This window comes from Caulobacter sp. GW821-FHT12A07, from assembly GCF_058807655.1.
In genome coordinates, this window is record NZ_JBXAQX010000002.1 from 163,240 (window position 1) to 219,698 (window position 56,459).

The following is a 56,459-nucleotide window of genomic DNA, read 5'->3' on the forward strand; positions in this document are numbered from 1 at the left end:
GGGGCTAGAGTGAACCGATGCCTCTCGACGTCTCGCCTTCCGAAACCCTCGCGCGCCTGGCCGAACGCTCGGCCGACTATCACCGCATGGCCGTCGCCCTCGACTGGCTGGCGCAGCGCTGGATGGACCGGCCGTCGCTGGACGAGGCCGCCGGCGCGGTGGGCCTGTCGCCGTTCCACTTCCAGCGCATCTTCACCCGCTGGGCCGGGGTCAGCCCCAAGATCTTCGTCGCCGCCATCGCCCATGCCGAGGCCCGCCGCTCGCTCGAAGCGGGGGCCAGCGTGCTGGACGCGGCCTATGACGCCGGCCTTTCGGGCCCCTCGCGGCTGCACGACCTGTTCATCGCCCAGGAGGCGGCGACCCCGGGCGACGTGCGCCGGCGCGGCGCCGGCATGACCCTGCGCTGGGGCTGGTCGCCGACCCCGTTCGGGCGCGGCCTGTTCGTGCTGGCCGAGCGGGGCCTGGCGGGCCTGGCCTTCTCGGACGGCGACGACGACTTCGCCTTCGCCGACATGCACCGCCGCTGGCCCGGCGCCGACTGGGTGCGCGACGACATGGCGGCGCAAGAGACCGCGCTGCGGGCGTTCGGGGCCGGCGAAGGGCCCCTGCCCGTGGTGCTGATCGGCTCGCCCTACCAGGTGCAGGTGTGGAAGGCGCTGCTGCGCATCCCGGCCGGCGAGACCGCCACCTACGGCCAGGTCGCCGCCTGGGCCGGCAAGCCCAAGGCCTTCCAGGCCACCGGCGGCGCCATCGGCGCCAATCCGATCTCGCTGCTGATCCCCTGCCACCGCGCCATCGCCAAGGACGGCCGCCTCACCGGCTACCACTGGGGCCTGGCCCGCAAGGCCGCGATCCTGGGGATGGAGGCGGTGTCGGTGCAGGAGGTGGCGTGACGCTTCCGCTTCGCATTCGGGAACAAAGCAGAAACATACGTCCGGACTCGACGTCGGCTTGAGCCACTCTGACCCGTAACCGCGATGCGGGCTGAGTAACGGGTGGAGCTATGGAACCGGAGGTACTGAAGGAGTTGGCGGTGGTGTTGTCGGCGGTGGCCGGCGTGGTGACGGCCCTGGCCGGACTGGTGTGGGCGTTTCGGCGGCGGCCCTGAGCCTTCCGCATGCGGAAGGCGTTTTGCTTGTGGAATCCGGACTGCGTAAGCAGTCCGGTGGAGGGCCGCCGCCAAGGCCTCAGGCCGTGCCGAGGAAGTCGCGCTTGCCCACGACCACGCCGTTCTTGCGCAGGATCCCGTAGGCGGTGGCCAGGTGGAAGTAGAAGTTCGGCAGGGCCTGAGCGGTCAGGTAGTCGAGGGCGTTGTGCTCGGTGGTCTCGCCGCGACGGGTGAGGGCCACGGTGCGGTCCTCGGCGCCGTCGAAGGCGGCCGGGTCCAGGCCTTCGACATAGGCGATGGCGCGTTCGACGCGGGCCGACAGGTCGGCGAAGCTGGTCTCGGCGTCGTCCCAGGCCGGAACCTCGAGCCCGGCCAGGCGGGCGCTGGCACCCTTGGCGAAGTCGGTGGCGATCTGCACCTGGCGGATCAGCGGGAACATGTCGGGATAGAGCCGCGCCTTCAGCAGGGCCTCGGGATCGAGCTTGTTGGCTTCCACATGGGCGGCGGCCTTGGCCAGCACGCCGGCGAGGCCCTTCAGCCCCTGGACGAAGACGGGAACGCTGACGCGGTGGGCGGTGATGGTCATGGAGGCTCCGGTGAGGCTTTGGCGCTGGATGTAGGGCGGTTTGGGGGAAAGGGGCAGTCCCCTGACGGCGCCCTTCTCCCCTTGCGGGAGAAGGTGGCGGCCGAAGGCCGTCGGATGAGGGGTTTCTCGGATGGGAGACGCCTCCGCCCGGCCTGACCGCAGCACGCGGCTTTCAGTTCTGAGAGACCCCTCACCCGACCTCCTTCGGAGGCCACCCTCTCCCGCAAGGGGAGAGGGAACGGGTTGGCGATCTCCCGTGACGATCCACGAAAGTTGATGGGGAGGCGCGGAGCGGCCGGGCGGAGCCCGGAGACCGTGATGTGTTTTAGCGTTTCGGCTTCGTCCGACCGCTCCGCCGCATCGTAGGCTCGAAGGACCGGGGGCGCGGGTGCTTTTTCAACCCTGGACCCGGTTGTCCCTCGGACGGGCAGGACCAATAGCCCCGCGGTGATCCGGCGGCGCCTCGGCTGATCCTGTTAGGCCGGTTTGAAACGATCCCGGCCCTGTCGACCCGCAAGTTTCGTCACGGAACGGCTGGCGGCCCAATCACGCCTTCTGAGCGATCCTGCAAACCCGCCCTTCCCATGACGCTTCAAGCGGCCCCGCTCGATGCGATCCACAGCCGCTAACTCGGGCCGGTACCAAGAGCCCTCCCCATGGCTGGGATGGGTTTGATTATGGGGCGGGTTGAGCAGGTGGGGATAAGTTGGGATTATAAAGTTGTAGGGCGTTGAGTTGGTTGGACTCTTTTCCGATTACGCCGTGTGAGCAGCGTGCGTAAGGCCGCCCCAACTCCGTAAAATCCCCGCGAAAGCGGGGACCCAGGCTTTTTCTGAAACGCGCAGCGCTCGACGATAAAACACCTGGGTCCCCGCTTTCGCGGGGATTTTACGGGGGAGAGAGCGGACAGGCACGGAGCCCAGTCTCGCCCCCTCCACCGCTTCGCGGTCCCCCTCCCCCGTTGCACGGGGGAGGAGTGGCACTGAAAGGTCTGAGAGACCCCTCACCCGACCTCGCTCCGCGAGGCCACCCTCTCCCGCAAGGGGAGAGGGATCAGGCGGCCTCGGCCTCGTCATACCGGGCCCGGGCCGCGCGGATGGCGTTGTGGTGGTCCATGGCCCAGGCGATCAGGGCGTTGAGGGGGCCTTGCAGCGACGTCCCCAGGGGCGAGAGGCTGTATTCGACGCTGGGCGGCTTGGTGGGGAAGACCTGGCGTTCGATCAGGCCGTCGCGCTGCAGGTCGCGCAGGGTCTGGGTCAGCATGCGCTGGGAGATGTCGGGCACGGCCCGGCGCAGCGCCCCGAACCGCTTGGGACCGGTGGCCAGCAGCGACAGCAAAAGCGTGCTCCATTTGTCGCCCAGGTGGTCGATGACGTCGCGCACCGGGCAGTCTGAGGCCGTGAATCCCTGGCCCTTCCAGCCGTCCAGCGCGTCGCAGAGCGCCTCGGGCGAAAGCGATGGTGGTTCCTTCAAGGTGCCTATCTCCCGGAAAACTGCCGTCTTTACGGCGGGGCCTTGCTCTCACATTTACACTAGGTCTCGAAAAGAGACCAGCAAAGGACGCCTTCGATGACTGCTCGACCCTTCCTCAATGACCGCCTTCTGGTGACCGGCGCCGGAGGCCAGCTGGGCCGCCGCATCGTCGAGTTGCTGCTCGAGGCCGGCGCCCCGCACGTGATCGCCACGACCCGTGATCCGAGCAAGCTCGCCGACCTGGCGGCCAAGGGCGTCGATGTGCGCGCCGCCGACTTCGACGATCCGGCCTCGCTGAAGACGGCCTTCGCCGGCGCCGACCGGGTGCTGCTGGTCAGCACCGACAGCCTGGGCCAATGGGGAACCCGCATCGCCCAGATCCGCGCGGCCGTCGCCGCGGCGGTCGAGGCGGGCGTGAGCCATGTGCTCTACACCTCGGCCCCCGGCGCGCGGCCCCAGGCCGGCGGCGGGGTGATCGACGACCACTTCTGGAGCGAGCAGGCGATCATCGCCGCCCCGTCCCTGAACTGGACGATCCTGCGCCACAACCTCTATGCCGAGACCATCCTGCTGGGCGCGGGCCAGGCGATCGCCGGCGGGACGCTCTACGCCGCCACGGCCGGCCAGGGCCGGGCCTATGTCACCCGCGAGGACTGCGCCGCGATCGACGCCGCCGCCCTGCTGGGCGCGGAAGGCCGCCAGATCCTCGACGTCTCCGGCCCGCAGGCCCTGACCCAGGACCAGCTGGCCGCCCTGCTGGCGCAGGTCTCGGGCAAGCCGGTCGCTCACCAGGACATCCCGCTCGACGCTCTGCGCGCGGGCCTCGCCCAGGCCGGCCTGCCGAGCGTCTATGTCGACGTCCTGGCCGACTTCGACGCCCAGGCCGCAGAAGGCCAGCACGCCATCGTCACCGACGCGGTCGAGCGCCTGACCGGCAAGGCCCCCACCTCGGTCGCGACCTTCCTGGCGGCCAACAAGGCGGCCCTGGGCTAAGCGTCGCCGACTGGGCAAGCGGAACGGTCTTCGGCGTCGCGGGGTTTCTAGCGGGTCCAATTTGCATTCCCCCTGAAGGAGGAACACCCGATGAAAGTCAGCGACGCCATGACCAGCCAGGTCTCGGTCGCCCGTCCCGGCGACAGCATCCGCAAGGTCGCCGAGGTGATGGCCAAGGTCGACAGCGGCGTGGTGCCGGTGGTCGAGGACGGCAAGGTGCTGGGCCTGGTCACCGACCGCGACATCGTGCTGCGCGTGGTCGCCGAAGGCCGCAGCTTCGACAGCCCTGTGTCCGAGGTGATGAGCGACGGCGAGGTGCTGTCGGTCAAGGAAGACGACATCCTGGCCGACGCCACCGCCAAGATGGCCAACAACCAGGTCCGCCGCCTGGTGGTGCTGAACGACACCGGCCGCCTGACCGGCATTCTCTCCCTGGGCGACGTGGCCAAGGACTACGGCGCCAAGCAGGTCGGCAAGACGCTGGAGGAGATCTCGCAGGACGCTGAGGCGGCGCACTAGCGTTTTTCCTTCTCCCCACGGGAGAGGGAACAAAGAAAAAGGGCGGCTCCTTTCGGAGCCGCCCTTCGTCGTTTTCGACGGTCGAACCGGTCTTAGACCAGGGTCGGGTCGATGGTCTTGCAGGCTTCCATCAGGCCCTTCACCGACTCGACCGACTTGGCGAACATCGCCTTCTCGGCGTCGTTGGTTTCGAACTCGATGATCTTTTCAGCGCCGCCGGCGCCGATGACGACCGGCACGCCGACATAGAGGTCCGACAGGCCGTATTCGCCGTTCAGGAAGGTGGCGCACGGCAGGACGCGCTTCTTGTCCTTCAGGTAGCTGGTGGCCATGGCGATGGCGCTTTCAGCCGGGGCGTAGAAGGCCGAACCGGTCTTCAGCAGGGCGACGATCTCGCCGCCGCCCTTGCGGGTGCGCTCGACGATGGCGTCCAGCTCTTCCTGGGTCAGGAAGCCGGCCTTCACGGCGTCCGGCAGCGGCAGGCCGCCCACGGTCGAGTGACGGACCATCGGCACCATGTCGTCGCCGTGGCCGCCCAGGGTCCAGGCGTGGATGTCTTCGACCGACACGCCGGTCTTTTCGGCCAGGAAGTAGGCGAAGCGCGCCGAGTCCAGGACGCCGGCCATGCCGATGACCTTTTCCTTGGGCAGGCCCGAGAACTGCTGCAGGGCCCAGACCATCGCGTCGAGCGGGTTGGTGATGCAGATGACGAAGGCGTTCGGGGCGTGGGCCTTGATGCCTTCGCCGACGGCCTTCATGACCTTCAGGTTGATGCCCAGCAGGTCGTCGCGGCTCATGCCCGGCTTGCGCGGCACGCCGGCGGTGACGATGCAGACGTCGGCGCCGGCGATGTCGGCGTAGTCGTTGGCGCCCTTCAGGGCCACGTCCTTGCCGAACACGGCCGAGGCTTCGGCGATGTCGAGCGCCTTGCCCTGCGGGGTGCCTTCGGCGATGTCGAACAGGATCACGTCGCCCAGCTCTTCGCGAGCGGCGATGTGGGCCAGGGTGCCGCCGATCATGCCGGCGCCGATAAGGGCGATCTTCGCGCGAGCCATGGTGTCTCCATCAGGCTGTGGACAGGAAATGTCGGGGCGCGGTCTACGCCCCTAGCGGCTTAGTCTCAAGCCCCCTTTCCCGTTTCGCTGCGCTGCGGCAAAACGATCACAACAACGACAAGGAGAGGCGCCGTGAGCAAGACCGATCCGGGACGGTTTTTCGAGGACTTCGAGCCGGGCCAGACCCTGGTCCACGCGACGCCGCGCACGGTGACGGCGGGCGACGTTGCTCTCTATACGGCCTTGTACGGCCCGCGTTTTTCGCTGTTCTCGTCGGACGCATTCGCCCGCGCCAGCGGCCTGGCCGCCGCCCCCGTCGATCCCCTGGTCGCCTTCCACGTGGTGTTCGGCAAGACGGTGCCCGACATCAGCCTGAACGCCGTGGCCAACCTGGGCTACGCCGAAGGCCGGTTCCTGGCCCCCGTCTTCCCCGGCGACACCCTGACGGCGACCTCCGAAGTGATCGGCCTGAAGGAAAATTCGAACGGCAAGACCGGGGTCGTCTATGTCCGCACCACGGGGACCAGCCAGCGCGGCGAGGCGGTGCTGTCCTATGTGCGTTGGGTGATGGTGCGAAAGCGCGATCTGTCGGCCGTGGTCGAGGGCCAGTCGGTTCCGGACCTGGCCAAGGCGGTCGCGCCTTCGGACCTGGTCGTTCCGGCGGGGCTGGATTTCTCGGGCTACGACTGGTCGCTGGCCGGCGCCCCGCACGCCTTCGAGGACTACGCGGTCGGCGAGAAGATCGACCACGTCGATGGCATGGCCGTGGAGGAAGCCGAGCACCAGATGGCCACGCGGCTGTGGCAGAACACGGCCAAGGTGCACTTCAACCAGTTCGAGCGATCGAAAGACCCGTCGGGTCGGCGGCTCGTCTATGGCGGGGTGGTGATCTCGACGGCCAAGGCCCTGTCGTTCAACGGCCTGCAGAACGCCGGCCTGATCCTGGGGATCAACGGCGGTCGGCACGTGGCGCCGTTCTTCGCCGGCGCGACGGTGTTCGCCTGGAGCGAGGTTCTGGACAAGGCGGATCTGGGCTCGGTCGGCGCCCTGCGGCTGCGGCTGGTGGCGACCAAGGATCGGCCCTGCGCCGATTTCCCCGACAAGGATGGCGAGGGGGTCTATGACCCGGCCGTGATCCTCGACTTCGACTATTGGGCGGCGGTTCCGAAACGTGACTGACTTCGATCTGCACCCGGCCTTCCCGGCCTCCTCCCACGCCGTCGGCGAGCTGCCGCTCTGCCACGTGCGCCTGCACGACGAGGCCCGCTATCCGTGGCTGGTGCTGATCCCCCGCGCCGACGGCCTGGTCGAGATCGAGGACCTGTCGGTCGAGGGCCGCATCGCCCTGACCGAGGAGATCGTCGCCCTTGGCGCGGCCGTCCGGGCCGTGGCGGCGGTGCTGGGCGTGGCGGTCGACAAGCTGAACGTCGGCGCCCTGGGCAACATCACCCCGCAGCTGCACGTCCACGTCCTGGGCCGCCGCGACGGCGATCCGGCGTGGCCGGGGCCGGTGTGGGGGCACAGCGCGGGGGTGAGTTATGCCGAGGACGTGCGGGCGGCGGCGATCGCTGCGGCGCGCGGGGCGCTCAACCTCTGACCCCTCTCCCCTTGCGGGAGAGGGTGGCCTCCGAAGGAGGTCGGGTGAGGGGTCTCTCAGAACTGTCGGACAGGGCTTTCGACCCCTCATCCGTCGGCTTCGCCGCCACCTTCTCCCGCAAGGGAAGAAGGATCAGAAGAGGCTCGCCGCGCCCAACCCCGCCGCGAAGGCCAGGGCCGTGGCGGCGGCGCCGGCCAGGAACCAGGGCCAGGCCGGGCGCTTCTCTACGATCACCGTCGGCGGGGCCGGCGGCTGTTCGGCGTAGCGGGCCATGGCGCGCAGGGCGCGGACGGCCTCGTCGGCCAGTTCCTTCATGCGGGCCACGGGCGAAAGCTCGCGGGCGATCCAGCGGCTGACGACGGGATTGGCGGCGTCCCACAGGTCGTGGGTCGGGTCGATACGGCGGGCCACGCCCTCGACCGTGACCATGGTCTTCTGCAGCAGCACCAGCTCGGGCCGCAGGGCCATCTCGAACAGGGCGGTGATCTCGAACAGCTGGGCCAGCAGCCGGCCCATCGACACGTCGCGGGCGTCGCGGCCGAACACCGGCTCGCCGACGGCGCGCAGGGCCTGGGCGAAGGCGTCCATGTCCTGGTGGGCGGGCACGTAGCCGGCGTCGAAATGCACCTTGGCCACCCGCGTATAGTCGCGGCGCAGGAAGCCGTAGAGGATCTCGGCCAGGTACTTGCGCTCGGCGGGGCCGAGGCGACCGACGATGCCGTAGTCGACGGCGGTGATGGCGGCCGGGGCGCTGACGAACAGGTTGCCTTCGTGCAGGTCGGCGTGGAAGAGGCCGTGGTCCAGGGCCTGGGCCAGGAAGCCGCGGGTGACGTTCTCGGCCAGGGCCTTGCGGTCCAGGCCTTCCTGTTCGAGCGCCTTGGGGTCCGACAGCGGCACGCCGTTCGCCCAGGCGAGGGTCAGCACCCGCTTGCCGACACCGTCCCAGACGACGGCCGGGGCGCGCATGTGGACGTCCTGGGCCATCGCCTCGCCGAGTTCGGCCGCGCCGGCCGCCTCGAAACGCAGGTCCATCTCCAGATCGAGCGCCCGGATCACCACCTCGACGAACTCGCGCGGGCGAAGGCGGCGGGCGGCGGGGACCAGGCGGTGCGACAGGTCGGCGGCCAGGCGCAGGGTCTCGCTGTCCTGCGCCACCCGGCGTTCGATGCCGGGGCGCAGCACCTTCACGGCCACCTTGGCGCCGTCGTGCAGGGTCGCCTCGTGCGCCTGGGCCAGCGAGGCGGCGCCGACCGCCTCGCCGAACGTCGCGTAGAGGCTTTCGATGCTGCGGCCGAGGTTGCGCTCGATCTCGGCGCGGGCGATCGGCGTCGGGAACGGCGGCAGCCGGTCCTTCAGGTGCGACAGGTCCTCGGCGAACACCGCGCCGAAGATGTCGGCCCGGGTCGACAGGAACTGGCCCATCTTGATGGCGACGGGCCCCTGGCCTTCCAGCACGCGGGCCAAGCGCTCGCCCGGACGGCCCTGGCGGCTCTTGCCGCCGGCGAACAGGCGCAGGAAGCGGCCGGCCAGCCGCGCCGACGGCGGCAGCAGCGGCTCGACCTCGCGCGGAACCAGGGCGTCGGCGCGCACCAGGCGCCAGCCGGCGCCGATCAGGCGGACGAACGCGGACAGGCGTTGCATGGGACTAGAGCGCCCAGCCCTGGTGCAGGGCCGCCACGCCGCCGGTGAAGTTGGTGTAGGTGGCCCGCTTGAAGCCGGCCGCCTCGATCATCGACAGGAAGGTCTTCTGGTCGGGGAAGCGGCGGATGCTCTCGACCAGGTACTGATAGGCGTCGCGGTCCTTGGCGACCCATTCGCCGACCTGCGGGATGACCTTGAAGCTGTAGGCGTCATAGGCCTTGGCGAGGGCTTCGGTCGCGGGGCGCGAGAACTCCAGGCACAGGAAGCGGCCGCCGGGCTTGAGCACCCGGCGCGCCTCGCGCAGGGCCGCGTCGATGTCGGTGACGTTGCGGATCCCGAACGAGATGACATAGGCGTCGGCATAGGCGTCGGGCAGCGGCAGGCGCTGGGCGTCGCCGACGGTCCAGGTGATCTCGGGCTCGCCGCCCTTCTCGATCCCGGCCATGATCATCTCGGCGTTGTAGTCGACGATGTTGATGGTCGCGTCCGGACCGCCGCGGCGCTGCTGCGCGTTGCGGGCCATCTTTGCGAAGCGGCGGGCCATGTCGCCGGTGCCGCCGGCGCAGTCGATGATGATCTCGCCCGGCTGCGGGTTGAGGCGGGCCGCGACCGCGTCCTTCCAGAGCCGGTGCACGCCGCCGCTCATCAGGTCGTTCATCAGGTCGTAGTTCTTGGCGACGCGGTCGAAGACCCCGCGCACCAGACCCGCCTTCAGGGCGGGATCGACGTCCTTGAATCCGAAAGTGGCGGAGGGCTTGCTCATGACGTCTACGGGTCGGGCTCTCTATATGATCTTCGCCTATTAGACCGCGCCTTGCGTCGCGTCACCGTCTTAAGGAGCCGTCTTGCCCGAACTGCCCGAAGTCGAGACCGTCCGCCGGGGCCTGGAGCCCGTCCTGTCCGGCGCGCGCCTGATCCGTGTGCGCGCCAACCGTCCCGACCTGCGCTTTCCCCTGCCCGAGGGCTTCGTCCAGCGGCTGACGGGCGCGAAGATCCTGCGGCTGGACCGGCGGGCCAAGTACCTGCTGGCCCCGCTCGACCGCGGCGACACGCTGGTGATGCACCTGGGGATGACGGGAAGATTTGAGATAGCAGCTCCCGAGGGCCAAAATCAGGAAAGAATTGGAAGGCCCGGCGACTTCGCCCGCGAGGTCAAGCCCGACGACAAGCACGCCCACGTCGTCTTCGAGACCGAAGAGGGCGCGACCGTCACCTATTACGATCCGCGCCGGTTCGGCTTCATGGACCTGATCGCCACCGACCGCGTCGATCGCCACCCCTGGTTCGCCACCATGGGTCCCGAGCCCCTGTCGGAGGCCTTCGACGCCAAGACGCTGGTCAAGGCCTTCGGCGGCCGCAAGCAGGGACCCAAGACCCTGCTGCTTGACCAGAAGACCGTGGCGGGCCTGGGCAATATCTATGTCTGCGAGGCCCTGCACCGTTCGGGGATCTCGCCGTTCAAGCCGTCGGGTCAGATCGCCGGCAAGCGGCTGGGGCCGCTGACCACGGCCATCAAGGAGGTGCTGGCCGAGGCCGTCGAGGTCGGCGGCTCGTCGCTGAAGGACTTCGCGGCCGCGGACGGGGCGCTGGGCTATTTCCAGCATCGCTTCCGGGTCTATGACCGCGAGGGCGAGCCGTGCCCGACCCCCGGCTGCAAGGGCGTGATCGCCCGCGAGGTGCAGGCGGGGCGTTCGACCTTCTTCTGCCCCGTTTGTCAGAAATGACCCTGACCGCGCCTTGCTGAGCTAGGGCGCGGCTTCCCGGTGGGTTCGATGTTCCGCTCGCTTCTCGTTGCTCTCGCCGCGCTGCTGGCGACGCCGGCTTTGGCCGAGCCCGCCATGTGGACGGTGCGCGACGCGGATTCCGAGATCGTGCTGTTCGGCTCGATGCACGTGCTGCCCAAGGACCTGGACTGGAAGCCGCCGGCGCTGGATGCGGCGCTGTCGAAGGCCGACGACCTGTGGTTCGAACTGCCTATGGACGCCGCCGCCGACCAGCGGATGCAGGCCCTGGCCGGCGCCTATGGCCTGCTGCCGCCCGGTCAGACCCTGACCTCGCGCCTCAAGCCCCGCGCCGCCGCCCGCCTGCGCAAGCTGGCCGATCGCCTCTCCGTGCCGATGAGCGAGCTGGAGCGCCTGCAGCCCTGGATGGCCGAGGTGCGGCTGACCACGGCCGCCTTCGCCCTGGACCAGGGCCTGGCCGAGGACGGGGTCGAGCGGCGGCTGCAGGCGGCCGCGCCGCCGACCGTCGTCCGCAAGGCTTTCGAGACCCCCGACCAGCAGATGGCCCTGTTCGCCGGCGCCTCGCAGGCCGACCAGATCAAGACCCTTAACGCCACGGTCAGGCAGCTGGAAAAGGATCCCGGCGCCTATCGCCGGCTGGTCGCGGCGTGGTCGAAGGGCGACCAGAAGGCGCTCGAGCGCGCCGTCGTCGGCGGAATGCGGAAATCTTCGCCCGCCCTCTATCGCCGTTTCATCGTCGAGCGTAACGCACGGTGGATGGAGGCCCTGCAAGCGCGCCTGGCCGGGTCCGGCCGGACGGTGGTGGTGGTCGGCGCCGGGCACCTGCTGGGTCCCGACGGTCTGCCCGCCCGCCTGCGCGCGCTGGGCTATGACGTACAAGGGCCGCGATAGACGGCCAGGACTTGAGGAAGGACGGCCGATGGCCTTTGAGACCCTGATCGTCGAACGCCCCGAAACCGCGCCCGGCGTGGCGCTGATCCGCCTGAACCGGCCCGAGGCCCTGAACGCGCTCAACAGCGTGCTGCTGACCGAGCTTGGCCAGGCGCTGGCGGACGCCCAGAACGACGACGGCGTCGGCTGCATCGTGCTGACCGGCTCGCCCAAGGCCTTCGCCGCCGGGGCCGACATCAAGGAGATGTCGGAGAAGTCCTATGCCGAGATGTTCAAGGCCGACTTCTTCACTGCCCAGGCCCGGGCGATCGAGACCATCCGCAAGCCGATCATCGCCGCGGTGGCCGGCTACGCCCTGGGCGGCGGCTGCGAGCTGGCGATGATCTGCGACTTCATCCTGGCCGCCGACACGGCGAAGTTCGGCCAGCCGGAGATCAATCTCGGCGTCGCCCCCGGCATCGGCGGCACCCAGCGCCTGACCCGCTTCGTCGGCAAGTCCAAGGCCATGGACATGATCCTGACCGGCCGGATGATGGACGCGGCCGAGGCCGAGCGTTCAGGCCTGGTCTCGCGGGTCTTCCCCGCCGACCAGCTGGTCGACGAGGCCCTGAAGGTCGCGGCCAAGATCGCCGCCCAGTCGCCGCTGGCCGTGGCGATGAACAAGGAGCTGGTCAACGCCGCCTACGAGACGACCCTGACCACCGGCGTGGCGCTGGAGCGCCGCCTCTTCCACTCGCTGTTCGCCTTCGACGACCAGAAGGAAGGAATGGCGGCCTTCGTCGAGAAGCGCAAACCGGCGTTCAAGGGTTCGTGAAGCTGGGCCGTGGCCCAGCGGCGAAGAATCCCCATGTGGATGGATTGACCCGATCCCGGGGTTCCCGTATATCCGCGCGCTCTTGATTTTTCCTGCTTCGCGGCCGCCCGCGTGGCTGTCCGTTTGAAGGTCCAACTCATGGCCAATAATCCCGGCGCCAAGAAAGCGATCCGCAAGATCGCCCGTCGCACCGAAGTGAACACCGCTCGCCGTTCGCGCGTGCGCACCTTCCTGCGCAAGTTCGAAGACGCCCTGGCCGCCGGCGACGTCGCCGTCGCCAAGGCCGCCTTCGTCGAGGCGCAATCGGAACTGATGCGCGCCGTTTCGAAGGGCGTCGTCCATCCGAACACCGGCTCGCGGAAGGTGTCTCGCCTGGCCGCCCGCCTGAAGAAGCTGGACAAGGCCGCCGCCTAAGTCCAGATCGCGAACGAACGCCGTTCGTTTAGCGAAATCAAAGACTTGTAAGAGCCGATCGGGGAAACTCGGTCGGCTTTTGCTTTGTCTATGTACCCCTATACCTGCCCCTCAGGTCGTCGAACGAAACTCTCTAAAACGGCATTCCCTTGACGAGCGAGGAGGTCTCGCGAGTCAACAGAAATATCCGCGATCGGACGCAAGTTTTCCGTTTGACCGGCGGGGGCCGGTGGCTAGTTTAAGCGTCTCAACGCTCTCCCAGTCTTTGACGACAGCGGCGGCGGCGAACACCATGCGTTCGCCGGTTAAGCCCCTGTGTGTCTTCAATAAATGTGGGGGTAGTGTTTGAGCACGGTCGTGCGCCATGGGGGGCTTGCGACCGGCAATCTGTAATTGTGTGTATGCAGGCGCGAGGCGGTGAACTGATGTCGATCAAGGTCGGGGTGGCCAGTCAGGAATTGTCGGCTGCGTATGCGGCTGTCACGCGCGAGCCTGCTGGCATCGTCTGGAACAAGGTCTGCGTCTCGCTGAAGCGCGAACTGGGCGACGCCGCCTTCGGTTCGTGGATCGCGCCCGCCGTGCTGCGTGAAACGCAAGGCGGCGACGTCGTCCTCGTCACCCCCACGGGCATCGCCCGCGACTGGATCCGTCGCAGCGCCTGGCGCCGCATCGGCGAGCTGTGGGCCGCCGGCGACGCCGTGGGCCGCCGCCTCGATCTGAAGTCGCGCCTCGAATTCGAAGCCTCGGCCGACGCCGCCTCGGCCACCGCCGGCGCCGTCTATGTCGAAGCCAAGGCCCAGCCGATCGAGATCGTGCTGCCGGTCTCCAGCGACGTCCCCGCCGCGCCCGCCCCGGCCGCCGGCAAGACCTCGCCGGTCCAGGGCCTGCAGGAACGCTTCACCTTCGACACCTTCGTCCCCGGTCCGGCCAACGAATTCGCCCACGCCGTGGCGCGCCGCGTCGCCAGCTGGGCCGACGGCCACTTCAACCCGGTGCTGTTCCACGGCCCCTACGGCTTCGGCAAGACGCACCTGCTGAACGCCCTGGCCTGGGAAGCCATGCGCAACGCGCCCAACAAGCGCGTCGTGTACCTGACCGCCGAGCGCTTCCTGTCGACCTTCGTGCGGGCGGTGATGGATCGCCAGACCACGGCCTTCAAGGACGAGCTGCGCGGCGCCGACCTGCTGATCATCGACGACGTGCACTTCATCGCCGGCAAGCAGTCGAGCCAGGAAGAGCTGTTCCACACCCTGACCGCCCTCGTCGAGGACGGCCGCCGGGTGGTGTTCTCGGCCGACCGTCCGCCCTCGGCCATGACCGAGATGGACGCCCGCCTGCGCTCGCACCTGTCGGCGGGCCTGGTCTGCGGCCTGGAGCCGGCCGACCGTTCGCTGCGCCTGGGCATCCTGGAGCGCAAGATCGAGGCGCTGGGCCGCGCCCAGGGCTTCGTCGGCGCCGTGCGTCCCGAAGTGCTGCAGTTCCTGGCCGACCGCTTCACCGACAGCGTCCGCGAACTGGAAGGCGCGCTGAACACCCTGACGGCCCGGGCCGGCGAGCGCCTGCCGCGCCTGACGCTGGACGAGGTCCAGGCGATCCTGCGCCCGCACCTGCGCGGCGGCGAAAAGCGGATCACCATCGACGACATCCAGAAGGCCACGTCCGAGCACTACGGCATGAAGCAGGCCGACCTGCTCAGCGAGCGCCGCAACCGCGCCATCGCCCGTCCGCGCCAGGCGGCCATGTGGCTGGCCAAGCAGCTGACCACCCGCTCGCTGCCGGACATCGGCCGTCGCTTCGGCGGTCGCGACCACACCACCGTCCTGCACGCCGTGCGCCGCATCGAGGCCCTGCGCCAGGACGACGCCGTGCTCAGCCAGGACCTGGAGACCATCACCCGCAAGCTGCGCGGCTGATCGGACTTCCGACGTCGAGATGAAGGGGCCGCTCCGCAAGGGGCGGCCCTTTTCGTTTGGGCGACAGGCGGCGACCGTCATAACCATGGTGCTCGCCGATGGGGGGGGACTGGAATGAAACGGATAGCCTGGCTCTTGCTGCTGATGGCGATCACCGGGTGTTCGCCGCCGTATACGAACCCGCACGCGGGCCAGCCCGTGGCGCGGGACGAGATCAGGCTTTCGATGGCGCAGGTGAATCCCGGCAACGCCCGGGCGGATGCCGCCAAGGCGCTCGGCCGCGGAGACCATCACCTGCTGGGCGTCCATGGCTACAGCGCCCTGGTTCCCGGCGTGGACGACCCCGCCGCTGCTGGTCGGCCGGTCCTGTTCATCGAGGACACTGGCGACCAGATCCGTGACTTCGGGCATGCACGGTTCAACAAGAAGGCCGCCGCCTACGCCCTGGTCTACAATCAGGAACTGCTCAGGTCTGAGAACTAGGCCGGTCGCGCCCGCCTGAGCGTCAGGTTGATCCGCCCGCCGCCCGGTACGAGCCGCGAGGAGCCGGGCAGGATCCGGTCCACGCCGTGGAAGGCCAGGCGCGCGGGGCCCGACAGCCGGCAGACGTCGCCGGAGGCCAGCCGCACGCTGCGGGTCGGGTCCTTGCGCGAGGTTCCGCCGATGCGGAACACCGCCGTGTCGCCCAGTGAGATCGACAGCACCGGAAAGCGCGGGTCGGCCTCGTCGCGGTCCTGGTGCAGGCCCATGCGGGCCTCGGGGCCATAGAGGTTCACCAGGCAGGCGTCGGGCGGGACTTCGGCGTCGCCCAGCCGGGCCCAGAGATCGAGCAGGGCCTGGGGGATTTCCGGCCAGGGCGCGTCCGTGCCGGGATGGCGGTCGGCATAGCGGTAGCCGTCGGCGTCGCTGGTCCAGCCCAGGGGGCCGAGGCTGGTCATGGCCACGCTCATCGCCTTGCCATAGGGCGTGGCGTAGTGGGCCGGCGGCGCGATCGCGGCGGCCGCCAGCACGGTCTCGACCAGCGCCTGCTGGGCGTCCGGCGACAGCAGGCCGGGCCAGAGATCGAAGCCGGGTACGAGGCTGACGGGGTTCATCATTACGCGGAATTAATGCCGCCCAGCGGCCGGATGGGTGTTGGTTTCGCGCCAAGCGGCCGTTGGCCGCACGATCGTTGCATACCAGGGCCGTACATGCGTCGTCTTCTGTCCACCGCCGCGGCGGTCGCGTTGCTTTTCGCCTCCGAAGCCGCTCTCGCGGCGACCACCGGCGCTCAAGGGACCAAGGGCGCGACGCCCGCCACGGTCACCACCCAGCTGCCGCGCAACGCCCATCCGATCCACTACGACCTCTCGTTCACGCCCGACGCGGCCAAGATGAGCTTCACCGCCTCGGTGAAGATCGCCGTCGAGGTGACCCAGCCGACCCGCACCCTGACCCTGCAGGCGGCCGACCTGACCTTCGCCAAGGCCGCGATCGACGGCAAGCCGGCGACCGTCAAGGTCGACGACGAGGCCCAGACCGTGACCTTCACCCTGGCCGCGCCCCTGGCCAAGGGCCAGCATCTGCTGAGCGCCGACTACGCCGGCAAGATCTACACCCAGGCCGCGGGCCTGTTCGCCCTCGACTACGACACCGAGGAGGGCTCCAGGCGCGCCCTCTACACCCAGTTCGAGAACTCCGACGCCCGCCGGTTCATCCCCTCGTGGGACGAGCCGTTCCACAAGGCCACGTTCAGCGTCGAAGCGACCATCCCCACCGGCCAGATGGCCCTGGGCAACATGCCGGTCGCCAAGAGCGTGGATCTGGGCGGCGGCAAGACCCGCGTCACCTTCGCCACCTCGCCCAAGATGTCGACCTACCTGCTGTTCTTCGGCCTGGGCGAGTTCGACCGCGCCAGCATCAAGTCCGCCGGGGTCGACATCGGCGTGGTCACCAAGAAGGGCGACCTGCCCAAGGCCAGGTTCGCCCTGGAATCCGCCGGGCCGCTGGTGGCCTGGTACAACGACTATTTCGGCGTCGATTACCCGCTGCCGGTGCTCGACCACATCGCGGCGCCTGGCCGCAGCCAGTTCTTCAGCGCCATGGAGAACTGGGGGGCGATCTTCTATTTCGAGTACGCCCTGCTGATGGATCCGGCGATCTCGACCCAGCGCGACGCCCAGAACGTCTACACCACCATCGCCCACGAGACCGCCCACCAGTGGTTCGGCAACCTGGTGACCATGGCCTGGTGGGACGACCTGTGGCTCAACGAAGGCTTCGCCTCGTGGATGGAGGGCCGGGCCACCGAGAAGTTCCATCCCGAATGGAAGTCGGAACTGGGCGCGGTGGCCGGGCGCGAATACGCCATGAACCTCGACGGCCTGTCCTCCACCCACCCGGTGGTGCAGCACGTCGAGACGGTCGAGCAGGCCAGCCAGGCCTTCGACGGCATCACCTACCAGAAGGGCGAGGCGGTGATCCGCATGCTCGAGGGCTATGTCGGCGAGGACGCCTGGCGCAGCGGCGTGCGCGCCTACATCAAGGCCCACGCCTACGGCAACACGGTCAGCGACGACCTGTGGAAGGCGGTCGAGGCCTCGGCCGGCAAGCCGATCACCGCCATCGCCCACGACTTCACCCTGCAGCCGGGCGTGCCGCTGATCCGCGTCGAGGGCGGCGCCTGCCAGGCCGGCAAGCAGGTCCTGACCCTGACCCAGGGCGAGTACAGCAAGGACTTCCCGAACAAGAAGCCCCTGTCCTGGCGCGTGCCGGTCAACGCCAAGGCGCTGGACGGCTCGACGCTCGCCAAGACCGTGGTCGAGGGCGGCAAGGCCAGCCTGACGGTCGAGGGCTGCGGCCCGGTCGTCGTCAACGCCGGCCAGAGCGGCTACTACCGCACCCTCTACGCGCCGGCCCGCTTCCAGGCCCTGGCGGCCGATTTCGGCAAGCTGCCGGCCATCGACCAGCTGGGCCTGCTGTCCGACGCCTGGGCCATGGGCACGGCGGGCCAGCAGGGCGCGGCCGACGCCCTGGACCTGATCGCCGCTGCGCCGGCCGACGCCGATCCGCAGGTGCTGTCCAAGGTCGCCGGCGTGCTGTCGGCCATCGACGGCTACTACCAGGGCCAGCCCGAGCGCGCCGCCTTCCGCAAGCTGGCCGTCGCCCGTCTGTCGCCGATGCTGGACCGCGTGGGCTGGACGCCCAAGGCCGGCGAGCCCGATCCCATCGCCATCCTGCGCGGCGACCTGATCGCCACCCTGGGCGAACTGGGCGACCCGGTGGTGGTCGCCGAGGCGCAGCGGCGCTTCGCCGCCGACAAGACCGATCCGTCGGCGATCCCCGGCCCGCTGCGCAAGGCGATCCTCGGCGTCGTGGCGGTCAACGCCGACGCGGCGACCTGGGACGCCATCCACGCCCGGGCGGCGGCCGAGAAGACCCCGCTGGTCCGCGCCCAGCTCTACAGCCTGCTGGCCTCGGCCCGCGACGAGGCCCTGGCCCGCAAGGCGCTGGACCTGGCCCTGACCGCCGAGCCGGGCGAGACCAACGCTTCGAGCATGATCTCGGGCGTGGCCGGCCGCCATCCGGACCTGGCCTTCGACTTCGCCGCCGCCCACAAGGACGCGGTCAACGACAAGGTCGACAACGGCGCCCGCACCCGCTTCATCCCGAGTCTGGCCACCGCCTCGGGCAAGCCGGAGACGGCCGCCAAGCTGAAGGCCTGGGCGGCGGCGAACTTGGCCGAAGGCTCGCGCAAGGAGGCCGACAAGGCGATCGCGGCCATCGAATATCGGGCCAAGGTGCGGTCCGAGCGCCTGCCGGCGATCACCGCCTGGGTCGCCAAGGCCGGCTGAACGGGCCTTTCAAAGCATCGCCGCAGCGTCGACAGCCCGACGCTGCGGCCTTCTGTCTTGCAGATTCCCCTTCTTTCCCTGCGGGAATGGGCTTGCGGGTCGCTGCGTATCCCCCATATCGGGCATCGAAGCGGGGTTGACGGGCTCGTCAACTTCGATTGAACCCTCTCCTTTCGCCCGTTCGCGGGCGGCAGGATTTTGGATCAACGCGACCAACGGGGACGGACCGAGAAAAACCGGGGCGCTTTCATGAGGCCCTTGTCACCGCCGTCCGCCATTCGAGGAGCTGCAGGCACCACACATGAGCAAGATTATCGGTATCGACCTTGGCACCACGAATTCGTGCGTGGCCATCATGGACGGCAAGAACCCGAAGGTGATCGAGAACGCCGAAGGCGCTCGCACCACCCCGTCGGTGGTCGGCTTCCTTGAGGACGGCGAGCGCCTGGTCGGCCAGCCCGCCAAGCGCCAGGCCGTGACCAACCCGACCAACACCCTGTTCGCGATCAAGCGCCTGATTGGCCGCAACGCGAACGACCCGGTGGTCGAGAAGGACAAGGGCATGGTGCCCTACGAGATCGTCAAGGGTCCGACCGGCGACGCCTGGGTCAAGGCCCACGGCAAGGACTACTCGCCCCAGGAAGTCTCGGCCTTCATCCTGCAGAAGATGAAGGAAGCCGCCGAAGCCCACCTCGGCGAGCCGGTCTCCAAGGCCGTCATCACCGTTCCGGCCTACTTCAACGACGCCCAGCGCCAAGCCACCAAGGACGCCGGCAAGATCGCCGGCCTGGAAGTGCTGCGGATCATCAACGAGCCGACCGCGGCGGCCCTGGCCTACGGCCTGGATAAGAACGACGGCAAGAAGATCGCCGTCTACGACCTCGGCGGCGGCACCTTCGACGTCTCGATCCTTGAGATCGGCGACGGCGTGTTCGAGGTGAAGTCGACCAACGGCGACACCTTCCTGGGCGGCGAGGACTTCGACCTTCGGATCGTCGACTACCTGGCCGACGAGTTCAAGAAGGAGCAGGGCGTCGACCTGCGCAAGGACAAGCTGGCCCTCCAGCGCCTGCGCGAAGAGGCGGAAAAGGCCAAGAAGGAGCTGTCCTCGACGGCTCAGTACGAGGTCAACCTGCCGTTCATCAGCATGAACGCCTCGGGCCCGCTGCACCTGAACATCAAGCTGTCGCGCGCCAAGCTGGAAGCCCTGGTCGACGACCTGATCGCCCGCACCATCGGTCCGTGCGAACAGGCCCTCAAGGACGCCGGCCTGAAGAAGAGCGACATCGACGAAGTGATCCTGGTCGGCGGCATGAGCCGCATGCCCAAGGTCCAGCAGGCGGTGCAGGACTTCTTCGGTCGCGAACCCCACAAGGGCGTGAACCCCGATGAAGTCGTGGCGCTGGGCGCGGCCGTTCAGGCCGGCGTGCTGCAAGGCGACGTCAAGGACGTGCTGCTGCTCGACGTGACCCCGCTGACGCTGGGCATCGAGACCCTGGGCGGCGTGTTCACCCCGCTGATCGAGCGCAACACCACCATCCCGACCAAGCGCTCGCAGACCTTCTCGACCGCCGACGACAACCAGTCGGCCGTGACCATCCGCGTGTTCCAGGGCGAACGCCCGATGGCCGTGGACAACAAGATCCTCGGCCAGTTCGACCTGGTGGGCATCCCGCCGGCGCCGCGCGGCGTGCCGCAGATCGAGGTCACGTTCGACATCGACGCCAACGGCATCGTCCAGGTCCACGCCAAGGACAAGGCGACCAACAAGGAGCACTCGATCCGCATCCAGGCCAATGGCGGCCTGTCGGACGCGGACATCGAGCGCATGGTCAAGGAAGCCGAGGCCAACAAGGCCGCCGACGAGCAGAAGAAGAAGCTGGTCGAGGCCAAGAACCAGGGCGAGGCGATCCTGCACTCGACCGAGAAGGCCCTGGCCGATCACGGCGACAAGGTCGGCGCGCCCGAGAAGGCCGCCATCGAGACCGGGATCACCGAACTGAAGGCCGCTCTGGAAAGCGAAGACGTCGAGGCCATCCAGGCCAAGACCCAGGCGCTGATCCAGGCCTCGATGAAGCTGGGCGAAGCCATGTACGCCTCGCAGCAGGACGGCGAGGGCGCTGACGGCGCGCAAGCCGCCGCGGACGACGGCGTGGTCGACGCCGAGTTCGAGGAAGTCGACGGCAACGACAAGCCGGCCGCGTGACCAAGGGTCGCGGGGAACCCGGGCGCGAACGTCTTGCGCCGGGGTTCCCCGTCCCCCACCTCATCCGGGTGTCAGTAGCGATCAGGCCGATGTCGAAAGCTCTTCCATCGCCGCGCTCCCCAGGGGCGCATAGCGCGTCCCGTCGTTGCAATCGCAGGGTTGCGTCGGTAGATTTCCCTAATCTTATGGTTGGGGGATATCATGAAGCGTCTCGTCGTCCTGCTGCTGGGACTGATGCTGCTCGTGCCGACGGCGGCGAGCGCCGCGCGCTTCGGCAAGCGGGAAGAGGTCCAGCGGATCGCGCCGGTCTCGCTTCCCGGGCCGAGCGGCGAGCGCCTCTATCTGGGCAACAAGATCACCACCTACTGGCTGGGCGGCGGCCTCTATCTGAAGGACGACGGCTACGTCTTGGGCGTGGCCGGGGACGACAAGGCCTACTACGTCCTGACGCCGGAAAAGATCGCCATCGCCCAGAAGGCCGGGCTTCTGCCCGACCCGCTTCCCGCCTATCAGATCCATCCCATTCAATATCTGCTTGGCTATTCGTTCTGGCTCGTTCTGGTCGTTGTCATCGCCTGGAGCCTGATCCAGTCGGCCTGGCAGAAATCCCGAGCCGTGACGCGGCGAAAGCCTGGAACAGCGTTAACCTGACGCGGAGCGGTCGAGCCGTTTTCCGCGGCGAGATGTAAGGCCGATGCGCGACTATTACGAAATCCTCGGCGTGAACCGGACCTGCGACGACGCGGGCCTGAAGTCCGCCTTCCGCAAGCTGGCGATGCAGCACCACCCCGACCGCAACGGCGGTTGCGAGGACGCCAGCGGGCGGTTCAAGGAGATCAACGAGGCCTATTCGGTTCTCTCCGATCCGCAGAAGCGCGCCGCCTACGACCGCTTCGGCCACGCCGGCGTCAACGGCCCGCAGGGCGGTCCCGGCGGCGGCCAGGGCTTCGACGCCAGCGACATCTTCGGCGACGTGTTCGGGGACGTCTTCGGCGAGATGTTCGGCGGCGGCCGTCGCCAGTCCAATGGCCCGCAACGGGGCCAGGACCTGCGCTACGACCTGGAGATCAGCCTCGAGCAGGCCTATGCCGGCGCCGAGGTCGAGATCACCGTCCCCGCGGCCATGACCTGCGAGGTCTGCGACGGCTCCGGCGCCAAGCCCGGCACCAGCCCCACCGTCTGCGGCTCGTGCGGCGGCGCCGGCCGCGTGCGCGCCACCCAAGGCTTCTTCTCGGTCGAGCGCGCCTGCCCCCGCTGCGGCGGCTCGGGCCGCCTGGTGCTCGACCCCTGCGCCGGCTGCCATGGCCACGGCCAGGTCCGCAAGGAACGCATCCTGTCGGTGCGCATCCCGGCCGGCGTCGACGACGGCGCCCGCATCCGCCTGGCGGGCGAGGGCGACGCAGGGCAACGCGGCGGTCCGCGCGGCGACCTCTACCTCTTCCTGTCGGTGACCCCGCACGAGCTCTTCGAGCGCGACGGCCTGGATCTGCTCTGCACCGTGCCGGTGCCGATGACTGTGGCCGCCCTCGGCGGCGAGATCGAGGCCCCGTGCCTGAAGGGCGGCGAGACCTGCGACGGCACCTGCCGCGTCAGCGTCAAGGTTCCCGAAGGCGCCCAGACCGGCAAGACCGTCCGCCTGAAGGGCAAGGGCATGCCGTCGCTGCGCAACCGCCAGCGCGGCGACCTGGTGGTCGAGCTGTTCGTCGAGACCCCGACCCACCTGTCGGCCCGGCAGAAGGAGCTCCTCAAGGAGCTGGCCGGCCTGTGCGACGACAAGCAGAACCCCAAGTCGGCCAACTTCGTCGGCAAGGCCAAGCGCTTCTGGGAAGAAGTGACGGGCAGCTGAGGCCGGACGGCCCCGATGTGGTTGCAGGATGGGCCCGCCCTTGTGGCGGGCCTTTTCGCGTCTGAACGGGCCTAGAGATCGGTCCGGCGATCGGCCTTCAGGGCGCGGATCAGGCCGAAGCCGTAGCCCTCGGGTGTTTCCTTGATGGCTTCGCAGGTGTTCAGCCGTCCCGCGATCCCGACCTTGCACCGGATGACGGCCGAACCGCCGACCTCGTCCTTCTGGGCCCGCTCCGGATAGTACTCGGCCATCTGATCGGCCGTCGGCTTGCGCAGCCAGTCGGGCCTGTAGGTGCTCTCGTCGCCGCTCATGCCGCCCCCGCGTTCGGCGAGAACTTATGGCTGGGTTATCGACGGGGCAATCGTCCGGCGCATGGTTCTGAGGCGCTCGCGTCACGCGGTCGGATAACTTGCAAATTCTGCAAGTAATTACCGCGTGCGGATCCGAAAAACCCCCGTCGCACCCCTTAACGAAAACCGCGACGCTCTGTAGTTTCCGGTCGGATGAACGCCCCGGTTTCTCCGCCCACTCAGACCTTCGACGCCACCGGCGCCACGCCGGTGATGCAGCAGTTCTTCGACATGAAGACCCGGCAGCCCGACGCGCTGCTGTTCTTCCGGATGGGCGATTTCTACGAGCTGTTTTTCGACGACGCGATCCGCGCGGCGGCGGCGCTGGGCATCTCGCAGACCTTCCGGGGCAACCACAACGGCCAGCCGATCCCGATGGCGGGCGTGCCGCACCACGCGGCCGAGGCCTATGTGTCCAAGCTGATCCGCATGGGCTTCAAGGTCGCCGTCTGCGAGCAGATGGAAGACCCGGCCGAAGCCAAGAAGCGCGGCTCCAAGTCGGTGGTCCGCCGCGACATCGTCCGGGTGGTCACGCCGGGCACCCTGACCGAGGATGGCCTGCTGGACGCCCGGGGGGCCAACCGCCTGGCGGCCGTGGCCATCCGCGCCGGCCAGGCCGCCGTGGCGTCCGTCGAGCTCTCCACCGGCGAGGTCGAGTGCTTCTCGACCGGCAAGGACGGGGTCGGCCCGCTGCTGGCGGCCCTGTCGCCGTCCGAGACCCTGATCGCCGACCGCCTGCTGGCCGACGATCACCTGGCCCAGACCCTGAAGATCTGCGGCGGGCTGATCCAGCCCATGCCCTCGGCGCTATCGGAGCCGCAGGCCTCGGAGACCCGGGTCAAGCGCCTCTACGGCGTCGACACCCTGGACGGTTTCGGCGGCCTGTCGCCGGCCGAGGTGGGGGCTCTGGGCCTGATCGCGGCGCACCTGGAGATGACCCAGGCCGGCAAGCTGCCGGCCCTGCGCGCCCCGCGCCGCGCGGCCGAGGCCGACGTCATGTCGATCGACCCGGCCACCCGCTCCAGCCTGGAGATCGACCGCACCCAGGGCGGCGACCGCAACGGCTCGCTGCTGGCGGTCATCGACCGCACGGTCAGCGCCGGCGGCGCGCGCATGCTGGCTGCGCGCCTGGCCCGGCCTCTGCTCGACCCAGCCGCCATCGACCAGCGCCTGGACGCCGTCGAGTGGTTCGTCGATCACCGCTCCCTGCGTGAGCGTCTGCGCGAGCAGTTGAAGGGCGCGGGCGACATGGCCCGGGGCCTGGCCCGCCTGGCGCTGGGGCGCGGGGGTCCGCGCGACCTGGCCTGCCTGCGCGACGGCCTGAAGACCGGCGAGAAGCTGGCCGGCATGGTCGGCGGTTCGGGCGACCCGCTGTCGCCGCCGCCGGTCGAGCTGGAGGGCGCGCTCTCGGCCCTGACCCCGTCGCTGCACCAGGGGATTTCGCAGCTCCTGAGCACCCTCGAAGCCGGCCTTGGCCCCGACCTGCCGGCCCTGGCCCGCGACGGCGGCTTCGTGGCCCCGGGCGTGCGTCCGGAGCTCGACCAGGCCCGCTCCCTGCGCGACGACAGCCGCCGGGTCGTGGCCGCGCTCGAGCAGCGGCTCATTCAAGAGGCGGGCGTCCCGCTGAAGATCCGCCACAACGGCGTGCTCGGCTATTTCGTCGAGGCCACGGCCGGCAAGGCCGACCCGCTGTTCCAGCCGCCGCTGAACGCCACCTTCATCCACCGCCAGACGCTGGCCAACCAGGTGCGTTTCACCACGGTGGAGCTGGCCGATCTGGACGCCCGCATCGCCCAGGCCGCCGAGCGGGCTCTGGCCATGGAAGTGGCCGCCTTCGAGGACTGGCGCGCCGAGGCCGCCGCCCTGGCCGCGCCGATCCAGGCCGCCGCCGAGGCCCTGGCCCGCCTCGACGTCGCCGCCGCCCTGGCCGAATGGGCCGAGGACGCCGGGGCCGTGCGCCCGGTGGTCGACAAGTCGCTGGCCTTCGAGGCCAAGGCCGCCCGCCACCCGGTGGTCGAGGCCGCCGTGCGCCGCGCCGGCGACCCTTACACCCCCAACGACTGCCGGCTGGACGCCGCCGGCGAGGTCGCCGCGCGTCTTTCCATCGTCACCGGCCCGAACATGGCCGGTAAGTCGACCTTCCTGCGCCAGAACGCCCTCTTGGCGATCCTGGCGCAGTCGGGCTGCTACGTGCCGGCCAAGAGCTTCCGGCTGGGCGTGGTCGACCGGCTGTTCAGCCGCGTCGGCGCGGGCGACGACCTGGCCCGGGGCCGCTCGACCTTCATGATGGAGATGGTCGAGACCGCCGCCATCCTGACCCAGGCCACGCCCCGCAGCCTGGTCATCCTCGACGAGATCGGCCGCGGCACCGCCACCTATGACGGCCTGGCCATCGCCTGGGCCTGCGCGGAGTCGCTGCACGACACCAACCGCTGCCGCGCCCTGTTCGCCACGCACTATCACGAGCTGGCGACGCTGGAGGAGCGGATGGCGTACGTCTCCAACCTCAGCCTCCGGGCCAAGGAGTGGAACGGCGACCTGGTCTTCCTGCACGAGGCGGCCGACGGTCCGGCCGACCGCTCCTACGGCGTGCAGGTGGCCAAGCTGGCCGGGGTGCCGCCGCAGGTGGTCGCCCGCGCCAAGGAGGTGCTCGACCGCCTGGAGAGCAAGACCGAATCACCGGCCAAGCTCGACGACCTGCCGTTGTTCGCGGCCTCGGCCCCGGTCATGGCGGCGCCTGCGGTTTCGGCGCCCAGTGTCGTCGATGCGGCCCTCAAGGACCTCGATGTCGACGGCATGAGCCCGCGCGAGGCCCTGGAGGCGCTTTATCGTCTTAAGGGTCTGCTCAAGGCTTGAGATCAATCATAGGAGCATGGCGGCGGCCGCTCACGGCGGCTGCTTTGGCCGTCTCGTTGGGGTAACCATATAACCGCCATGCCCCGTCGCCTTCGCCCCACGCCCCTGGAACATGTCGTCGACGGCCACGCCCTGCGCGCGCGCCTGTCGGCCGCCGCGCTGGACGCCATCGGCGACGAGGCCGCCCAGCGCGCCCGGGCCATCGAGATCCTCAAGCAGGCCCTGTTCCGCGGCCGGATGATCGCCAAGGAGCGGCTGGAGAACGGCGCCAGCGGGGTCGAGACCGCCCGCCTGCTCAGCGGCGTCACCGACGAGGTGATCACCGCCCTCTACGACTTCACGACGGTGCACGTGTTCCGGGCCCGCAACCCCACCGAGGGCGAGCGCCTGGCCCTGCTGGCCGTGGGCGGCTACGGCCGCGCCACCCTGGCGCCGTTCAGCGACATCGATCTCCTGTTCCTGCGGCCCTACAAGCAGACGCCGCACGTCGAGAGCGTGATCGAGTACATGCTCTATGCGCTGTGGGACCTGGGCTTCAAGGTCGGCCACGCCTCGCGCACGATCGAGGAATGCGTCCGCCTGTCGAAGGAGGACTTCACGATCCGCACCTCGATCCTCGAGGCGCGGCGCCTGACCGGCGACGAGCGCCTGGCGGCCGACCTCAAGAGGCGCTTCCGCGACGAGGTCATGAAGGGCACCGGCCAGCAGTTCGTGGCCGCCAAGCTCAAGGAGCGCGACGACCGCCAGGCCCGCGCCGGCGCCAGCCGCTACATGGTCGAGCCCAACGTCAAGGAAGGGAAGGGCGGTCTTCGCGACCTGCACACCCTGGTGTGGATCGCCGAGTACCTGCATCCGGTCGACAAGCCCGAGGACGTCTTCAAGCTGGAGCTGTTCTCCAGCCGCGAGACCAAGGCCTTCATCCGCGCCTTCGATTTCCTGCATGCGGTGCGCGCCCACCTGCACTTCACGACCGGCCGGCCCGAAGAGCGGCTGACCTTCGACCTGCAGCCCGAGATCGCCCGCCGCATGGGCTATGGCGACCGGGGCGACGCCCCGGCGGTCGAGCGCTTCATGCGCCGCTACTTCCTGATCGCCAAGGAGGTCGGGGCCCTGACCCGCGCCTTCTCGGCCAAGCTGGAGGCCGAGCACTTCAAGAACGAGCCCAAGGGCATCTCGCGCTTCCTCCCGGGCGGCAAGCCCAAGCGCAAGGCCCTGGACGCGCCGGGCTTCTACGAGGACGGCGGCCGGCTGAATATCGAGGGGCCGGAGGTCTTCGAGCGCGACCCGGTCAACCTGATCCGCCTGTTCAAGATCGCCGACGAGCGCGACCTGGATCTGCATCCCGACGCCTTCACGGCGGTGACCCGCAACCTCGGCCTCATCACCTCGAAGGTGCGCCGCGACCCGCACGCCACCCAGGCCTTCCTCGACCTTCTGGCGCGGGGCAAGCGCAGCTACCGCACCCTGACCCTGATGAACGACGCCGGCGTGCTGGGCCGCTTCATCCCGGAGTTCGGCCGGGTCGTGGCCCAGATGCAGTTCAACATGTACCACTCGTACACGGTGGACGAGCACACCCTGCGGGCCGTCGGCCTGATCGGCGACATGGCCGCAGGCCGCCTGTCGGAAGACCATCCGCTGGCCGTGTCGATCATGCCGCTGATCGAGGACCGTGAGGCCCTGTTCCTGGCCATGCTGCTGCACGACACCGGCAAGGGCGGGGTCGGCGGCCAGGAAAAGGCCGGGGCCCGATCGGCCCGCAGCGCCTGCGAGCGCCTGGGCGTCGAGCGCAGCAAGGTCGAGCTGGTCGCCTGGCTGGTCGAGAACCACCTCGTGATGAGCGATTTCGCCCAGAAGCGCGATGTGTCGGATCCCGGCACGGTGGCGGCCTTCGCGCGCATCGTCGAGAACCCCGAGCGCCTGCGCCTGCTGCTGGTCATCACCGTCGCCGACATCCGGGCCGTGGGGCCGGGGGTGTGGAACGGCTGGAAGGGTCAGCTGCTGCGCGAGCTCTACAACGCTACCGAGGCCGTCTTCCGCGGCGGGCGCGGCAGCGACGCGGCCATCCACGTCCAGCGCCACCAGGAAGCCGCCGCCGCCGGGGCGCGCGAAACCCTGGTCGCCGCCGATCCGGCCGCAAAGGGCTGGGCCGCGGCCATGGAGGACGCCTATTTCGGGGCCTTCGGCTCGCAGGACCTGCTCGACCACGCCGCGCTCGCCCGCCGCGCCGCCATCCAGGGCGGGGCCGCCGCCGAGGGCCGGGTGGCCTCGGGCTCCAACGCCGCCGAGGTCGTCATCGCCGCCAAGGACCGTCGCGGCCTGTTCGCCGACCTCGCTTTGGCCATCTCGTCCCTGGGCGGCAACGTCGTCGGGGCGCGGGTCTTCACCTCCCGCCAGGGGCAGGCGCTGGACGTGTTCTACGTGCAGGACGTCACCGGCGCGCCGCTCGGCTGCGAGAACCCGCGCGCCCTGCGCCGCCTTGCCGACGCCCTGGAAGCCGCCGGGCGCGGCGAGGGCGTCAGCGTCGAGAGCCGGCGCGGCGCGGAACTGGCCCGCACCGCCGCCTTCGCCATCGCCCCGACCGTGGTGGTCGACAACGAGGCCTCCAACGAGGCCACCGTCGTCGAGGCCTCGGGCCGCGACCGGCCTGGTCTGCTGCAAGCCCTGGCCCGCACCCTGGCCGACAACGGCCTGTCCATCCAGTCGGCCCATATCGACGGTTATGGCGAGCGGGCGGTCGACGCCTTCTACGTCCAGACCGCCGAGGGCGGGAAGCTGGGCGACAGCCGCAAGATCTCGACCCTCAAGGCCGACCTGCTGGCGGCCCTGGAGCAGAACGAAGCCGGCGCGCCCAGCACCCGTCCGGGCCTGAAGCGGGCGCGGGCCAGCGTGGCGCGGTAGACCCCCTCAGTCGCTCCGCGACAGCTCCCCCAGAGGGGGAGCATCTTGACGCCGCGCCGACCAGATCCTCCCCCTCTGGGGGAGGTGGCCCGGAGGGCCGGAGGGGGTCTTCTGGTGCAGTTCCGGTGAAACCTCGATGCAGCCTCCGCGCCGTAGCTTGACGCCTGTTCTCCGAGCGCCCAGAAGCCGGACGTGACCGACACTCCCGCCGCCGCGCCCGAACCGACGCCTGCTCCCGCCGCCAAGAAGGGCGGAGGACTGTTCAGGTCGTCGGCGATCTATTCCGGCCTAACCCTGGTCAGCCGGTTCATGGGTTTCGCGCGAGACCTGGCCGTGTCGTACCGGATGGGCGCCAGCGCCACCCCGGCGGCCGACGCCTACAACGCCGCCCTGGCCTTCCCGAACCTCTTCCGCCGGTTCTTCGCCGAGGGCGCCTTCGCGGCGGCCTTCGTGCCGGCCTACGCCAAGTCTCTGCAGCGCGACGGCGAGGAGAAGGCCGACATCCTGGCGGCCGACGCCATGGCCACGCTTGCGGCCTCGACCATTATCATCACCGTGATCTGCCAGTTGGCCATGCCGTGGCTGATGATGCTGATCAGCCCCGGCTTCGGCTGGGGCACCGAGAAGTACAAGCTGGCGGTGCTGCTGACCCAGATCACCATGCCCTACCTGCCGTGCATGGCGATCGTGGCCCACCTGTCGGGGGTGCTGAACGCCCGCGACCGCTTCATCCTGTCGGCCGGCGCGCCGATCCTGCTGAACATCTTCACCCTGGCCTTCATCCTGCCCCAGACCACGGCGGTCTCGGCGGCGACCTGGGGTTCGGTCGGCGTGGTGGTGGCGGGCGTCGCCCAGGCCGCCCTGCTGACCTGGGGCGTCAACAAGTCGGGGGCCAAGGTCCACTGGCGGCTGCCGCGCCTGACGCCGGAAGTGCGCGAACTGATCGGCAAGGCCATTCCCGGCGCCCTGGCGGCCAGCGCCACCCAGGTCAACATCTTCATCTCCGGGGCCCTGGCCAGCCACGTTCCCGGCGGCCGCACCTGGCTGGCCACCGCCGACCGCCTGTACCAGCTGCCGCTGGGCCTGGTGGGCGTGGCCATCGGCGTCGCCCTGCTGCCGCGCCTGTCGCGCGCCGTGCACTCGGGCGACCGCGAGGACGCCCAAGGGGCGATGGACCAGGCGGTCGCCCTGGCCATGGCTCTGACCCTGCCGGCCGCCGCCGCCCTGGCGGCCATGCCGGGCTTCCTGTCGGACGGCCTCTACACGCGCGGCGAGTTCACCGCCTTCGACGCCAGCCAGACGGCGGCGGCCCTGTTCTTCTACGGCCTGGGCACCCCGGCCTTCGTGCTGCAGCAGCTCTATTCGCGGGCCTTCTTCGCGCGCGGCGACACCAAGAGCCCGATGCGCTTCGCCCTGATCTCGGTGGCGGTCAACATCGGCCTGGGCCTCCTGCTGTTCCAGCTGATGGGGGTGAAGGGCATCGCCGCCGCCACCGCCGTGGCCTCGTGGCTCAATGTCGGCCAGATGGCCTTCGGCCTGTGGCGCAAGAAGGACTACAACCCTTCGCTCGACACTTGGTCGCGCCTGGCGCGGATCCTGGCCGCCAGCCTGGGCATGGCCCTGCTGCTGGCCGCCGCCTCGCACTGGCGTCACCTGATCGAGGCCCCGCTGCGCGGTATCGGCCTGACCGGCCACGCCATCGGCGCCAAGGAGTTCGCCCTGGCCCTGACCTGCCTGACCGGCGCGGCGCTCTATCCGCCGCTGCTGTTCCTGTTCGGCGGGGTCAAGCCCAGCGAGCTGAAGGCGGTCCTGCGGCGGGGCAAGGCTTGATCCGAGGCCTCAGGCCCGGTAACGAGCACGCATGGCTTGCATCGGTTCCAACGCGCCGCGATGGCGTGGCTTGTCCTGAACCTGATCGCCGCGTCCCCGGATGCGGCCGGCGCCTTCGCGCGCCTCGCCATATCGCCCGTTTCCGACATCCAAGGCTGAAGCCATGACCGATCAAGCTCCCGTCGCCTATACGGGTCCGTCCCGCGTGCTGTCCGGCGTCCAACCCTCGGGCGCCCTTCACCTGGGCAACTATCTCGGCGCGCTGGTGAAGTTCGCCCGCCTGCAGCACGAGATCGACACCTTCATCTTCGTCGCCGACCTGCACGCCATCACCGTCTGGCAGGAGCCCGAAGCCCTGGCCGACCAGACCCGCGAGATCGCCGCGGCCTATCTGGCCGCCGGCCTCGACCCGGCCAAGGCCACCATCTTCCCGCAGTCGGCCGTGCCAGAGCACGCCGAACTGTCCTGGATCTTCCAGTGCGTCGCGCGCCTGGGCTGGCTCGACCGCATGACCCAGTTCAAGGAGAAGAGCGGCAAGCACAAGGAGCGCTCGAGCGTGGGCCTCTACACCTATCCGGTGCTGCAGGCCGCCGACATCCTGATCTACAAGGCCACCCACGTGCCGGTCGGCGAGGACCAGAAGCAGCACCTGGAGCTGACCCGCGACATCGCCCAGAAGTTCAACCACGACTTCAAGGCCCCGGGCTTCTTCCCGCAGCCCGATCCGCTGATCCAGGGTCCGGGCGCGCGGGTCATGAGCCTGCGCGACGGCTCGGCCAAGATGAGCAAGTCCGATCCGTCGGACTACAGCCGCATCAACCTGACCGACGACGCCGACGCCATCGCCGGCAAGATCAAGAAGGCCCGCACCGACCCCGAGCCGCTTCCCGAGACCCTGGAAGAGCTGGCGACCCGCGCCGAGGCCGACAACCTGGTCGGCATCTTCGCGGCCCTGTCGGGCCGCTCGAAGGCCGAGGTGCTGGCCGACTACGCCGGCAAGGGCTTCGGCGCCTTCAAGCCGGCCCTGGCCGAACTGGCGGTCGAGAAGCTGGCTCCGGTGGGCGAGAAGATGCGCGGCCTGCTGTCCGACAAGGGCGAGCTCGACCGTATCCTGGCCGCCGGCGCCGAGAAGGCCCGCGAGGTCGCCGCCCCGACGGTGGCCGAGGTCAAGAAGCTGGTCGGCTTCTGGGGCGCCTGATCGCAGACCCTTCGGAGGGGGCGCGACGCCGCGCCCCCTTGTTCTTCACTCATTCAAGCGCCACATCTCGCCCATGTTCATCCAGACCGAAACCACGCCCAACCCCGAGGTCCTGAAGTTCCTGCCTGGCCGCGAAGTGCTGGGCCCGGATTCGCCTGGGGGCGCTCGGGAGTTCCGAACGCCGGAGGAAGGCGAGGCCTCGCCGCTGGCCGACGCCCTGTTCCGCCTGGGCGACGTGACCCGGGTGTTCTTCGGTCCGGACTTTCTGACCGTCACCAAGGGCGAGGACGCCCAGTGGCCGCACCTGAAGGCGCCGATCCTGGCGGCCATCATGGACCACTTCACCAGCGGCCGCCCGCTGCTGCTGGACCAGGTCGAGAGCGGCCACGACGACGACGGCGTCTATGACGAGGAGGCGGCTCAGATCGTCTCAGAGATCAAGGAACTGCTCGACACCCGCATCCGCCCGGCCGTGGCCCAGGACGGCGGCGACATCGTGTTCAGCAAGTTCGAGCCGGCCACGGGCGTCGTGTGGCTGCACATGCGCGGCGCCTGCTCGGGCTGCCCGTCGTCCTCGGCGACGCTGAAGTCGGGCGTCGAGAACATGCTCAAGCACTATGTGCCGGAAGTGACCCGGGTCGAGCAGACGCTCTGATTTTCGGTCCCGGCGCGCATCGCCGGCCTTGCCGTGATCCGCTGGGAACACCATACTGTAACTCTATAAGTTGCTATTATGGCTCCCTATAAGGATTGCTGATGTCCAAGCTCGACACCGCCGCCCTGGCCCAACTGTTCACCGAGGCGCGCACGCGCAACGGCTGGAAGTCCGACCCCGTGCCCGAAGCGGTGCTGCGTGAGCTGTACGACCTGGTGAAGTTCGGCCCGACCGCCGCCAACTCGACCCCGGCCCGCTTCGTCTTCGTGACCAGCCCGGAAGCCAAGGAAAAGCTGGCCGCCCTGTCGTCGGGCTCGAACGGCCCGAAGATCCGCCAGGCCCCGGTCACCGTCATCGTCGGCTACGATCTCGATTTCCCCGAAACCCTCGACAAGCTGTTCCCGCACGCGCCGGGCGCCAAGAACTGGTTCGGCGACCCCGTGGCCAAGGAATGGGGCGCGTTCCGCAACAGCTCGCTGCAGGGCGGCTATTTCATCCTCGCGGCCCGGGCGCTCGGCCTGGACGTCGGGGCGATGTCGGGCTTCGACAACGCCGGCGTCGACGCGGCCTTCTTCGAAGGCACCAACATCAAGAGCAATTTCATCGCCTCGATCGGCTACGGCACCGACGAGAACCTGTTCCCGCGCAGCCCGCGCCTCGACTTCGAGGAAGCCGCCTCGATCGTCTGACGTGCGACCCAAGGCGCGAAAATCGCACGATGGCGTGCGATTTTCGCGCTTCGGCGTTAGAACCTCGTCATGACCCTTCGTCTCGCGCTCCTCGCCGCCCCGCTGGCCCTGCTGGCCGCCTGCGGCCCCGCCGAAAAGACTCCCGCCAAATCCGCAGCGGGTCCTCAGGCCGAGCAGGAAGCGGGCAAGCCGGCCGACGGTCCCGTCGCCGTGAAGATCACCCCCTATGTCGGCGGCCCGCTGCAGGTGGGCGCCGCGGGGGTGGGACCGATCACCGCCGCCACCGCCTTCGACCAGCCGACCATCGCGGCCCTGTTCCCCAAGGCCCAGGTCAAGAGCGCCTTCATCCATGTCGGCGAGGGCCCGCCCGGGCCGATCATCGTCGTCGAGCAGGACAAGGTCCCGCTGCTGGAGATCGGCAAGGGCGCCGACGGCGGCATTTCCGAGATCCGTCTGGCGGCCGGCGACGTGCGCGGTCCCAAGGGCGAGGGCCTGCTGGCCAAGTGGGAGGCCCTGGGCTTCACCGTCGACCAGTGCCGGGCCGGCGAGGGCCGCACGGTCAATGCGGTGGTCTGCGTGCGCCCCGAGGCCCCGACCGTGTCCTACGTCTTCGGCGTGCCCGGCTGGACCAAGGGCGGCGTGCCCGACGAAAAGACCCTGAAGGCCAAGGCCCAGCTCAACGAATTCGTCTGGCGTCCGGCCGAGACCGCCCAGGTCGGGGCCGCCTGACCTTGCGCGTTCTTTCCGTCGACACCTGCCTGGCGGCCGCCTCGGTCGCCGTGATCGAGGACGGCCGCGTCCTGGCCGCCCGCACCGAACCCATGACCCGCGGCCACCAGGAGCGCATCGCGCCCCTGGCCAAGGACATCGCCGCCGAGGCCGGGATCGCCTTTTCCCAGCTCGACCGCATCGCCGTCACCGTCGGCCCGGGATCCTTCACCGGCCTGCGCGTGGGGCTGTCCTTCGCCAAGGGCCTGGCCCAGGCCCTGTCGATCCCCTGCGTGGGCGTCAACAGCCTGGAGGCCCTGGCGGCCTCGTCGGAGGCCAAGGGCTTCGTCGCCGCCGTCCTCGACGCCAAGATGGGCCAGGTCTATCTGCAGGTCTTCGACGGCGGGACGGCCCTGATGGCTCCCGACGCCCTCGACCTGGGCGCGGCCACGGCCCGCCTGGCGGAGCTCTATTCCGGCGGTCCGGCGACCCTGGTGGGTTCCGGCGCGCCCCTGCTGGAGGGCGTGCTGCCCGAGGCGACCGTCCTGACGCCCGCGTCCGCCGACCCCGTCGCCATCGCCCGCCTGGCCGCCGCCCGGCCGGCGCCGACCCATTCGCCCCGGCCGCTCTATCTGCGCGCGCCCTACGCCACGATGCCCGCCGCATGAATCTGCGCCCTGTCGGACTGGAAGCGTGCTGGGACCTGGCGGACCTGCACGAGAAGGCCTTCGACCGCCCCTGGAGCCCGACCGAGTTCGAGGCCCTGTTCAACTCGCCCGGGGTCTTCGCCGTGCTGGGCGGTTCGGGCGAGCCGGAAGCGCCGCGCGGCTTCATCCTGTGCCGGGCGATCGCCGGCGAGGCCGAGATCCTGACCATCGCCGTCGATCCGGCCGCCCGCCGGCGCGGCTGGGGCGCGGCCCTGGTCGAGATGGCGGCCGGGATCGCCACCGAGGCCAAGGCCTTCGACCTGTTCCTGGAGGTCGCGGCCGACAATCTGGCGGCGATCGGGCTCTACAAGGCGACCGGCTTTTCGCAAGTGGGTCTCAGGAAGGGCTATTATCCCCATCCTGACGGCGCCAAGGACGCCGTCGTCATGCGGCGGGCGCTTAACACTTAAGAAGCGATTGCCTATTGTGCCGCGAATCCCCCGACGGAGATTGCGCTTTGGACCGCCTCGAAAAGCTCTGCATCGAAAAAGGCATGCGCATGACCGACCAGCGTCGTGTCATCGCTCGTGTGTTGTCGTCGGCTGACGACCATCCCGACGTCGAGGAGCTGCACCGCCGCGCCCACGCCATCGACCCGCACATCTCGATCGCGACGGTCTACCGCACCGTCCGCCTGTTCGAGGAGAGCGGCATCATCGAGCGCCACGACTTCCGGGACGGCCGCTCGCGCTACGAAGAGACCCCGACCCATCACCACGACCACCTGATCGACATGAAGACCGGCAAGGTCGTCGAGTTCGTGGACGAGGAGATCGAGGCCCTGCAGCACGCGATCGCCCGAAAGCTCGGCTACAAGCTGATCGATCACCGGCTCGAACTCTACGGCGTGCCGATCGAAGAGTGATTGACCTGGATCAAGACAAAGGGCGCGGGTTCACCCCGCGCCCTTTTCTTTTGGGTCCGACCCTGGCGCCCCCGGGGTGGCTTTGGGAGCGGCTCAGGTCCGGACGAAGTCGAGGAACACCGGGGCGCAGTCGCCCAGCTTCTTTTCCTCGTAGCGGGTGGTGACGTGGTCGGCCGGGATGGCCTGGCGGTTGGAGCCCTCGTCCGCGAAGCGGAAGGAAGGGTCCGCCAGCACCCGCTCGATCGTCCACTCGGCGTAGTCGGCCCAGTCGGTGGCGAAGCGGAAGGCCGCGCCGGGCTTCAGCACCCGGGCCAGCTCGGTCACGAACTCCGGCTGGATGATCCGGCGCTTGTTGTGCCGGGCCTTGTGCCAGGGGTCGGGGAACATCACGAACAGGCGGTCGATCGAGGCGTCGGGCAGCCAGCCGACCACGTCGCGGGCGTCGCCCTCGTGGATGCGGACGTTGGAGAGGGCCTGTTCCTCGACGTGGCGGACGGCGCTGGCCACGCCGTTGACGAAGGGCTCGGCCCCGATCACCAGCACGTCCGGACGGCGGCCGGCCTGGGCGGCCATGTGCTCGCCGCCGCCGAAGCCGATCTCCAGCCAGACTTCCTTGGCGTCGGGCATCAGGTCGCGGGGCTGGAAGGCCTCGTGCGGCACGCTGATGGTCGGCAGCAGGCTGTCGAGCAGAGCCTGCTGGCGCGGCTTCACCGGCCGCGACTTCAGGCGGCCGAACGAGCGCAGCGGCCCGTGGGGCTGTTGGGGATTGGTCATGGGGCGGGTCTTTAGAGGCTTGAAGGCGAAAAGAAAACGGGCCCCGGTCTTGTGACCGAGGCCCGCTCTTCAATTCCGAAGGAGGGAAGGGCCTACGCCAGGCCCTTCAGCTCCGACACCAGGTCGGTCTTTTCCCAGGAGAAGCCGCCTTCGTTGTCCGGCGTGCGGCCGAAGTGGCCGTAGGCGGCGGTGCGGGCGTAGATCGGGCGGTTCAGCTGCAGGTGCTCGCGGATGCCGCGCGGGGTGGCGCCGCCGATCAGCTCGGGCAGCAGCTTTTCCAGCACCGCCGGATCGACCTTGCCCGTGCGGTGCAGGTCGACGTGGAACGACACCGGCCTGGCCACGCCGATGGCGTAGGCGATCTGGATCGTGCAGCGCTCGGCCAGGCCCGCGGCCACGACGTTCTTGGCCAGGTAGCGGCAGGCGTAGGCGGCCGAGCGGTCGACCTTGGTGGGATCCTTGCCCGAGAAGGCGCCGCCGCCGTGCGGGGCCGCGCCGCCGTAGGTGTCGACGATGATCTTGCGGCCGGTGATGCCGGCGTCGCCGTCCGGGCCGCCGATCTCGAAGCGGCCGGTCGGGTTGACCAGCCACTGGGTCTTCTTGGTGATCAGGCCTTCGGGGAAGACCGGCAGGATGTGCGGCTTGATCAGGTCGAGCACGCGCTTGGAGGTCGGGGCCTTGCCGTCGATCTTCTTCTTGTGCTGGTGCGACACGACGATCGAGACGACGCGCTGCGGCACGCCGTTGCCGTCGTATTCCAGGGTCACCTGGCTCTTGGCGTCGGGCTCCAGCTCAGACAGCTCGCCCGAATGGCGCAGCTCGGCCAAGCGCTTGAGGATGTTGTGGCTGTACTGCAGGGTCGCCGGCATCAGCTCCGGGGTCTCGGTGCTGGCGTAGCCGAACATGATGCCCTGGTCGCCGGCGCCTTCGTCCTTCTTGTCGGTGGCGTCCACGCCCTGGGCGATCTGGGCCGACTGGCCGTGCAGGTAGCAGGCGTACTTGGCCTTCTCCCAGTGGAAGCCCTTCTGCTCGTAGCCGATGTCCTTGATCGCCGCGCGGATCTTGGGTTCCAGGGACTTGATGATGTCCTTGGTCAGCTGCTTGTTGGCGGCCTTGTCGCCGCCCGGCTTGCCGGCGCGCACTTCGCCCGCCAGGACGATGCGGTTGGTGGTGACCAGGGTCTCGCAGGCGACGCGCGCTTCGGGGTCCACGCCCAGGAACGCGTCGACGACGGTGTCGCTGATCCGGTCGGCCACCTTGTCGGGATGGCCCTCGGAAACGCTCTCACTCGTGAAGATGTAGGACGAACGATTCAAGTGGAACGCTCCGGCTAGGACCAGCGCCCACGCGGCGACCGGCCCCGCGAGCATGCCGGGGAACATATAAAGATAAGTTTATGTCCGCAAGTCGGCCGAAGCCGACCCGCGTACGGCCTTGAAGCCTAGAGCTCTTCGTCCGCCATGGAGCGCACGAGGTCCAGCAGCCGGCGGCGAACCGGGGCCTTGGTGAGCTTGGGGAACAGGCCAGCCAGCTCCAGACCCTCGGGGGTCATCAGGAACTCGTGGACCTGCAGGTCGTTGCGGACCTCGCCGTCGCCGGGCTCGGACGGATCGGCCAGACCTTCGAAGAAGTAGGCCACGGGGGCCTGAAGGCTGCGGGCGATCTCGTAGAGCTTGCTGGCGCTGACGCGGTTGGCGCCTCGCTCGTACTTCTGCACCTGCTGGAAGGTCAGGCCCAGGCTCTCGGCGAGCTTCTCCTGGCTGACGCCCAGGATCTTGCGGCGCATGCGGATGCGGGCGCCCACGTGCAGGTCCACGGGGTTGGGCGAGCGCTCGATTTCGGTGGGGGATTCAATGGCGACGGTCATGCTTAGGCATAGACCTGAGATTGCGGTTTTAGTTCAGCCTATATCTTTCATGTCGGCAAACTTGCGGCCGCGGTTACGCGAACTTCCGATACAGATCGCCACCGACGCGAGAATGAACGCCAAAAACGGCCAATCCCCCACCTTGGGCGCGAATGTGTCGCGGCCGGTCGCGGGAAGGTTGGCGTCGATCACGCCGCGCTGGCCAAGGTCCAGGCGCTGGCCGCCGACCACCCGTCCCTGGGCGTCGATCATGGCCGAGACGCCCGTGGGCGTGGCGCGGATCATCGGCCGGCCGGCCTCGATGGCGCGGTAGCTGGCCAGGTTCAGGTGTTGCAGCGGGCCGGAGGTGACCCCGAACCAGGCGTCGTTGGAGACGTTGACCAGCGCCCGCACGCCCGGATCGGGGCGGGCCAGGCCCGGGAACAGGCTTTCGTAGCAGATCAGCGGCTGGACCTTCAGGCCGGGCGCGATCGCCAGCGGGGCGGGGCGGGGACCGATGGCGAAGCCGTCGCCCAGGTGGGCCATGCTCTTCACGCCGATCGCGGTCAGCAGGCCCTCGGCCGGCAGGTACTCGCCGAACGGCACCAGCCGGTGCTTGTCATAGATTCCGACCACCGAAAGGCCGCCCGCATCGCGGCGCAGGGCCACCAGGCTGTTGTAGTAGGTCGGATGCTCGGCCGAGCCTTCGTAGCGGTAGCCGCCGATCAGCAGCAGCTGGCCCGGTTGCAGGGCGTCGGTGATCGCCTGGCGCACCCAGGTCCCGGGGGCCAGGTAGTCGTCGACGGCGGCGGGCAGGGCGCCTTCGGGCCAGACCACCACCTCGGCCGGCTTGCCGTCGGCATAGGGCTGGGCGGTGAGCGTCACATAGTCGCGGACGATCGCCTGGAAGCTGGCGGCGTCCCACTTGGCGGCCTGCTGCACATTGGCCTGGACGATGCGCACGCGGGGGGCGACGGCGGAGGCGGTAAACTCCAGAGCGTTCAGCAGCCGCCAGGCGCCGTGGGCATAGAGGCCGACCAGGGCCGCGGCGGCCACGCCGAGCGCGATCCTGCCCGAACGTCCGGCGCGCCAGACGGCCGGGGCGGCGGCGATCGCCAGGGTGGCGAAGGTCAGGCCGTAGGCGCCGATCAGGGCCGCGGCCTGGGACGGGGCCGAGCCGGCCCGCCAGGTCTCGCCCGGCAGGTTCCAGGGAAAGCCGGTCAGCACGTGGCCGCGCACCCACTCCAGCGCCGACAGGGCGGCGGCGAAGGCCAGCACGCGCACGGCGCCGGCGGGGCGGAAGCGGCGATAGAGCAGGGCGGCCAGGCCCCAGAACAGCGCCAGGCCGGCGGCCATGGCGGCGACGGCGAAGGGGGCCATCCAGCCCTGGTTCGCCGCGTCGACCATGAAGGCCTCGCCGATCCACCAGGTGCCGAGGCCGAAATAGGCCAGGCCCGCCAGCCAGCCGCGCAGGAAGGCCGAGCGCAGCGGCCGGGGTCCGTCGATCCCGTCCAGCAGCCATAGCAGCAGGGCGTAGCCCAGCAGGCCGGGCAGGATCCCGAACGGCGGATGGGCCAGGGCCGCGGCAAGGCCGGCGACCAGCGCCAGGACGCGGTCGCGCCATGCAGAGCGGGTGGTCAGCACGGAAAGCTTCAAGTGACGTCCACCGCGTCGAGCGGGACGTCGGCTTCGGCCGTCTCTTCGGCGCGGCGCACCCGCACCCGCAGCACCCGCCGGGCGTCGGCTTCCAGCACTTCCAGGTCGAAGCCGGCCGGATGGCGCACGATCTCGCCCTGTTCGGGCACCTGGCCGGCCAGGGCGGCGACCAGGCCGCCGACGGTGTCGACCTCTTCCTCGTGCTCGGGCGGGGCCAGGGTCTCGCCGACCATCGCTTCGAGATCCTCGAGCGGCGTGCGGCCCTCGGTCTCCAGCGCGCCGTCGTCGGTGACGGTGACGCTGACGCTCGCGGCGTCGTCGTGCTCGTCGTCGATCTCGCCGACCACGGACTCGATCAGGTCTTCCATGGTGACGAGGCCGTCGACCCCGCCGAACTCGTCGATGACCATGGCCAGGTGGATGCGCTTGGTGCGCATCTTCAGCAGCAGGTCGGCGGCCCGCATCGAGGCGGGCACCAGCAGCATGTCGCGGCGCAGCTGTTCGAGGATCCGGTCCTCGGGCTCGGGCCGCAGGTCGCCGTCGGCCAGCAGCAGGAAGACGTCCTTGACGTGGACCACGCCGATCGGGGCGTCCAGGGCCTCGCGATAGATCGGCATGCGCGAATGGCCGGCCTCGACGAACTGGGCCACGACCACGGCGAAGGGGGTCTCGACCTCGACCGCCACCACATCGGGGCGGGGGGTCATGACGTCGCCCACCTTCAGCGTCTTGAAGGCCTCGGCCTGGTCGACCAGGTCGGGGGCGGGGGGCGTGTCGGGATCGATCGGTCGCGCGGGCTCGGCCGGCGCGCCGCCGCGACGCAGCTTGCGGAAGAACGCCCGCAGGCCTCGGCTAAGTCGAGCCGGGCCGGCGGGCGTGGAACTCTGGTCGTCGTCGGGCATGCCTTTAGGTGTCTACCCCTCGTCGGTCGCCGACGCATCGTCGGCGTAAGGATCGGGAACGTCCAGTCCCGCCAGGATCTCGCGTTCGAGCGCTTCCATGGCCTCGGCCTCGTCGTCGCCCTCGTGGTCGTATCCTAAAAGATGCAGCACCCCATGCGCCACAAGATGTTGCAGGTGGTGAGCCAGGGGCTTGCCCTGCTCGGCCGCCTCGCGGACGCAGACGCCGTAGGCCAGGGCGATGTCGCCGATCTGGCCTTCCGGATTGGCGGTCGGGTCCTGAGGCGCCGGGAAGGACAGCACGTTGGTGGCGTAGTCCTTCTGCCGGAAGTCGCGGTTCAGCGCCTGGACGCTGTCGTCGTCGGCCAGCAGGATGACGATGCCCTTGCCCTCGATGTCCTCGTGGGCGTCCAGCACGGCCTGGGCGGCGCGCCAGACCAGGGCCTCGGCTTCGGGCTCGGCCTTGGTCCAGGCCTCGTCTTCGATTTCGATATCAACGGTGATCATCGGGGAGTCGCCAGCAGGGCCGCGTCGGCGTCGTAGGCCTTGACGATGCGCTCCACCAGCGGGTGGCGCACGACGTCGGTCGCGGTGAAGCGGGCCACGTCCACGCCCTCGACCCCTTCCAGGATCGAGACGGCGTGGGCCAGGCCGGAGTCGCGGGGGTTCAGCAGGTCGATCTGGGTCGGGTCGCCGGTGACCACCATGCGGGCGCCTTCGCCCAGGCGGGTCAGCACCATCTTCATCTGCAGGCGCGAGCAGTTCTGCGCCTCGTCGACGATGACGAACGCATGGGCCAGCGTGCGGCCGCGCATGAAGGCGATCGGGGCGACCTCGATCTCGCCCTTGTCGCGGCGGCGGCGCAGCTGCTCGGCGCCCATGATGTCGGTCAGGGCCTCCCAGACCGGGGCCATGTAGGGGTCGACCTTCTCGTTGAGGTCGCCCGGCAGGAACCCGAGCTTCTCGCCGGCCTCGACGGCGGGGCGGGTGACGATCAGGCGGTCGACCTCGCCGCGCAGCAGCATGCCCGCGCCCTGGGCGACGGCCAGGAAGGTCTTGCCGGTGCCGGCGGGACCCAGGCCGAAGACCAGCGGATGCCGGGTCATCGACTCCATGTAGCGGGCCTGGTTCTTGGTCTTGGGCGAGACGGCGCCGCGGCGCACGGCGCGCGGCGAGGCCTGGCCGCCGGCGCTGTGGGCTTCGCCCACGGCCACGCGGATGTCGGCCTCGACCACCTCGTGGCCGGCGTCGGCGCGTTCGGCCAGGGCGATCAGGGCGCGCTTGGCCGACGAGCGGCCCTTGACGTCGCCGGTGATCTTGATCCCGCCGCCCGGGGTTTCGAGCAGGACCTTGAAGGCGTCCTCGATCAGGGCGGCGTGGCGGCCGGACGGGCCGGTGACGGCGACGACGGCGTCGTCGGAAAGCGGCAGGAACTCAGGCGTGCGGCTCACGCGGTCTCCAAAACAGATTCATTGGCGAGCACGCCGGCCAGGCTCATCTTGGCGGCGCTCTCGATACGGACGGGAACGATCGTTCCGATCAGGTGCTCCCCGCCCGAGGCGTGGACGGCTTGCAGATAGGGGCTGCGGCCGACGATCTGGCCGGGGTGGCGGCCGGCCTTCTCGAACAGCACCGGCAGGGTCTTGCCGACCTGGCTGGCGTTGAAGGCCCGCTGCTGCTCGTCGAGCAGCTGGTTCAGGCGGTCCAGGCGCTCGGACTTCACGGCCTCGTCGACCTGGCCGGGCATCGCGGAAGCCGGCGTGCCGGGGCGGCGCGAATACTTGAACGAGAAGGCGCTGGCGAAGCCGACTTCGCGGACGAGGTCGAGGGTCTTCTCGAAGTCGCCGTCGCGCTCGCCGGGGAAGCCGACGATGAAGTCGCCGCTCATGGCGATGTCGGGCCGGGCGGCGCGGATCTTCTCGATCAGCTTCACATAGCTCTCGGCCGTGTGGTCGCGGTTCATGGCCTTGAGGATCTTGTCCGATCCGGCCTGCACCGGCAGGTGCAGATAGGGCATCAGCTGCGGCAGCTCGCCGTGGGCCTCGATCAGGTCGTCGCCCATGTCGCGCGGGTGGCTGGTGGTGTAGCGGATGCGGTCCAGGCCGGGGATCTTCGCCAGGCGACGGACCAGCTTGGCCAGGGTCAGGCCGCCGCCGTCATAGGCGTTGACGTTCTGGCCAAGCAGGGTGACCTCGCGCACGCCCTGGTCGGCCAGGCGCCTGGCCTCGTCCTCGATGGCTTCCGGAGGCCGCGACCACTCGCCGCCGCGGGTGTAGGGCACCACGCAGAAGGTGCAGAACTTGTCGCAGCCTTCCTGCACGGTCAGGAACGCGGTGACGCCATCGACCTTGCGCTCGGCCGGCAGGGCGTCGAACTTCTCGTCGGCCGCGAAGTCGGCGGCGAGCCTTTCGCCCGAGGCCCGGTGGGCGCGGGCGATCAGCTCGGGCAACTGGTGATAGGCCTGCGGCCCGACCACGAGATCCACCGCTCGCTGGCGGGTCATGATCTCCTGGCCCTCGGCCTGGGCGACGCAGCCGGCCACGGCGATGGTCATCTTGCCGCCGGCCTGGGCCTTGCGGTCCTTCATCAGCTTGATCTGGCCGAGTTCCGAATAGACCTTCTCGGTGGCCTTCTCGCGGATGTGGCAGGTGTTGAGCACGACGAGATCCGCGCCCTCGGGATCATCGACCACGCCATAGCCCAGCGGACGCAGGACGTCGGTCATGCGCTCGCTGTCGTAGACGTTCATCTGACAGCCGTAGGTCTTGATATAGAGGCGCTTTTGCGGGGTCTCGCTCATCCGGCGAGGTTATGGGGTCGAGCGGCCCCGCGCGCAAGGTCGCCATGGTCACACCCAGCGCCCGAACCCGCTGGAGAAGCCCCAAAAGAAAACGGCGCCGGAGAGGTCCCCGGCGCCGTCGTTCTTCGATCCTGGAAAGATCAGTAGCTCTCGTCGTGGCGCTTGATCGCCGCGCGGATCAGTTCGGCGGTCTCGTCCGGATCGGCCCAGCCGGTGATCTTGGTCGACTTGCCCTTTTCCAGATCCTTGTAGTGCTGGAAGAAGTGGGCGATCTGCTCGGTCAGGATGGTCGGCAGGTCGCGCCAGCTGTTCACGCCCGTGTAGAACGGGTGCAGCTTGTCGACCGGCACGGCCAGGATCTTTTCGTCGCACCCGGCCTCGTCGACCATCATCAGGGCGCCGATCGGGCGGCAGCGGATGATCGCGCCGGGCACCACCGGGGTCGGGCCCACGACCATGATGTCGGCCGGATCGCCGTCGTCGGCCAGGGTGTGCGGGATGAAGCCGTAGTTGGCCGGGTAGAACATCGCCGTGTGCAGGAAGCGGTCCACCATCAGGGCGCCGCTTTCCTTGTCGATCTCGTACTTCACCGGCTCGCCGCCCTGCGGGATCTCGATGACGGCGTTCAGGTCGTAGGGCGGGTTCACGCCCACGGCGATCTTGGAGAGGTCCATAGTGACTCTTCGTTGTGGGAAGGTTCCCGCGGGGAGGCGGGCCTCAAGCGGCCGCCTGTATAGGCCACAAGTGTTGCGATGCGAAAGAGGGGGCGTGCTCGCGCCTCGACTTGGCCGCAGAAAGCATATCGGATCTACGACCGCGCCCGTTCAGTGACCGTGAGAACAGCGCGATGACGTGGTTTACGGACGGCGGGGACGGGGCGCGCCGACCGCTGTCGGGGCCCGTTCGCTAGGGGCTTCCACCCGCTCGCCTATCGCGCTATATAGCTCCTACATCGTCCGTTAGCGCTAGATGGCGCTTTCGAGCGGCGGCCCGAAAGGCTGCCGCTTTTTCTTTGGTCGCTCGCCAGCTTGGCTTTCTGGTCGGCTCGGGCGGCCCGCGAATTTGAGAAGAGAACCGTGCGCGGCAAGACGCGAGAAGACCTGGACCTGATCGAGATTCTCGATCCCGTCGCCGAGACCGTCGGCTACGAGATCGTCCGCCTGCGCCTGATGGGCGGGGCCGAGCAGCGCCGCCTGCAGATCATGGCCGAACGTCCGCTCCAGGAAGATGGAACGGGCGGCGACATGAACGTCGAGGACTGCGCCAAGCTGTCCCGCGCCATCTCCGAGGTCATGGACGCCGCCGACCCGATCGCCGGCGAATACACCCTGGAAGTCTCCAGCCCGGGCGTCGACCGCCCGCTGACCCGCCTGAAGGACTTCGAGACCTACGCCGGTCTGGAAGTGCGCATCGAGCTCGACCGCGTGGCCGAGGGCCGCAAGCGCTTCAAGGGCGAACTCGCCGGCGTCGAGGACGACCAGGTCGGCCTCAACATCGAGGGCGAGGACGACGTCACCGTCTATTTCCCGTTCGCCTGGATCGTCGACGCGAAGCTCGTTCTGACCGACGAGCTGATGAAGCGGGGCGCCGACCAGCGCGCCGCCCGCGTGGGCGCCGAGAACGACAACGATTTGTCCGAAAGTGAAGAGGACTGACCATGGCCATCGGCATCGCCGCCAACCGGCTTGAACTGCTGCAGATCGCCGACGCGGTCGCCCGCGAGAAGGGCATCGAGAAGGAAGTCGTCATCGAGGCGATCGAGGAGGCCCTGCAGAAGGCCGCTCGCGCCCGCTACGGCGCCGAGCACGACATCCGCGTCAAGATCGATCCGCGCACCGGTGAGACCACCCAGAAGCGCGTGATCGAAGTCGTCGGCGACGACCACGAGATGGAAGGCGAGATCGGCAAGGTCCAGATCTCGTCGGCCAAGCGCACCTGGCGCGACGCCGAGATCGGCAAGATCTACGAAGAATCCCTGCCGCCGTTCGAGATCGGCCGCGTGCAGACCCAGATGGCCCGCCAGGTCGTCATGCACAAGGTTCGCGAAGCCGAGCGCGAGCGCCAGTACGAAGAGTACAAGGACCGCTCGGGCGAGATCGTCAACGGCAGCGTCAAGCGCGTCGAGTACGGCAACGTCATCGTCGACCTGGGCCGCGGCGAAGGCATCATGCGCCGCGACCAGTCGATCCCGCGCGAGAACTTCAACGTCGGCGACCGCATCCGCGCCTACATCTACGACGTCCGTCGCGAGACCAAGGGCCCGCAGATCATGCTGAGCCGCGCCCACGGCGGCTTCATGGCCAAGCTGTTCGCGCAGGAAGTGCCGGAAGTCTACGACGGCGTCATCGAGATCCGCGCCGTGGCCCGCGACCCGGGTTCGCGCGCCAAGATGGCCGTCATCTCGAACGACAGCTCGATCGACCCCGTCGGCGCCTGCGTCGGCATGCGCGGTTCGCGCGTGCAGGCGGTGGTCGCCGAGCTGCAGGGCGAGAAGATCGACATCATCCAGTGGTCGGAAGATGAAGCCACCTTCATCGTCAACGCCCTGGCCCCGGCCGAAGTCTCCAAGGTCGTCATGGACGAGGAAGACGAGCGCGTCGAAGTCGTGGTGCCGGACGAGCAGCTGTCGCTGGCCATCGGCCGCCGCGGCCAGAACGTCCGCCTGGCCTCGCAGCTGACTGGCTGGCAGATCGACATCATGACGGAAAGCCAGGAGAGCGAGCGCCGTCAGAAGCAGTTCGCCGAGGCCACCGCCCTGTTCCAGGAAGCCCTGGACGTCGACGAGGTCATCGCCCAGCTGCTGGTCACCGAAGGCTTCACCGCCGTGGAAGACGTGGCCTATGTCGAGTCGCATGAAGTCGCCTCGATCGAGGGCTTCGACGAAGAGACGGCCGAAGAACTGCAGGCCCGCGCCCGCGAGTTCCTCGAGAAGGAAGCCGCCGCCCTCGACGCCAAGCGCGTCGAACTGGGCGTCGAGGACGACCTGCTGGCCATCGAGGGCGTGACCCTCGCCATGGCCGTGGCCCTGGGCGAAGGCGACGTGAAGTCGGTGGAAGACCTGGCCGGCCTGGTGCCCGACGACATGCGCGGCTGGTTCGAGAGCAAGAACGGCGAGCGCGTGCGCGAGCCGGGCATCCTCGAAAGCTTCAACCTGTCGCCCGACGACGCCGAAGCGCTGATCATGCGCGCCCGCATCGTCATGGGCTGGGTCGAGGCTCCGCCGGAGCCGGAATACGAAGAAGAAGAGGCTCTCGAGGGCGAGGCTGACGCCGAAGCCGAGCTCGAAGGCGAGATCGAGGCGGAAGGCGAAGAAGCCCCCGCCGAAGAGGCCGCCTCCGAAGAAGCCGCCGAAGAGCAGTAAGAAACCCCGGCCCCTCCGGCCTTCGGAGGGGCCGCTTCCTTTCAGGACCCCGTCACGGACTTCATGATCGACCAGGCCGCCCCCAAGACGCACGCCGAAGCCAACCGCCAGCGCAAGGACGTCGTCCTGGGCGAAGCGGTCGACGAGGCGCGCCTGGTGCGGTTCGTGGCCGGTCCCGACGGCGTGGTGGTGCCCGACGTGGCCCGCAAGTTGCCGGGTCGGGGCATGTGGGTCGCGTCCGATCGCGAGTCCATCGCCGCGGCCGTCAAGAAGAACGCCTTCTCGCGTTCGGCCAAGACCAAGCTGGCCGCGCCCGCCGACCTGCCCGACCAGGTGGAACGGCTGCTGGCCAAGCGGGTTCTGGACGGGCTGGGCCTTGCACGACGCTCCGGCGGCATTATCTCCGGGTACGAAAAGGTTCTGGCGGCCCTCGCCTCGGGCAAGACCGCCTGGCTGATCGAAGCCGCCAATGGCGCCGAAGACGGCCGCCGCAAGGTGTTTTCAGCCGCCCGCAAAGCGCCTAACACGCCCAGAATCCTCGGGATGTTCACATCCGACGAATTGGGTTTGGCCTTGGGCGGGGAGAATGTGATACACACGGCGCTCCTCACGGGGCGAGGCACGGATCGCTGGACTTTGGATGTCGAGCGGTTATCAGGCTTCCGTCCTCTCATGCCGCCGGACTGGGTGGTGCGTCAGAACGAGGAGCCCTAGGCTTCGATGCGTCCTCGGATGACTTCATCCGGCGGTGCGAAAGGTCTAGAACCTGAATGTTGGAGCAAGCCGCCTAAGGCGTCGCGCTCTTGAGCGAAGGGCCGGGAAACGCGCTTCCTATTGGAGGTACGTCCAGGCCCCTTTCTCGTATGGATTGATCGGTTTTTGGGCCGGGAACCCGCCCGGCGGAAGTACAAGCGAGCGCATGAGCGACGAGAACGATAACGGTCGGCCTGGTTCCAACCCCGGTGGGCGAGCCCCCATCACCCTGAAGCCCCGCCAGGGCTCGGTGAGCGCGGGCGTTGTGAAGCAGAGCTTCAGCCACGGCCGGACGAAGACGGTGGTCGTCGAGACCAAGCGCACGCGTCCGCATGCGCCCGCCGCCGGCAACCTCGCCGCGCCGTCGCAGGCCGAGCGTCGCTACGACGCTCCGCGTCCGCAAGGGCAGGGCGGTGGCGGCGGTTCGTCGGCCGGCGGTCTGTCGCAGGACGAGATGCGCGCGCGTCAGCGCGCCATCGAAGCCGCTCGCGAAAACCAGGAGCGTCAGGCTTCCGAACGCCGCGCCGCCGAGGCCCGCGCCGCCGCCGAGGCGAACGCGGCTCGGGAAGCCGCGGCCAAGGCCGCCGCCGCGAAGGCCGCGGCCGAAGCCGCTGCTGCGAAGCCGGTCGCTCCCGCGGCCGCTGCTCCGGCGGCCCAGGCCCCTGTGGCTCAGGCTCCCGTGGCCCAGGCCCCGGTGGCTCAGGCCCCGACGCCCGCGCCGACCCCGGCTCCCGCCGCTCCGGTCGCCCCGCGCGCCGAAGCGCCGCGCAGCGAGGGCCCTCGCCCCGCCGCCGCGTCGCCCGGCCAGACCCGCACCTACGAACCCAGCCGTGAGCGCCGCGACGATCGTCCGACGACCACGACCTATCGCCCGACCCCGGGCGGCGATCGTCCGCACGGCGACCGTCCTCAAGGGGATCGCCCGCAAGGCGATCGTCCGCAGGGCGACCGCGCGTTCAACCAGCGCGCGCCGCGTCAGGACGGTCCCTACAATCAACGCGCCCCCCGTCAGGACGGCCCGTACAACCAGCGCGCTCCGCGTCCGGACGGCGACCGTCCGCGTGGTCCGCGTCCGGAAGGCGGCGCTGGCGGCGGCGGTGGTTACCGTTCGGGCGGCGACCGCCCGCAGGGTGATCGTCCGCAAGGCGACCGTCCGCAGCAGACCGTCCGCTATTCGGCCCTGGCCCCGCGCCCGGCGCCCGGCGGTCCCCGTGGCCCTGGCGGCCCCGGTGGTCCGCGCGGTCCGCGTCCCGGCGTTCCCGCCTCGGCTCCGGCGACCCCGGAAATCCAGCGCGCCACCCGCTCGGCCCCGCGGCCCGGCGGCGGCCTGACCGATCGCCGTCCGGACGAGGACGACGATCGCCGCAAGGCCAACAACGCGCCGAACAAGGCCGTTTCGCGCGCCAAGGGCGCTCCGCAGCGCCGTGAAGGCCGCCTCACCATCCAGGCCGTGGCCGGTGATGGGGAGTCCGCCGACCGCATGCGCTCGCTGGCCTCGGTTCGCCGGGCCCGTGAACGCGAAAAGGAAAAGCGCCGTGGCGGCGCGGTCGAGCAGGCCCGCGTGGCCCGCGAGGTCGTGATCCCCGACGTCATCACCGTGCAGGAGCTGTCCAACCGGATGGCCGTGCGCGGCGTTGAGATCATCAAGTTCCTGATGCGTCAGGGCGTGATGCTGAAGATCAACGACGTCATCGACAACGACACCGCCGAGCTGGTGGCGACCGAGTTCGGTCACACCGTGCGCCGCGTGTCGGAAGCCGACGTCGAAGAAGGCTTCATCGGCGCCGAGGACCACGACGATCACCTGGAGGCCCGTCCTCCGGTCGTGACCATCATGGGCCACGTCGACCACGGCAAGACCAGCCTGCTCGACGCCCTGCGCGCCACCGACGTGGCGGCCGGCGAGCACGGCGGCATCACCCAGCACATCGGCGCCTATCAGGTTCGCCTGAAGGACGGCCAGCGCGTGACGTTCCTCGACACGCCCGGTCACGCCGCCTTCTCGGCCATGCGCGCTCGCGGCGCCAACATCACCGACATCGTCGTGCTGGTGGTGGCCGGCGACGACGGCGTGATGCCGCAGACGATCGAGGCCATCAAGCACGCCAAGGCGGCCGAAGTGCCGATCATCGTGGCCGTGAACAAGATGGACAAGCCGGGCTCGGATCCGACCCGCGTGGTCAACGAGCTGCTGCAGCACGAGATCGTCGTCGAAAGCCTGGGTGGCGACACCCAGATCATCGAAGTCTCGGCCAAGGCCCGCACCGGCCTGGACGACCTGCTCGACGCCATCCTGCTGCAGGCCGAGGTTCTCGACCTGAAGGCCAACCCCGACCGCACCGCCGACGGCGTTGTGATCGAGGCCAAGCTGGACAAGGGTCGCGGCGCGGTCTCCACCGTGCTGGTCAACCGCGGTACGCTGAAGCGCGGCGACATCGTCGTCGCCGGCAGCCAGTTCGGCCGGGTTCGCGCCCTGCTGAACGAGCGCAACGAGCAGCTGACCGAAGCTGGTCCGGCCACGCCGGTCGAGATCCTGGGTCTGGACGGCGTTCCCTCGCCCGGCGAAGCCTTCGCCGTGGTCGAGAACGAAGCCCGCGCCCGTGAGCTGACCGAGTACCGCATCCGCCAGAAGCGCGAGAAGACGATGGCCCCGGTGGGCGCCGGCGCTTCGATGGCCGACATGATGGCCAAGCTGCAGGACAAGAAGCTGAAAGAACTGCCGCTGGTCATCAAGGCCGACGTGCAGGGTTCGGCCGAAGCGATCATCGGCTCGCTGGACAAGATGTCGACCGACGAGGTCCGCGCGCGGATCATCCTGTCGGGCGCCGGCGCGATCAGCGAAAGCGACGTCATGCTGGCCAAGGGCGCCGGCGCGCCGGTCATCGGCTTCAACGTCCGGGCCTCGGCCCAGGCGCGAGCCCTGGCCGAACGCGAAGGTGTCGAGATCCGCTACTACGCGATCATCTACGACCTGCTGGACGACATCAAAGGCGTGCTCTCGGGCATGCTGGCCCCGATCCAGCGCGAAACCTTCCTCGGCAACGCCGAGGTCCTGCAGGCCTTCGACATCTCGAAGATCGGCAAGGTCGCCGGCTGTAAGGTCACCGAAGGCGTGGTCCGCAAGGGCGCCAAGGTCCGGATCATCCGCAACGACATCGTCGTGCTCGAACTCGGCACCCTGCAGACGCTCAAGCGCTTCAAGGACGAGGTCAACGAGGTGCCGGTCGGTCAGGAATGCGGCATGATGTTCGCCGGCTTCCAGGACATCAAGGTCGGCGACACCATCGAGTGCTTCACCGTCGAGGAGATCAAGCGCCAGCTCGACTAAGAGCCCGGCGACCTGGGTCACCGAAAATGAGAAGGGCGCGGGTCTTCGGATTCGCGCCCTTTTTCTTTGCCTCGCCCAAAATGAGCCTCGGGCGGGTGGACGCGGGCGGCGCAACCCCTAAGGGTGACGCCCGCGGCGCGGGGGCGCGCCAGGGCGCATCACCTGGGGGCATCAATGGCGTCGGACCTTTTCATCATCCTGTCTGAAGTCAGCCGCGACTGGTCGCGCTCCTGGGCGCTGACGGCCGCCGGATCGGACGGCGCCGGTCCCGGCGGCGACTGGGGCGGGCTGGACTGCCGCGTGGGCATCGCCCCGGCCCGTTACGGCGACAACCAGCTGTGGCGGCGTCACGGCACGGACGGCAAGTACTGGTTCGAGGCGGTCGCCCTGCGGCATCCGGAGGCGGGGGGCGTCGGCGGCGCCCTGCACTTCAGCGGCGTCCAGGGCCAGGGGCCCATCCGCGTCGTCCCGTTCGAACAGAACGCCCAGGGCTTCTACTGGGATGTCGACGTCGCGCTGGCGTCCACGCCCATACTGGCCAAGCCCTGGGGCGATCAGCTGCTGGAGGTGGCCGGCAACGGTCCCTATGACGAGCGCAGCCGTGTCTGCGTCTACGAGTACGACCGGCATCACCGCGATCACCAGACCTGGCGCTTCCGGCCCTACCGGCCAAGCTTCAGCGCGCCCCGGATCGCCTATCGGACCAGGAGCCTGGCGCCGAACGACAGCAAGCGCGTGGCGGTCGAGACCTTCGACAACCGGGGCGGCAAGGCGCCGCGCCTGTTCAGCGCCACTTTGACAGGGTCGGGCGCCGCGCAGCACCGCTGGCGGACCGAGGTGGGGTCCGAACAGGCCCTGGCCTGTCTGACGGCCCTGGGCGGCCGGATCGAGCTCGACGAGGTCGCCAGCTTCCGCCGCGAACGCCTGCAACTGTCCTGCGGGCTGGAACCCCGGTTCGTGGGCGCGCCGGCCGGGCTGGTGCTCGGCGCCGACGTCAGCGCCGCCGTGGGCGTCCGCGGCCAGATCACCGTCGAGATCGAGGTGCCGGCCGAAACGCGCTACGAGGTCTCGCTCGACGCCCTGCAGGCGACCTTCAAGGCCGACTGGCGCGCCGCGATCGATCGCCTGGCCCCCGATCGCGCCACGGCGGCGACCTACGACCTGGCGGGAAGCTACGAGGTCTCCGGGGTCTTCGATTTCGCCCTGCGGGTCGAGGAGCCGCTGGTCGGCGGCAAGACCCGCCGGCTGTGGCGCGCGGCCGACCACGATGTGGTCTCGCTGAGCCGCGGCTGACCGACCGATACACGCCGGACTGGAATTCGCCGGAATTGAGCGCTAGCCCTTCGTCCATGCGTATTCGAGCCCTCATCGCCCTGAGCGCGGCCGCCGCTTCGCTGGCGGCCTGCGCCACCGCCGACCGCTACGACGCGGCCGGCGACGTGCACGCCCTGCTGACGTCGATCCGCAACAACGACCGGGCGACGTTCGACAGCCTGGTCGACCACCAGGCCCTGAAGGGCGCGATCGAGACACGCCTGGTGCAGGAGGCGCGCGGTTCGGGCCTGAAGGGCGGCTGGCAGGCCGCCGCCATCGCCCTGGCCGGCCCTGCCGCCGACGTCGCCGGCGAGGCCCTGATCCGCCCCGAAGTGTTCCGCGCCGCCGCCAACTACTACGGCTACACGCCCGACCGGCCGATCCCGGGTCGGATCGCCATCGCCTCGGCCCTGCGGCCGGCCGGCGACGGCCGGGTCTGCGCCGCCAAGAAGGACGGGCCGTGCCTGCTGACCTTCACCCGCGAAGGCGGCGCCTGGCGGCTGTCCGGATTCGACGCCCAGGCCGTCGACCTGCGGGCCAAGCGATGAGGCTTGGGTTTGCGCTGCTTCTGGCCTCCACGGCGCTCCTGAGCGCCCTGGCGGGGCCCTCGGCGGCCGCCGAGCGGCGGATGTTCTCCTACGATCCGATCTCGGCCGACGCCAAGCGGCTGACCGGGGCGGGCCTGACCGTGCTGTTCGACCAGAGCCTGCTGGGCGCCAAGCCGGTCAAGGTGCTGGCCACCGGCGTGCCGGCTCAGGCCCTGCTACGCAAGGGCGGCGAAAAGGACCTCGGCAAGGGCGGGCTGGCGGCCATGAGCGGCGTCGACGCCAACGCCGCCCTCTACGAGGTCGACGGCAAGGCCGAGCAGGGCAAGGTCTATGTCCGCGCCTTCTGCCCGGGCTCCAAGCGCCTGTGGCTGAGCTTCAGCCGCATCGCCGTGCGCCAGGACCTGCGCATCCAGGCCTTCGGCGACGATCCCACCGCGCCGGGCCAGGCGCGGCTGTGCGGCACGCTGGACTTCTCCTACCGCGGCGAATGGCGCCTGCCGAGCGGCGGCCCGCCGGACCCCACCGAGGACTGGACCGACAGCCTGACCGGCGTGCGCTGAGGCCGGTTGCGACCATCGAGCGTCCGGGGCGGGTTTTCATCCGCGTCCGGTTTGGTTAGGGTCGCGGCCATGATCGAGATCGAACGCGGACCGGGACGCTTCCAGCGCCGCCGCTCCCTTGGACCGACCGGACTCGTACGCAGCGCCTGACCGCTAGGGATCAGGCGGGGCGCCTCCGTGCGCCCGACGGGCGGCCTCAGCCGCCGCGCTCAAAAAGACAGGCGGCCCTTTCAAGACAGCGACCAGGGCCGCCGCACAGATCAGTCTCGACGAAGAACACGACCTCCATGACCATCGACACCCAAGACGCGGCCATCCAGGATTGGGCCGGACGCTTTTCCGCGCGCATGGCCGGCATCCGCGCGAGCGAGATCCGCGAACTGCTGAAGCTGCTGGAGCAGCCCGACATCCTGTCGTTCGCCGGCGGTATTCCCGACCCGGCCCTGTTTCCCGCCGAAACCATCCGGGCGGCCTATGGCGACATCCTCGCCGACGGCGCCCAGGCCGCCCAGGCGCTGCAATACACGGTCAGCGAGGGCCACGGCCCGCTGCGCCGCTGGATCGCTGAGCGGATGACCCGCGACGGCATGCCGTGCGAGCCCGAGAACGTGCTGCTGACCGCCGGCTCGCAGCAGGCGCTCGACCTGCTGGGCAAGCTGTTCCTCGACCCCGGCGCGACCGTGATGGTGGCCCGGCCGACCTATCTGGGCGCGCTGCAGGCCTTCAACGCCTACCAGCCGGCCTATCTCGACCTGCCCGAGGGCGCGCTGGCCGGCGACGCGGCGGCGCAAGGCGCCGTGGCGGCCCGCGAACCGCGCCTGGGCTACTTCGTGCCCGACTTCGCCAATCCGACCGGCGTCAGCCTGACCCTGGCCGAGCGCGAGGCCCTGCTGGACCTCGCCGACGCTCAGGACTTCCCGCTGATCGAGGACGCGGCCTATCGCGAGCTGCGGTTCGGCGGCGAGGCCATCCCCTCGCTGCTGGCGCTGGACATCGCCCGCAAGGGCTCGATCGAGGCCGCGCGCACCCTGTTCTGCGGCACCCTGTCCAAAACCCTGTCGCCGGCCCTGCGCATCGGCTGGATCTGCGGTCCCAAGGCGGCGATCGAGAAGCTCGTCCTGCTCAAGCAGGGCGGCGACCTGCACGTCTCGACCATCAACCAGATGGTCGCCCACCGCGTGGTGTCGGAAGGCTACGACCAGCACCTGCACCGCCTGCGCGGGGCCTATGGCGGCCAGGCGCGGGCCATGCTGGCGGCGCTCGAGCGCCACATGCCCAAGGACGTCTCCTGGATCTCGCCGGAAGGCGGCATGTTCGTCTGGCTGACCCTGCCCGAGAGGCTGGACGGCAAGACCCTGCTGGAGCGCGCCCTGGTCGAGGCCCGCGTGGCCTTCGTGCCCGGCGCCCCGTTCTTCGCCGAAGCTCCGGCGCAGAACACCCTGCGTCTCAGCTATTCGCTGCTGCCGCCGGAGCAGATGGAGGAGGGCGTGCGGCGTCTGGCGGGGCTGATCGCGACGCCGCGCTGACCCCCTCCGGCCCTCCGGGCCACCTCCCCCAGAGGGGGAGGATCTGGGCGGCGAAGATGCTCCCCCTCTGGGGGAGCTGTCGCGGAGCGACTGAGGGGGTTTTGCGGAGCCCAGACATGGAAACGGCCGCTCCCTTTAGGGAAGCGGCCGTTTTGGTGGAGCTAAGCGGAGTCGAACCGCTGACCTCTTGAATGCCATTCAAGCGCTCTACCAGCTGAGCTATAGCCCCGAGGCCCCCTCGAAAAAACGAAAGCCTTGGTCTCCCGGATGGTCGCCCGGGAAGGCGCGGAACCTATGTCGAGGCCTTTCCGGGATCAAGCCCCCTCCGCAAGGCGAGGCTCAAGTTTTCCGGCAAGTCTTCGGACGGCTCCGAAAATGGAAACGGCCGCTCCCTTTAGGGAAGCGGCCGTCTTGGTGGAGCTAAGCGGAGTCGAACCGCTGACCTCTTGAATGCCATTCAAGCGCTCTACCAGCTGAGCTATAGCCCCAAGGCTCTTCCGAAAATCCGAAGACTTCCGTCTGAATTCCTTAGTCTCTTCGACGGTTCCGAGTGGCTGCCCCCCGAAGAGGCGCGGAACCTATGCCGAGGTTTTTCCGGGATCAACCCCCTCGGCGAACTTTTTTTCGGGGTGCGACGAAACGCTGTGGAGAACCCGAAAACCCGGGGTCGGATCACTCCGACCCCGGCGCATTCGCCGCTTAGCGGTCGTCGTCTTCTTCGCCCGGGAGGCCTTCGATCTCGTCGCCGAGATCGTCGTCGTCCTCGTCTTCCAGGAACGGAACGTCGTCGGCTTCGTCCTCGGCGAGATCCTCGTCCTCGGCGAAGTCGACGCCCAGGTCGTCGCCGCCCGGAGCCGGAGCCGCGGTCGGATCGCCGTCCTCGTCATCGGTCTCGACGACGTCGGCCTCGGCGGCCTCGTCGATTTCCGGGGTTTCGTCGACTTCGTCCTCGAAGCCGTCCTGCTCCTTGGGAGCCGGGACTTCCTTTTCGTCTTCGGCGTCGTAGTCCGGCGTGATGGCGCGGGCGCGCACGCGGCGGGACTTCAGCGCCTCTTCCGGATCGAACTGCTCGCCGCATTTGGGGCAGACGGCCGGACGGCGGTTGAGGTCGTAGAACTTCGACTGGCAGCTGGGGCAGATTTGTTTTGCGCCCAAGTCGGGATTTGCCAAGGTGGCGACCCTTTGATCCTGATGGGAAAAGCGGCGGCTGACTTGCCATGACGAAGGGCCGCTGTCAAAAGCAAACCCCTTCGCGAAACACCTATGTTGCAAGGAGCCGGTTTCGGCATGACGACGGCTGGATTGAAGAGCACGCCCGGCGGAGCCCTTCGCGGTACGGTTCGGGCGCCTGGCGACAAGTCCATTTCGCACCGTTCGATGATCCTTGGGGCCCTGGCTAGCGGCACCACGACCATCGAGGGACTGCTGGAAGGCGACGATGTCCTGGCCACGGCCCGGGCGATGCAGGCCTTTGGCGCGCGCATCGAAAAGGAAGGCGTCGGCCGCTGGCGCGTCGAGGGCAAGGGCGGCTTCGCCGAGCCTTCGGACGTCATCGACTGCGGCAACGCCGGCACCGGCGTGCGCCTGATCATGGGCGCGGCCTCGGGCTTTTCCATGTGCGCCACCTTCACCGGCGACCATTCGCTGCGCGGCCGTCCGATGGGCCGGGTCCTCGACCCGCTGGCCCGCATGGGCGCCACCTGG

51 protein-coding genes and 2 tRNA genes (1 of these 53 running past the window's edge) are annotated in these 56,459 nt (G+C 69.4%); 34 read left to right on the top strand and 19 right to left on the bottom strand.

Features of this window, described 5'->3' with window-relative positions; translation table 11 throughout:
* Positions 1–17: 17 nt before the first annotated feature.
* Complete coding sequence (locus tag AC1RRS_RS04515; protein WP_492854124.1) at positions 18–893, top strand: methylated-DNA--[protein]-cysteine S-methyltransferase; 876 nt, start codon at positions 18–20, stop codon at positions 891–893.
* Positions 894–1,187: 294 nt separating this feature from the next.
* On the opposite strand, the gene AC1RRS_RS04520 is transcribed toward AC1RRS_RS04515, so the two are convergent.
* On the bottom strand, positions 1,188–1,694 hold the full coding sequence (locus AC1RRS_RS04520; protein ID WP_492854125.1) for a DUF1993 domain-containing protein: 507 nt from the start codon (positions 1,692–1,694) through the stop codon (positions 1,188–1,190).
* A gap of 1,053 nt (positions 1,695–2,747) precedes the next feature.
* A complete protein-coding gene (locus tag AC1RRS_RS04525) occupies positions 2,748–3,167 on the bottom strand; it encodes a winged helix-turn-helix transcriptional regulator (RefSeq protein WP_492854126.1) in 420 nt (139 codons plus the stop codon).
* A gap of 96 nt (positions 3,168–3,263) precedes the next feature.
* Here AC1RRS_RS04525 and AC1RRS_RS04530 point away from each other — a divergent pair, with 96 nt between their 5' ends.
* Both AC1RRS_RS04530 and AC1RRS_RS04535 read left to right on the top strand, forming a co-directional pair.
* Positions 3,264–4,160 carry an NmrA family NAD(P)-binding protein gene (locus AC1RRS_RS04530; protein ID WP_492854127.1) on the top strand — a complete coding sequence of 299 codons (897 nt, stop codon included), beginning with the start codon at positions 3,264–3,266 and terminating at the stop codon, positions 4,158–4,160.
* Positions 4,161–4,250: 90 nt separating this feature from the next.
* On the top strand, positions 4,251–4,679 hold the full coding sequence (locus AC1RRS_RS04535) for a CBS domain-containing protein (protein WP_487291615.1): 429 nt from the start codon (positions 4,251–4,253) through the stop codon (positions 4,677–4,679).
* Between the two features lie 92 nt (positions 4,680–4,771).
* Here AC1RRS_RS04535 and mdh read toward each other — a convergent pair whose 3' ends face one another.
* Entirely contained in the window at positions 4,772–5,734 is a 963-nt protein-coding gene (mdh, locus tag AC1RRS_RS04540) for a malate dehydrogenase (RefSeq protein WP_058347105.1), read from the bottom strand.
* A gap of 132 nt (positions 5,735–5,866) precedes the next feature.
* Here mdh and AC1RRS_RS04545 point away from each other — a divergent pair, with 132 nt between their 5' ends.
* Complete coding sequence (locus AC1RRS_RS04545) at positions 5,867–6,913, top strand: MaoC family dehydratase (protein WP_492854128.1); 1,047 nt, start codon at positions 5,867–5,869, stop codon at positions 6,911–6,913.
* Positions 6,906–7,331 (top strand): HIT domain-containing protein, encoded by a 426-nt coding sequence (locus AC1RRS_RS04550; RefSeq protein ID WP_492854129.1) that lies wholly within the window; start codon positions 6,906–6,908, stop codon positions 7,329–7,331. The genes AC1RRS_RS04545 and AC1RRS_RS04550 overlap by 8 nt, the downstream gene beginning before the upstream one ends.
* Before the next feature lie 132 nt (positions 7,332–7,463).
* Here AC1RRS_RS04550 and ubiB read toward each other — a convergent pair whose 3' ends face one another.
* Together ubiB and AC1RRS_RS04560 are read right to left on the bottom strand one after the other, a co-directional pair.
* Positions 7,464–8,972, bottom strand: a complete 1,509-nt coding sequence (gene ubiB, locus AC1RRS_RS04555; RefSeq protein WP_492854130.1) for a 2-polyprenylphenol 6-hydroxylase — start codon at positions 8,970–8,972, stop codon at positions 7,464–7,466.
* 4 nt (positions 8,973–8,976) lie between these two features.
* Positions 8,977–9,735: a class I SAM-dependent methyltransferase gene (locus AC1RRS_RS04560; RefSeq protein WP_110118383.1), complete on the bottom strand. Its 759-nt coding sequence runs from the start codon at positions 9,733–9,735 to the stop codon at positions 8,977–8,979.
* A gap of 82 nt (positions 9,736–9,817) precedes the next feature.
* On the opposite strand from AC1RRS_RS04560, the gene mutM reads away from it, so the two are divergent.
* The 6 genes from mutM (at position 9,818) to AC1RRS_RS04590 (ending at position 15,229) form a co-directional block, all read left to right on the top strand.
* Positions 9,818–10,696, top strand: coding sequence for a bifunctional DNA-formamidopyrimidine glycosylase/DNA-(apurinic or apyrimidinic site) lyase (gene mutM, locus AC1RRS_RS04565; RefSeq protein WP_492854131.1), 879 nt, complete (start codon positions 9,818–9,820; stop codon positions 10,694–10,696).
* 48 nt (positions 10,697–10,744) lie between these two features.
* The gene (locus AC1RRS_RS04570) at positions 10,745–11,605 is read left to right on the top strand and encodes a TraB/GumN family protein (protein ID WP_492854132.1); all 861 of its coding nucleotides are present in this window, start codon (positions 10,745–10,747) and stop codon (positions 11,603–11,605) included.
* Positions 11,606–11,633: 28 nt separating this feature from the next.
* Positions 11,634–12,419 (top strand): enoyl-CoA hydratase, encoded by a 786-nt coding sequence (locus tag AC1RRS_RS04575; RefSeq protein ID WP_487291609.1) that lies wholly within the window; start codon positions 11,634–11,636, stop codon positions 12,417–12,419.
* Between the two features lie 138 nt (positions 12,420–12,557).
* Complete coding sequence (gene rpsT, locus AC1RRS_RS04580) at positions 12,558–12,833, top strand: 30S ribosomal protein S20 (protein ID WP_110118379.1); 276 nt, start codon at positions 12,558–12,560, stop codon at positions 12,831–12,833.
* A gap of 425 nt (positions 12,834–13,258) precedes the next feature.
* Positions 13,259–14,746, top strand: a complete 1,488-nt coding sequence (dnaA, locus tag AC1RRS_RS04585; protein WP_487291608.1) for a chromosomal replication initiator protein DnaA — start codon at positions 13,259–13,261, stop codon at positions 14,744–14,746.
* A gap of 114 nt (positions 14,747–14,860) precedes the next feature.
* Positions 14,861–15,229: a hypothetical protein gene (locus AC1RRS_RS04590; protein ID WP_492854133.1), complete on the top strand. Its 369-nt coding sequence runs from the start codon at positions 14,861–14,863 to the stop codon at positions 15,227–15,229.
* Here AC1RRS_RS04590 and AC1RRS_RS04595 read toward each other — a convergent pair.
* Entirely contained in the window at positions 15,226–15,843 is a 618-nt protein-coding gene (locus AC1RRS_RS04595; RefSeq protein WP_492854134.1) for an alpha-ketoglutarate-dependent dioxygenase AlkB, read from the bottom strand. The genes AC1RRS_RS04590 and AC1RRS_RS04595 overlap by 4 nt on opposite strands.
* 93 nt (positions 15,844–15,936) lie before the next feature.
* Between AC1RRS_RS04595 and AC1RRS_RS04600 the strand changes: the two genes are divergently transcribed.
* From AC1RRS_RS04600 to dnaJ, 4 genes are all read left to right on the top strand, one after another.
* Positions 15,937–18,579, top strand: a complete 2,643-nt coding sequence (locus AC1RRS_RS04600) for a M1 family metallopeptidase (protein ID WP_492854135.1) — start codon at positions 15,937–15,939, stop codon at positions 18,577–18,579.
* A 301-nt stretch (positions 18,580–18,880) separates the two neighbouring features.
* On the top strand, positions 18,881–20,785 hold the full coding sequence (dnaK, locus tag AC1RRS_RS04605; protein ID WP_487291604.1) for a molecular chaperone DnaK: 1,905 nt from the start codon (positions 18,881–18,883) through the stop codon (positions 20,783–20,785).
* Between the two features lie 201 nt (positions 20,786–20,986).
* Positions 20,987–21,436 carry a hypothetical protein gene (locus AC1RRS_RS04610; RefSeq protein WP_492854136.1) on the top strand — a complete coding sequence of 150 codons (450 nt, stop codon included), beginning with the start codon at positions 20,987–20,989 and terminating at the stop codon, positions 21,434–21,436.
* A 43-nt stretch (positions 21,437–21,479) separates the two neighbouring features.
* The gene (dnaJ, locus tag AC1RRS_RS04615; RefSeq protein WP_492854137.1) at positions 21,480–22,631 is read left to right on the top strand and encodes a molecular chaperone DnaJ; all 1,152 of its coding nucleotides are present in this window, start codon (positions 21,480–21,482) and stop codon (positions 22,629–22,631) included.
* A 71-nt stretch (positions 22,632–22,702) separates the two neighbouring features.
* Here the strand turns inward: dnaJ and AC1RRS_RS04620 are convergent, their stop codons facing one another.
* Complete coding sequence (locus tag AC1RRS_RS04620) at positions 22,703–22,942, bottom strand: hypothetical protein (RefSeq protein ID WP_492854138.1); 240 nt, start codon at positions 22,940–22,942, stop codon at positions 22,703–22,705.
* Positions 22,943–23,134: 192 nt separating this feature from the next.
* Here AC1RRS_RS04620 and mutS point away from each other — a divergent pair, with 192 nt between their 5' ends.
* From mutS to AC1RRS_RS04670, 10 genes are all read left to right on the top strand, one after another.
* Positions 23,135–25,837, top strand: a complete 2,703-nt coding sequence (gene mutS, locus AC1RRS_RS04625; RefSeq protein ID WP_492854139.1) for a DNA mismatch repair protein MutS — start codon at positions 23,135–23,137, stop codon at positions 25,835–25,837.
* A gap of 78 nt (positions 25,838–25,915) precedes the next feature.
* The gene (locus AC1RRS_RS04630) at positions 25,916–28,738 is read left to right on the top strand and encodes a [protein-PII] uridylyltransferase (RefSeq protein ID WP_492854140.1); all 2,823 of its coding nucleotides are present in this window, start codon (positions 25,916–25,918) and stop codon (positions 28,736–28,738) included.
* A 192-nt stretch (positions 28,739–28,930) separates the two neighbouring features.
* Entirely contained in the window at positions 28,931–30,568 is a 1,638-nt protein-coding gene (murJ, locus tag AC1RRS_RS04635) for a murein biosynthesis integral membrane protein MurJ (protein WP_492854141.1), read from the top strand.
* A 163-nt stretch (positions 30,569–30,731) separates the two neighbouring features.
* Entirely contained in the window at positions 30,732–31,766 is a 1,035-nt protein-coding gene (gene trpS, locus AC1RRS_RS04640) for a tryptophan--tRNA ligase (RefSeq protein ID WP_110118416.1), read from the top strand.
* A 73-nt stretch (positions 31,767–31,839) separates the two neighbouring features.
* A complete protein-coding gene (locus AC1RRS_RS04645) occupies positions 31,840–32,421 on the top strand; it encodes a NifU family protein (protein WP_492854142.1) in 582 nt (193 codons plus the stop codon).
* A gap of 101 nt (positions 32,422–32,522) precedes the next feature.
* A complete protein-coding gene (locus AC1RRS_RS04650; protein ID WP_487291593.1) occupies positions 32,523–33,110 on the top strand; it encodes a malonic semialdehyde reductase in 588 nt (195 codons plus the stop codon).
* Between the two features lie 69 nt (positions 33,111–33,179).
* Positions 33,180–33,839 carry a DUF1131 family protein gene (locus AC1RRS_RS04655; protein ID WP_492854143.1) on the top strand — a complete coding sequence of 220 codons (660 nt, stop codon included), beginning with the start codon at positions 33,180–33,182 and terminating at the stop codon, positions 33,837–33,839.
* Between the two features lie 2 nt (positions 33,840–33,841).
* On the top strand, positions 33,842–34,486 hold the full coding sequence (gene tsaB, locus AC1RRS_RS04660; RefSeq protein ID WP_492854144.1) for a tRNA (adenosine(37)-N6)-threonylcarbamoyltransferase complex dimerization subunit type 1 TsaB: 645 nt from the start codon (positions 33,842–33,844) through the stop codon (positions 34,484–34,486).
* On the top strand, positions 34,483–34,935 hold the full coding sequence (locus AC1RRS_RS04665; RefSeq protein ID WP_492854145.1) for a GNAT family N-acetyltransferase: 453 nt from the start codon (positions 34,483–34,485) through the stop codon (positions 34,933–34,935). Before tsaB ends, AC1RRS_RS04665 begins: the two co-directional genes overlap by 4 nt.
* Before the next feature lie 47 nt (positions 34,936–34,982).
* A complete protein-coding gene (locus tag AC1RRS_RS04670) occupies positions 34,983–35,390 on the top strand; it encodes a Fur family transcriptional regulator (RefSeq protein ID WP_109101055.1) in 408 nt (135 codons plus the stop codon).
* 93 nt (positions 35,391–35,483) lie between these two features.
* Here AC1RRS_RS04670 and trmB read toward each other — a convergent pair whose 3' ends face one another.
* From trmB to ppa, 9 genes are all read right to left on the bottom strand, one after another.
* Complete coding sequence (gene trmB / locus AC1RRS_RS04675) at positions 35,484–36,164, bottom strand: tRNA (guanosine(46)-N7)-methyltransferase TrmB (RefSeq protein WP_492854146.1); 681 nt, start codon at positions 36,162–36,164, stop codon at positions 35,484–35,486.
* 92 nt (positions 36,165–36,256) lie between these two features.
* Positions 36,257–37,480 carry a methionine adenosyltransferase gene (gene metK, locus AC1RRS_RS04680; protein WP_492854147.1) on the bottom strand — a complete coding sequence of 408 codons (1,224 nt, stop codon included), beginning with the start codon at positions 37,478–37,480 and terminating at the stop codon, positions 36,257–36,259.
* 125 nt (positions 37,481–37,605) lie between these two features.
* Entirely contained in the window at positions 37,606–38,031 is a 426-nt protein-coding gene (locus AC1RRS_RS04685; RefSeq protein ID WP_110118424.1) for a helix-turn-helix domain-containing protein, read from the bottom strand.
* Positions 38,032–38,064: 33 nt separating this feature from the next.
* Positions 38,065–39,666, bottom strand: coding sequence for an apolipoprotein N-acyltransferase (gene lnt, locus AC1RRS_RS04690; protein WP_492854148.1), 1,602 nt, complete (start codon positions 39,664–39,666; stop codon positions 38,065–38,067).
* Positions 39,663–40,568: a transporter associated domain-containing protein gene (locus AC1RRS_RS04695; protein ID WP_492854149.1), complete on the bottom strand. Its 906-nt coding sequence runs from the start codon at positions 40,566–40,568 to the stop codon at positions 39,663–39,665. The genes lnt and AC1RRS_RS04695 overlap by 4 nt, the downstream gene beginning before the upstream one ends.
* A gap of 12 nt (positions 40,569–40,580) precedes the next feature.
* Complete coding sequence (gene ybeY, locus AC1RRS_RS04700; RefSeq protein ID WP_492854454.1) at positions 40,581–41,057, bottom strand: rRNA maturation RNase YbeY; 477 nt, start codon at positions 41,055–41,057, stop codon at positions 40,581–40,583.
* Positions 41,058–41,068: 11 nt separating this feature from the next.
* Entirely contained in the window at positions 41,069–42,016 is a 948-nt protein-coding gene (locus AC1RRS_RS04705) for a PhoH family protein (RefSeq protein ID WP_487291586.1), read from the bottom strand.
* Positions 42,013–43,365 (bottom strand): tRNA (N6-isopentenyl adenosine(37)-C2)-methylthiotransferase MiaB, encoded by a 1,353-nt coding sequence (miaB, locus tag AC1RRS_RS04710; RefSeq protein WP_492854150.1) that lies wholly within the window; start codon positions 43,363–43,365, stop codon positions 42,013–42,015. Before miaB ends, AC1RRS_RS04705 begins: the two co-directional genes overlap by 4 nt.
* Positions 43,366–43,505: 140 nt before the next feature.
* Positions 43,506–44,039: an inorganic diphosphatase gene (gene ppa, locus AC1RRS_RS04715; RefSeq protein ID WP_110118428.1), complete on the bottom strand. Its 534-nt coding sequence runs from the start codon at positions 44,037–44,039 to the stop codon at positions 43,506–43,508.
* Between the two features lie 354 nt (positions 44,040–44,393).
* Here ppa and rimP point away from each other — a divergent pair, with 354 nt between their 5' ends.
* The 8 genes from rimP to AC1RRS_RS04755 all read left to right on the top strand — a co-directional run bounded on the left by rimP (position 44,394) and on the right by AC1RRS_RS04755 (position 54,755).
* On the top strand, positions 44,394–45,020 hold the full coding sequence (gene rimP / locus AC1RRS_RS04720) for a ribosome maturation factor RimP (RefSeq protein ID WP_110118429.1): 627 nt from the start codon (positions 44,394–44,396) through the stop codon (positions 45,018–45,020).
* 2 nt (positions 45,021–45,022) lie between these two features.
* Positions 45,023–46,726, top strand: coding sequence for a transcription termination factor NusA (nusA, locus tag AC1RRS_RS04725; RefSeq protein ID WP_492854151.1), 1,704 nt, complete (start codon positions 45,023–45,025; stop codon positions 46,724–46,726).
* 63 nt (positions 46,727–46,789) lie between these two features.
* On the top strand, positions 46,790–47,440 hold the full coding sequence (locus AC1RRS_RS04730; RefSeq protein ID WP_492854152.1) for an RNA-binding protein: 651 nt from the start codon (positions 46,790–46,792) through the stop codon (positions 47,438–47,440).
* 205 nt (positions 47,441–47,645) lie between these two features.
* Positions 47,646–50,807 carry a translation initiation factor IF-2 gene (gene infB, locus AC1RRS_RS04735; protein WP_492854153.1) on the top strand — a complete coding sequence of 1,054 codons (3,162 nt, stop codon included), beginning with the start codon at positions 47,646–47,648 and terminating at the stop codon, positions 50,805–50,807.
* Between the two features lie 174 nt (positions 50,808–50,981).
* Positions 50,982–52,100 (top strand): hypothetical protein, encoded by a 1,119-nt coding sequence (locus AC1RRS_RS04740; protein ID WP_492854154.1) that lies wholly within the window; start codon positions 50,982–50,984, stop codon positions 52,098–52,100.
* Between the two features lie 56 nt (positions 52,101–52,156).
* A complete protein-coding gene (locus AC1RRS_RS04745; protein ID WP_110132646.1) occupies positions 52,157–52,669 on the top strand; it encodes a DUF2939 domain-containing protein in 513 nt (170 codons plus the stop codon).
* A complete protein-coding gene (locus AC1RRS_RS04750; RefSeq protein WP_492854155.1) occupies positions 52,666–53,229 on the top strand; it encodes a hypothetical protein in 564 nt (187 codons plus the stop codon). Before AC1RRS_RS04745 ends, AC1RRS_RS04750 begins: the two co-directional genes overlap by 4 nt.
* A gap of 287 nt (positions 53,230–53,516) precedes the next feature.
* The gene (locus AC1RRS_RS04755; RefSeq protein ID WP_492854156.1) at positions 53,517–54,755 is read left to right on the top strand and encodes an aminotransferase-like domain-containing protein; all 1,239 of its coding nucleotides are present in this window, start codon (positions 53,517–53,519) and stop codon (positions 54,753–54,755) included.
* 153 nt (positions 54,756–54,908) lie between these two features.
* On the opposite strand, the gene AC1RRS_RS04760 is transcribed toward AC1RRS_RS04755, so the two are convergent.
* The 3 genes from AC1RRS_RS04760 to AC1RRS_RS04770 all read right to left on the bottom strand — a co-directional run bounded on the left by AC1RRS_RS04760 (position 54,909) and on the right by AC1RRS_RS04770 (position 55,925).
* Positions 54,909–54,984: transfer RNA gene (locus tag AC1RRS_RS04760), tRNA-Ala, on the bottom strand.
* 183 nt (positions 54,985–55,167) lie between these two features.
* Positions 55,168–55,243, bottom strand: a tRNA-Ala gene (locus tag AC1RRS_RS04765).
* 211 nt (positions 55,244–55,454) lie between these two features.
* On the bottom strand, positions 55,455–55,925 hold the full coding sequence (locus tag AC1RRS_RS04770; RefSeq protein ID WP_487288851.1) for a TIGR02300 family protein: 471 nt from the start codon (positions 55,923–55,925) through the stop codon (positions 55,455–55,457).
* Between the two features lie 117 nt (positions 55,926–56,042).
* On the opposite strand from AC1RRS_RS04770, the gene aroA reads away from it, so the two are divergent.
* On the top strand, positions 56,043–56,459 hold the beginning of the coding sequence (aroA, locus tag AC1RRS_RS04775) for a 3-phosphoshikimate 1-carboxyvinyltransferase (RefSeq protein WP_492854157.1). The gene runs 912 nt beyond the window's last position; 417 of the gene's 1,329 nt are visible here — the first part of the coding sequence; its start codon is at positions 56,043–56,045; the stop codon falls past the right edge of the window.

Excerpts from the sequence above, each read along its gene's own strand:
- AC1RRS_RS04560 (WP_110118383.1), bottom strand. The coding sequence starts at position 9,735 with ATGAGCAAGCCCTCCGCCACTTTCGGATTCAAGGACGTCGATCCCGCC.
- AC1RRS_RS04650 (WP_487291593.1), top strand. The coding sequence starts at position 32,523 with ATGTCCAAGCTCGACACCGCCGCCCTGGCCCAACTGTTCACCGAGGCG.
- AC1RRS_RS04745 (WP_110132646.1), top strand. The coding sequence starts at position 52,157 with ATGCGTATTCGAGCCCTCATCGCCCTGAGCGCGGCCGCCGCTTCGCTG.
- trpS (WP_110118416.1), top strand. The coding sequence starts at position 30,732 with ATGACCGATCAAGCTCCCGTCGCCTATACGGGTCCGTCCCGCGTGCTG.
- infB (WP_492854153.1), top strand. The coding sequence starts at position 47,646 with ATGAGCGACGAGAACGATAACGGTCGGCCTGGTTCCAACCCCGGTGGG.
- dnaJ (WP_492854137.1), top strand. The coding sequence starts at position 21,480 with ATGCGCGACTATTACGAAATCCTCGGCGTGAACCGGACCTGCGACGAC.
- AC1RRS_RS04655 (WP_492854143.1), top strand. The coding sequence starts at position 33,180 with ATGACCCTTCGTCTCGCGCTCCTCGCCGCCCCGCTGGCCCTGCTGGCC.
- AC1RRS_RS04610 (WP_492854136.1), top strand. The coding sequence starts at position 20,987 with ATGAAGCGTCTCGTCGTCCTGCTGCTGGGACTGATGCTGCTCGTGCCG.
- AC1RRS_RS04695 (WP_492854149.1), bottom strand. The coding sequence starts at position 40,568 with ATGCCCGACGACGACCAGAGTTCCACGCCCGCCGGCCCGGCTCGACTT.
- AC1RRS_RS04630 (WP_492854140.1), top strand. The coding sequence starts at position 25,916 with ATGCCCCGTCGCCTTCGCCCCACGCCCCTGGAACATGTCGTCGACGGC.
- AC1RRS_RS04515 (WP_492854124.1), top strand. The coding sequence starts at position 18 with ATGCCTCTCGACGTCTCGCCTTCCGAAACCCTCGCGCGCCTGGCCGAA.
- rpsT (WP_110118379.1), top strand. The coding sequence starts at position 12,558 with ATGGCCAATAATCCCGGCGCCAAGAAAGCGATCCGCAAGATCGCCCGT.
- AC1RRS_RS04665 (WP_492854145.1), top strand. The coding sequence starts at position 34,483 with ATGAATCTGCGCCCTGTCGGACTGGAAGCGTGCTGGGACCTGGCGGAC.
- AC1RRS_RS04740 (WP_492854154.1), top strand. The coding sequence starts at position 50,982 with ATGGCGTCGGACCTTTTCATCATCCTGTCTGAAGTCAGCCGCGACTGG.
- AC1RRS_RS04535 (WP_487291615.1), top strand. The coding sequence starts at position 4,251 with ATGAAAGTCAGCGACGCCATGACCAGCCAGGTCTCGGTCGCCCGTCCC.
- AC1RRS_RS04520 (WP_492854125.1), bottom strand. The coding sequence starts at position 1,694 with ATGACCATCACCGCCCACCGCGTCAGCGTTCCCGTCTTCGTCCAGGGG.
- AC1RRS_RS04595 (WP_492854134.1), bottom strand. The coding sequence starts at position 15,843 with ATGATGAACCCCGTCAGCCTCGTACCCGGCTTCGATCTCTGGCCCGGC.
- AC1RRS_RS04750 (WP_492854155.1), top strand. The coding sequence starts at position 52,666 with ATGAGGCTTGGGTTTGCGCTGCTTCTGGCCTCCACGGCGCTCCTGAGC.
- AC1RRS_RS04600 (WP_492854135.1), top strand. The coding sequence starts at position 15,937 with ATGCGTCGTCTTCTGTCCACCGCCGCGGCGGTCGCGTTGCTTTTCGCC.
- miaB (WP_492854150.1), bottom strand. The coding sequence starts at position 43,365 with ATGAGCGAGACCCCGCAAAAGCGCCTCTATATCAAGACCTACGGCTGT.
- AC1RRS_RS04755 (WP_492854156.1), top strand. The coding sequence starts at position 53,517 with ATGACCATCGACACCCAAGACGCGGCCATCCAGGATTGGGCCGGACGC.
- AC1RRS_RS04685 (WP_110118424.1), bottom strand. The coding sequence starts at position 38,031 with ATGACCGTCGCCATTGAATCCCCCACCGAAATCGAGCGCTCGCCCAAC.
- AC1RRS_RS04575 (WP_487291609.1), top strand. The coding sequence starts at position 11,634 with ATGGCCTTTGAGACCCTGATCGTCGAACGCCCCGAAACCGCGCCCGGC.
- AC1RRS_RS04570 (WP_492854132.1), top strand. The coding sequence starts at position 10,745 with ATGTTCCGCTCGCTTCTCGTTGCTCTCGCCGCGCTGCTGGCGACGCCG.
- mdh (WP_058347105.1), bottom strand. The coding sequence starts at position 5,734 with ATGGCTCGCGCGAAGATCGCCCTTATCGGCGCCGGCATGATCGGCGGC.
- nusA (WP_492854151.1), top strand. The coding sequence starts at position 45,023 with ATGGCCATCGGCATCGCCGCCAACCGGCTTGAACTGCTGCAGATCGCC.
- dnaK (WP_487291604.1), top strand. The coding sequence starts at position 18,881 with ATGAGCAAGATTATCGGTATCGACCTTGGCACCACGAATTCGTGCGTG.
- trmB (WP_492854146.1), bottom strand. The coding sequence starts at position 36,164 with ATGACCAATCCCCAACAGCCCCACGGGCCGCTGCGCTCGTTCGGCCGC.
- AC1RRS_RS04530 (WP_492854127.1), top strand. The coding sequence starts at position 3,264 with ATGACTGCTCGACCCTTCCTCAATGACCGCCTTCTGGTGACCGGCGCC.
- AC1RRS_RS04590 (WP_492854133.1), top strand. The coding sequence starts at position 14,861 with ATGAAACGGATAGCCTGGCTCTTGCTGCTGATGGCGATCACCGGGTGT.
- AC1RRS_RS04620 (WP_492854138.1), bottom strand. The coding sequence starts at position 22,942 with ATGAGCGGCGACGAGAGCACCTACAGGCCCGACTGGCTGCGCAAGCCG.
- AC1RRS_RS04645 (WP_492854142.1), top strand. The coding sequence starts at position 31,840 with ATGTTCATCCAGACCGAAACCACGCCCAACCCCGAGGTCCTGAAGTTC.
- ppa (WP_110118428.1), bottom strand. The coding sequence starts at position 44,039 with ATGGACCTCTCCAAGATCGCCGTGGGCGTGAACCCGCCCTACGACCTG.
- dnaA (WP_487291608.1), top strand. The coding sequence starts at position 13,259 with ATGTCGATCAAGGTCGGGGTGGCCAGTCAGGAATTGTCGGCTGCGTAT.
- AC1RRS_RS04730 (WP_492854152.1), top strand. The coding sequence starts at position 46,790 with ATGATCGACCAGGCCGCCCCCAAGACGCACGCCGAAGCCAACCGCCAG.
- mutS (WP_492854139.1), top strand. The coding sequence starts at position 23,135 with ATGAACGCCCCGGTTTCTCCGCCCACTCAGACCTTCGACGCCACCGGC.
- ubiB (WP_492854130.1), bottom strand. The coding sequence starts at position 8,972 with ATGCAACGCCTGTCCGCGTTCGTCCGCCTGATCGGCGCCGGCTGGCGC.